Origin of the sequence: Flavobacterium alvei, from assembly GCF_002920895.1 — a bacterium.
Lineage (GTDB): Bacteria > Bacteroidota > Bacteroidia > Flavobacteriales > Flavobacteriaceae > Flavobacterium > Flavobacterium alvei.
This window is the reverse complement of record NZ_PQVG01000010.1, coordinates 1-57,671: the sequence shown is the minus strand read 5'-3', so window position 1 is coordinate 57,671 and position 57,671 is coordinate 1. Positions and strand designations below refer to the sequence as shown.

The 57,671-nt window shown below is 34.3% G+C and carries 53 protein-coding genes and 1 tRNA gene; 11 read left to right on the top strand and 43 right to left on the bottom strand.

What is annotated here, in order from left to right:
• Positions 1-35: 35 nt before the first annotated feature.
• From C3L50_RS15020 to C3L50_RS14940, 17 genes are all read right to left on the bottom strand, one after another.
• Positions 36-593: a hypothetical protein gene (locus tag C3L50_RS15020; RefSeq protein ID WP_103807006.1), complete on the bottom strand. Its 558-nt coding sequence runs from the start codon at positions 591-593 to the stop codon at positions 36-38.
• A gap of 7 nt (positions 594-600) precedes the next feature.
• Complete coding sequence (gene nrfD / locus C3L50_RS15015) at positions 601-1,962, bottom strand: NrfD/PsrC family molybdoenzyme membrane anchor subunit (RefSeq protein ID WP_103807005.1); 1,362 nt, start codon at positions 1,960-1,962, stop codon at positions 601-603.
• Positions 1,963-1,980: 18 nt separating this feature from the next.
• Positions 1,981-2,916, bottom strand: coding sequence for a 4Fe-4S dicluster domain-containing protein (locus C3L50_RS15010; RefSeq protein WP_103807004.1), 936 nt, complete (start codon positions 2,914-2,916; stop codon positions 1,981-1,983).
• Between the two features lie 310 nt (positions 2,917-3,226).
• Positions 3,227-4,090, bottom strand: coding sequence for a DUF5777 family beta-barrel protein (locus C3L50_RS15005; RefSeq protein WP_243400397.1), 864 nt, complete (start codon positions 4,088-4,090; stop codon positions 3,227-3,229).
• 16 nt (positions 4,091-4,106) lie between these two features.
• On the bottom strand, positions 4,107-4,490 hold the full coding sequence (locus C3L50_RS15000) for a cytochrome c family protein (protein ID WP_133158898.1): 384 nt from the start codon (positions 4,488-4,490) through the stop codon (positions 4,107-4,109).
• A gap of 167 nt (positions 4,491-4,657) precedes the next feature.
• Positions 4,658-5,974, bottom strand: a complete 1,317-nt coding sequence (locus tag C3L50_RS14995; RefSeq protein WP_103807002.1) for a multiheme c-type cytochrome — start codon at positions 5,972-5,974, stop codon at positions 4,658-4,660.
• Positions 5,975-6,268: 294 nt separating this feature from the next.
• On the bottom strand, positions 6,269-7,180 hold the full coding sequence (gene moaCB / locus C3L50_RS14990; RefSeq protein ID WP_103807001.1) for a bifunctional molybdenum cofactor biosynthesis protein MoaC/MoaB: 912 nt from the start codon (positions 7,178-7,180) through the stop codon (positions 6,269-6,271).
• A 66-nt stretch (positions 7,181-7,246) separates the two neighbouring features.
• A complete protein-coding gene (locus tag C3L50_RS14985; protein WP_103807000.1) occupies positions 7,247-7,693 on the bottom strand; it encodes a molybdenum cofactor biosynthesis protein MoaE in 447 nt (148 codons plus the stop codon).
• 12 nt (positions 7,694-7,705) lie between these two features.
• Positions 7,706-8,818 (bottom strand): HesA/MoeB/ThiF family protein, encoded by a 1,113-nt coding sequence (moeB, locus tag C3L50_RS14980; RefSeq protein WP_103806999.1) that lies wholly within the window; start codon positions 8,816-8,818, stop codon positions 7,706-7,708.
• Positions 8,819-8,859: 41 nt separating this feature from the next.
• Entirely contained in the window at positions 8,860-9,093 is a 234-nt protein-coding gene (locus C3L50_RS14975) for a MoaD/ThiS family protein (protein WP_103806998.1), read from the bottom strand.
• Position 9,094: 1 nt separating this feature from the next.
• Entirely contained in the window at positions 9,095-9,664 is a 570-nt protein-coding gene (locus C3L50_RS14970; RefSeq protein WP_165784025.1) for a molybdenum cofactor guanylyltransferase, read from the bottom strand.
• Positions 9,665-9,685: 21 nt separating this feature from the next.
• The gene (locus C3L50_RS14965; protein WP_243400396.1) at positions 9,686-10,018 is read right to left on the bottom strand and encodes a winged helix-turn-helix domain-containing protein; all 333 of its coding nucleotides are present in this window, start codon (positions 10,016-10,018) and stop codon (positions 9,686-9,688) included.
• A 21-nt stretch (positions 10,019-10,039) separates the two neighbouring features.
• Positions 10,040-11,215 (bottom strand): molybdopterin molybdotransferase MoeA, encoded by a 1,176-nt coding sequence (locus C3L50_RS14960; RefSeq protein WP_103806996.1) that lies wholly within the window; start codon positions 11,213-11,215, stop codon positions 10,040-10,042.
• Between the two features lie 57 nt (positions 11,216-11,272).
• Positions 11,273-12,253, bottom strand: coding sequence for a GTP 3',8-cyclase MoaA (moaA, locus tag C3L50_RS14955; protein WP_103806995.1), 981 nt, complete (start codon positions 12,251-12,253; stop codon positions 11,273-11,275).
• A gap of 330 nt (positions 12,254-12,583) precedes the next feature.
• Entirely contained in the window at positions 12,584-13,453 is an 870-nt protein-coding gene (locus C3L50_RS14950; protein ID WP_103806994.1) for a sulfurtransferase, read from the bottom strand.
• 72 nt (positions 13,454-13,525) lie between these two features.
• Entirely contained in the window at positions 13,526-14,644 is a 1,119-nt protein-coding gene (locus C3L50_RS14945; protein ID WP_103806993.1) for a porin, read from the bottom strand.
• A 95-nt stretch (positions 14,645-14,739) separates the two neighbouring features.
• On the bottom strand, positions 14,740-15,768 hold the full coding sequence (locus tag C3L50_RS14940; RefSeq protein ID WP_103806992.1) for a rhodanese-like domain-containing protein: 1,029 nt from the start codon (positions 15,766-15,768) through the stop codon (positions 14,740-14,742).
• A 220-nt stretch (positions 15,769-15,988) separates the two neighbouring features.
• On the opposite strand from C3L50_RS14940, the gene C3L50_RS14935 reads away from it, so the two are divergent.
• Entirely contained in the window at positions 15,989-16,669 is a 681-nt protein-coding gene (locus C3L50_RS14935; RefSeq protein ID WP_103806991.1) for a Crp/Fnr family transcriptional regulator, read from the top strand.
• A 4-nt stretch (positions 16,670-16,673) separates the two neighbouring features.
• On the opposite strand, the gene C3L50_RS14930 is transcribed toward C3L50_RS14935, so the two are convergent.
• The 17 genes from C3L50_RS14930 to C3L50_RS14850 form a co-directional block, all read right to left on the bottom strand.
• Positions 16,674-18,470 carry a hypothetical protein gene (locus C3L50_RS14930; RefSeq protein WP_133158897.1) on the bottom strand — a complete coding sequence of 599 codons (1,797 nt, stop codon included), beginning with the start codon at positions 18,468-18,470 and terminating at the stop codon, positions 16,674-16,676.
• Positions 18,471-18,537: 67 nt separating this feature from the next.
• A complete protein-coding gene (locus tag C3L50_RS14925; protein ID WP_103806989.1) occupies positions 18,538-19,215 on the bottom strand; it encodes a rhodanese-like domain-containing protein in 678 nt (225 codons plus the stop codon).
• A 46-nt stretch (positions 19,216-19,261) separates the two neighbouring features.
• Entirely contained in the window at positions 19,262-19,984 is a 723-nt protein-coding gene (locus C3L50_RS14920; RefSeq protein WP_103806988.1) for a rhodanese-like domain-containing protein, read from the bottom strand.
• Positions 19,985-20,004: 20 nt separating this feature from the next.
• Complete coding sequence (locus C3L50_RS14915) at positions 20,005-20,592, bottom strand: YeeE/YedE thiosulfate transporter family protein (RefSeq protein WP_103806987.1); 588 nt, start codon at positions 20,590-20,592, stop codon at positions 20,005-20,007.
• A 30-nt stretch (positions 20,593-20,622) separates the two neighbouring features.
• Entirely contained in the window at positions 20,623-21,153 is a 531-nt protein-coding gene (locus C3L50_RS14910) for a YeeE/YedE thiosulfate transporter family protein (protein WP_103806986.1), read from the bottom strand.
• A 15-nt stretch (positions 21,154-21,168) separates the two neighbouring features.
• Positions 21,169-22,113: an NrfD/PsrC family molybdoenzyme membrane anchor subunit gene (gene nrfD / locus C3L50_RS14905; protein ID WP_103806985.1), complete on the bottom strand. Its 945-nt coding sequence runs from the start codon at positions 22,111-22,113 to the stop codon at positions 21,169-21,171.
• 233 nt (positions 22,114-22,346) lie between these two features.
• The gene (locus C3L50_RS14900) at positions 22,347-22,883 is read right to left on the bottom strand and encodes a 4Fe-4S dicluster domain-containing protein (protein WP_103806984.1); all 537 of its coding nucleotides are present in this window, start codon (positions 22,881-22,883) and stop codon (positions 22,347-22,349) included.
• Position 22,884: 1 nt separating this feature from the next.
• Entirely contained in the window at positions 22,885-25,122 is a 2,238-nt protein-coding gene (locus tag C3L50_RS14895; RefSeq protein ID WP_103807042.1) for a molybdopterin-containing oxidoreductase family protein, read from the bottom strand.
• Positions 25,123-25,705: 583 nt separating this feature from the next.
• Positions 25,706-27,427, bottom strand: coding sequence for a sodium:solute symporter (locus C3L50_RS14890; protein ID WP_103806983.1), 1,722 nt, complete (start codon positions 27,425-27,427; stop codon positions 25,706-25,708).
• Between the two features lie 121 nt (positions 27,428-27,548).
• Positions 27,549-30,074, bottom strand: a complete 2,526-nt coding sequence (locus tag C3L50_RS14885; RefSeq protein ID WP_103806982.1) for a PIG-L family deacetylase — start codon at positions 30,072-30,074, stop codon at positions 27,549-27,551.
• Positions 30,075-30,188: 114 nt separating this feature from the next.
• On the bottom strand, positions 30,189-30,671 hold the full coding sequence (locus C3L50_RS14880; protein ID WP_103806981.1) for a hypothetical protein: 483 nt from the start codon (positions 30,669-30,671) through the stop codon (positions 30,189-30,191).
• Between the two features lie 92 nt (positions 30,672-30,763).
• Positions 30,764-31,294: a mechanosensitive ion channel domain-containing protein gene (locus C3L50_RS14875; protein ID WP_103806980.1), complete on the bottom strand. Its 531-nt coding sequence runs from the start codon at positions 31,292-31,294 to the stop codon at positions 30,764-30,766.
• Positions 31,295-31,304: 10 nt separating this feature from the next.
• Positions 31,305-31,889: a Maf-like protein gene (locus C3L50_RS14870; protein WP_103806979.1), complete on the bottom strand. Its 585-nt coding sequence runs from the start codon at positions 31,887-31,889 to the stop codon at positions 31,305-31,307.
• On the bottom strand, positions 31,882-32,808 hold the full coding sequence (locus tag C3L50_RS14865) for a geranylgeranylglycerol-phosphate geranylgeranyltransferase (protein WP_103806978.1): 927 nt from the start codon (positions 32,806-32,808) through the stop codon (positions 31,882-31,884). The genes C3L50_RS14870 and C3L50_RS14865 overlap by 8 nt, the downstream gene beginning before the upstream one ends.
• A gap of 41 nt (positions 32,809-32,849) precedes the next feature.
• Positions 32,850-33,563 carry a tRNA threonylcarbamoyladenosine dehydratase gene (locus C3L50_RS14860; protein WP_103806977.1) on the bottom strand — a complete coding sequence of 238 codons (714 nt, stop codon included), beginning with the start codon at positions 33,561-33,563 and terminating at the stop codon, positions 32,850-32,852.
• Between the two features lie 26 nt (positions 33,564-33,589).
• On the bottom strand, positions 33,590-34,246 hold the full coding sequence (locus tag C3L50_RS14855) for a TatD family hydrolase (protein ID WP_103806976.1): 657 nt from the start codon (positions 34,244-34,246) through the stop codon (positions 33,590-33,592).
• Entirely contained in the window at positions 34,246-34,848 is a 603-nt protein-coding gene (locus C3L50_RS14850) for a DUF1684 domain-containing protein (RefSeq protein WP_103806975.1), read from the bottom strand. The genes C3L50_RS14855 and C3L50_RS14850 overlap by 1 nt, the downstream gene beginning before the upstream one ends.
• Positions 34,849-35,158: 310 nt before the next feature.
• Here C3L50_RS14850 and C3L50_RS14845 point away from each other — a divergent pair, with 310 nt between their 5' ends.
• From C3L50_RS14845 to C3L50_RS14825, 5 genes are all read left to right on the top strand, one after another.
• Positions 35,159-36,388 (top strand): MDR family MFS transporter, encoded by a 1,230-nt coding sequence (locus C3L50_RS14845; RefSeq protein WP_103806974.1) that lies wholly within the window; start codon positions 35,159-35,161, stop codon positions 36,386-36,388.
• 145 nt (positions 36,389-36,533) lie between these two features.
• The gene (locus tag C3L50_RS14840) at positions 36,534-36,890 is read left to right on the top strand and encodes a BlaI/MecI/CopY family transcriptional regulator (protein ID WP_103806973.1); all 357 of its coding nucleotides are present in this window, start codon (positions 36,534-36,536) and stop codon (positions 36,888-36,890) included.
• Between the two features lie 4 nt (positions 36,891-36,894).
• Positions 36,895-38,607 carry a M56 family metallopeptidase gene (locus tag C3L50_RS14835; protein WP_103806972.1) on the top strand — a complete coding sequence of 571 codons (1,713 nt, stop codon included), beginning with the start codon at positions 36,895-36,897 and terminating at the stop codon, positions 38,605-38,607.
• A gap of 73 nt (positions 38,608-38,680) precedes the next feature.
• Positions 38,681-38,824, top strand: coding sequence for an SsrA-binding protein (locus C3L50_RS14830; protein WP_103806971.1), 144 nt, complete (start codon positions 38,681-38,683; stop codon positions 38,822-38,824).
• 105 nt (positions 38,825-38,929) lie between these two features.
• Positions 38,930-39,003, top strand: a tRNA-Arg gene (locus C3L50_RS14825).
• 73 nt (positions 39,004-39,076) lie between these two features.
• On the opposite strand, the gene C3L50_RS14820 is transcribed toward C3L50_RS14825, so the two are convergent.
• The 5 genes from C3L50_RS14820 to C3L50_RS14800 form a co-directional block, all read right to left on the bottom strand.
• Positions 39,077-39,523 (bottom strand): cupin domain-containing protein, encoded by a 447-nt coding sequence (locus C3L50_RS14820; protein WP_103806970.1) that lies wholly within the window; start codon positions 39,521-39,523, stop codon positions 39,077-39,079.
• Between the two features lie 189 nt (positions 39,524-39,712).
• Complete coding sequence (locus tag C3L50_RS14815; RefSeq protein WP_103806969.1) at positions 39,713-40,090, bottom strand: DoxX family protein; 378 nt, start codon at positions 40,088-40,090, stop codon at positions 39,713-39,715.
• A 349-nt stretch (positions 40,091-40,439) separates the two neighbouring features.
• On the bottom strand, positions 40,440-40,988 hold the full coding sequence (locus tag C3L50_RS14810) for an acyl-CoA thioesterase (protein ID WP_103806968.1): 549 nt from the start codon (positions 40,986-40,988) through the stop codon (positions 40,440-40,442).
• 54 nt (positions 40,989-41,042) lie between these two features.
• Positions 41,043-42,470 carry a rubredoxin gene (locus tag C3L50_RS14805; RefSeq protein ID WP_103806967.1) on the bottom strand — a complete coding sequence of 476 codons (1,428 nt, stop codon included), beginning with the start codon at positions 42,468-42,470 and terminating at the stop codon, positions 41,043-41,045.
• 74 nt (positions 42,471-42,544) lie between these two features.
• Positions 42,545-46,057 carry a nitrate reductase gene (locus tag C3L50_RS14800; RefSeq protein WP_103806966.1) on the bottom strand — a complete coding sequence of 1,171 codons (3,513 nt, stop codon included), beginning with the start codon at positions 46,055-46,057 and terminating at the stop codon, positions 42,545-42,547.
• A gap of 161 nt (positions 46,058-46,218) precedes the next feature.
• Here C3L50_RS14800 and C3L50_RS14795 point away from each other — a divergent pair, with 161 nt between their 5' ends.
• The 5 genes from C3L50_RS14795 to C3L50_RS14775 all read left to right on the top strand — a co-directional run bounded on the left by C3L50_RS14795 (position 46,219) and on the right by C3L50_RS14775 (position 51,786).
• Positions 46,219-46,917, top strand: coding sequence for a Crp/Fnr family transcriptional regulator (locus C3L50_RS14795; RefSeq protein WP_103806965.1), 699 nt, complete (start codon positions 46,219-46,221; stop codon positions 46,915-46,917).
• 265 nt (positions 46,918-47,182) lie between these two features.
• Positions 47,183-48,616: an alginate export family protein gene (locus C3L50_RS14790; RefSeq protein ID WP_103806964.1), complete on the top strand. Its 1,434-nt coding sequence runs from the start codon at positions 47,183-47,185 to the stop codon at positions 48,614-48,616.
• Between the two features lie 28 nt (positions 48,617-48,644).
• A complete protein-coding gene (locus C3L50_RS14785) occupies positions 48,645-49,871 on the top strand; it encodes a CmpA/NrtA family ABC transporter substrate-binding protein (RefSeq protein WP_103806963.1) in 1,227 nt (408 codons plus the stop codon).
• A 95-nt stretch (positions 49,872-49,966) separates the two neighbouring features.
• Positions 49,967-50,854, top strand: a complete 888-nt coding sequence (gene ntrB, locus C3L50_RS14780; RefSeq protein WP_103806962.1) for a nitrate ABC transporter permease — start codon at positions 49,967-49,969, stop codon at positions 50,852-50,854.
• Between the two features lie 125 nt (positions 50,855-50,979).
• Positions 50,980-51,786, top strand: a complete 807-nt coding sequence (locus C3L50_RS14775; RefSeq protein WP_103806961.1) for an ABC transporter ATP-binding protein — start codon at positions 50,980-50,982, stop codon at positions 51,784-51,786.
• 415 nt (positions 51,787-52,201) lie between these two features.
• Here the strand turns inward: C3L50_RS14775 and C3L50_RS14770 are convergent, their stop codons facing one another.
• The 4 genes from C3L50_RS14770 to lon form a co-directional block, all read right to left on the bottom strand.
• Positions 52,202-52,708, bottom strand: coding sequence for a CAP domain-containing protein (locus C3L50_RS14770; protein WP_103806960.1), 507 nt, complete (start codon positions 52,706-52,708; stop codon positions 52,202-52,204).
• 334 nt (positions 52,709-53,042) lie between these two features.
• Positions 53,043-53,723, bottom strand: a complete 681-nt coding sequence (gene cmk, locus C3L50_RS14765) for a (d)CMP kinase (protein WP_103806959.1) — start codon at positions 53,721-53,723, stop codon at positions 53,043-53,045.
• A gap of 6 nt (positions 53,724-53,729) precedes the next feature.
• Complete coding sequence (gene porQ, locus C3L50_RS14760; RefSeq protein ID WP_103806958.1) at positions 53,730-54,749, bottom strand: type IX secretion system protein PorQ; 1,020 nt, start codon at positions 54,747-54,749, stop codon at positions 53,730-53,732.
• Positions 54,750-54,911: 162 nt separating this feature from the next.
• A complete protein-coding gene (gene lon / locus C3L50_RS14755; RefSeq protein WP_103806957.1) occupies positions 54,912-57,362 on the bottom strand; it encodes an endopeptidase La in 2,451 nt (816 codons plus the stop codon).
• Positions 57,363-57,671 lie beyond the last annotated feature (309 nt).

The following is a 57,671-nucleotide window of genomic DNA, read 5'->3' as shown; positions in this document are numbered from 1 at the left end:
TTGTCGAATTTTAATATTAATACTAGTTTTAATTATTACTCTTTAATTTCTTCTAATTTTCCTAATCGTTTTATTTTGAATACTTGTAGTACTGCATACAATAAAGTTCCCCATATCAAACCAATAATTAGCAACGAAATTGCTATAAAATAAATGGGAGCTCTGTCTCTTCCTGCTGAAAAGGAACGTTCATCTACATTTGAATTATCACTAACAACAATCTGACCCCATTTTACTTCTCCGCTAACTTCGGTATCCATAAAATTTTCATCTTCAACTATACTAGCAAATATAGTCAATTTTCCATCCTTAGAAGGGATATCATTAGGAAATTCAAATGTGGCAACTCCAGTAGAATCTGTTGCTACAGCATCGCCAATAGGTAGTTTGGTAAACAATCGTTTTACTGATAATTTTATAGGCAATTCAACGACTGGTTGTCCTTCTGAAGTTACAAAAGCTTTACAAACATGGAGTGAATCTACTGTTTCAAAAGTTAATGCGATTTTGGCTACTTTATCTTGAGCAAATGCAGTTGCTATTGAAAACAATATCGATAGGCAAGTGGTTAAGAAATAGTTATACTTTTTCATCTGTAAATTATTTATAATTAAATATTTCTTCTTTTCCTTCTAACTCTCCTTCGGCTACTTCCCAAACTGAAATGATTGGAAAATATCTTGAAAACAAGGTAACAACTAAAAGCACTCCAGCAAATGTTGCAGCAACTACAGTCATTTCGACTGCACTTGGAAAATAATGTGTCCATGAAGCAGGAACATCTTGTATAGGCAAATAAGGATGAAGTAATCCTGGAATAACAATTAGGTAAAGTCTAAACCAGCCTGCAATTAATACAACTATTGAAATAATAAATAAAGGAAGAGGTTTTCTCATTTTAGGGAATAATGGCAATAAGAAAGGTACAATTATACCAAAAATCACCACTGACCAATAAAATCCTGCCTCTTTGCCAACAAATAAATTTAAAAGTGTGTTTTCATGCAACCCTGACATTTTATAAGCAGGAATCAAATATTCGTTTATGTTGAAATAGCCGTGAATCAAAGCCATTAGCACCATTGCTTGCCCTAATTTATCGAAGTGCATTTCGGTTAAATATTTTTCTAAATTATAGGCTTTTCTAAAAACAAATGTAGCAAAAGTCATTACGGCAACACTCAATAAAAAGGCATTTGAAACAAAGTAGGCACCAAAATTTGTACTATCCCATTCAGCTCTTAGGGTTGTTGCAAACAACCAAGCCGTAATGGTGCAAATCAAAACTCCTAAAGGAATAACCAATGCGGTTAATGTTTTCATAGTTTTTTTCAAAATTTGCCATTGTTCAGGAGTTCCTTGCCATCCAAAAGAAAGCATGTTATACATTTTTAATTGCCATTTTGGTAAATTTTTCAAATGGTTTTTACAAGTAACTAATGATGGAATTAGCGGGATAAAAAGCAATATTATACAAGCTGTCAAATCGGTTGTAATTCCAATAACGTCCCAAATAATTGGTGATTGAATACGTCCGTGAAGCAGTAAATTTAATAACCTGTCGGGCCTTCCCATAGCTACAACAATACTTATTCCACCGAACATTATGGCTCCAATGGCAATAACTTCGGCAATTCTGGAAAGTGGTCTGTACCACTCAAAATTGGTTAGTTTTAGTATTGCTGACATTAGCACACCAACTAAACCTATGGCAACCATAAATAAAAAGTTGGATATATATATTCCCCACATGGTATAATCTCTTAAACTAGTGGTCACGTATTTACTTTTTGTTTCTTGTATGATATAAGCAACAACTCCTGCTAATAATACAGCAACCAGAAATGCAATCCATATTTTACCTGCTTTCCCAACTTTCTCGATTGGACGAAGAAGGTCATCTTTCATAACCATATACTCTGCTTGAGTAAAGGTTTCGTGTTTGTTTATATTTTCAGACATTTTTTATTTTTTAAAAAATTACTCCTTTGTATTTTGAGCTTCGGTTGCATCTTCAAACGGGAAATCACGTTTTACTGGTGGCAAATAATAGACTCTGGGTTTAGTTCCTAATTCTTCAAATTGACGATACCCTGCTCTATCGGCTAATAATTTTTTAAGTCTTACAGTATCTTCGCCATTTGTTACAACGTCTTCTAATTCATCACCATGATAAATTGCGCCGTTTGGACATTCGACAACACAAGCTGGCAACAATCCCTGTGCAGAACGATCAGTACAGAAATCGCATTTGGCAACTGTTCCTTCTTGAGCATAAGGTGTTGAACAATGATTTGGATCAGAAGTATCGTTTTTATGTTCTTCACTATATTTTACTTGTTCTGGTCTTCCGAAATTGAACGTACGAGCCGAATAAGGACACGCAGCAATACAGAATTTACAACCTATACAACGATCATAATCCATAGCTACTATTCCGTCAGAACGCTTGAATGTAGCATCTACAGGACAAACTTTGGTACAAGGAGGATTGTCGCAATGGTAACACATTGTTGGAAACCAATAAGGCGATTCTAAAGGTGAATTTTGCATTTTTTTCACCTTTATGTATTCAACTGGAGCCAAAATATTATGTGCTTTTTGACAGCCTGTTATACATTTTCTTTCATTAGCACATTTGCCTAAGTCAATCACTCGAATGAATTTCTTTCCTTCAATTCCTTGACGGATTTCTTCTTTTGAGTAATCATCATTAGCGGCATGATGATCTACCAGAGAGCTATCGATTTCGACTAATTTTCCATCAGCAGTAAGCACTTTTACTTTTTTGCCAGTAGCTTTTGTAGATTCATCGGTAACTGCACTTGCAATGGCAGTTCCAGCCAAAGCAATTCCTCCTAAAGCGCCGAGCTTTAGAAAATTTCTTCTGGATGAATTGTTATTTTCTTTTTCCATATTGCTATTTATTACTAATTAGAAATTCATTAAAACAAACCATTCTTATCATTTTGAATTTGAATTCTTAAGCAAATTTCAAATAATTAAATCTAATTATTACTGATAATTATCATACTTTGTTTTTTTTAACAAATATCATAATTATTTAACAATCAGAAATTTAAGTTAAAATTTAAAAAAAAGATATAAAACTCTTGTTTAGTTATATAGAAAAGAGGATAAACTTATCCTTTTATGGAGTCAGAATCCTCTTTTCGTATTTGAATTAGTTTAATTTGCAGTTGTCCTACAAATGGTTTTTAGAAGTTTACCAAGTTCTTCCTATGTTAAATCCAATGGCAAAATCACCTTTGAAAAAGTCATTTTGGTTGAACATATTACTTTGTTGATTAATAATACCTCTATAATTGCTTATAAATATTTGAAAGGTGTGACCAACAGTTGAAAATTCGGTACCAACAGAAAACCCAGATTTAGGCAAACCCTCTTGAGAACTTATGGGTTGATTCACATCTAACAAAATTGACATTCCAGAGGTAACTTTTGCTCTACCTCCAAATTCAATTGCAAATAAATCATTATACATTCCAGGTTCAACTACATTATAATGAGAATAACTTGGTCCTAATTGTAATGAAATTGCTTTACTCAAACGTCTCGCAATTATAATTTGGTTATAAAACGACCAACGATCCGATAAGTGATAGAAATTCTCTTTTGGCAAAGCACTAAGAGAAGCATTACCATAATAAGTAACACTCACAGGCATTTCCCCTTTAACTGTTTGTCGCAAAATAGCTCCTTTAAGACTAAAATCTTGCAATCTAAAGTCTTTTGTAGTTCCATATCCAACAGTAATTCTATCGGTAATTGAATAATTTACTGCCAAACGAATATTGGCGGGAGCCCAAATTCCAATTAAATCATTGGTTCCTGTTACAAGACCAAAACGGTGATTCATTATCATTTCGATTGTTCCTTTTGAATACACCCTATTAGTTTGACTTTCTATCAAAGAAGTACTTTCGAAGGCGGCTCGCTCTAATTCAACCTCAACAACTGGGGCAATACTGTCTTCTTTAACGGCTGCTATAGTATCTTTTTGCTCTTGAGCAAATAGCATTGTTGGCATAGCTAACACAACTATAAATAGTGTTTTTAATAATTTCATGATTTTCAATTTATAGTTAATTATTAAGAGCTCCAGCATTAATCCATTTGTCAACTAAAGCAATTTTTGAATCACTCCATTTACCAGCTGTTGGCATAATTGCAGCTCCATCACCTACCAAAGATTTATGCAAACTACTGCTAGCTGCATCTCCTGGTATTACATATTTGTTGTTTTTTGTCAACGCTAGATAAGAGTTGGCAGCAGTCAAATCAGGTGATGTGGCTCCAGTTTTATGACAACTAATGCAATCAGTATCCCATAATGGCTGAATGTCTTTTGAGTAAGAGACCGTTTCTGGAATAGGGGTTACAGGCTCTGCTGGCATTTCGTCATAATAACAGGATGTAGCCATCAAACTCACTGTTAACATCATTAGATATTGAAATATTTTTTTCATCTTTTATTTTTTAATTGAATAATTGCTATTAAGTCTTATTCAACAATTTGCATTGTCAAAAGATTTAAAGTTACGAAGGCAATTATTAAAGAAAACAAATCAAAATTATTTTCTCTAAGTTTATAAATTAATACCTCTGGGCATAAAATCCCAGAGGTATTTAATTATTATTTCAAAGCTTCAATAGAGTTTTGAATTAACGCCATTGTATAAGGTGGGTTGTGAACTCCTTTACCTTCATCGCCTGTTACTAATTTATAGTTCCAATAAGCTTGAACATATTTAAGAGGGAAATCTGTTCTGGATTGGTACCAAGTTGTAGCAGTGGTTGTACCTGAAGCTGGAGTGGTTGGGAATGGTGCATTACCATTAGCACTATCATAAGCTATAATACTTACACTAGTTCCGCTTACTTTAAAATAAGTCGGTTTTGCTGCAAATGCTGCAACTAACTTAGCCACTTCTGTATCAAATTTGGTATGGAAACTTGTTAATAAAGTTTCTGGAGCAGGGTGACAAGACACACAAGTTTGGAATGAAAGTTTCATAGTATGTGAACCATTATCTACAGTACCTGTTTTAGGTTTATCCATATGACATTGAACACAAGAAGCAGATGTGTAGTGTTTTGCTGTTTTAGCAGCTGGTAAATGAGTGGTTGTACCTTCTATATCGATACCATTAATACCCATCCATAAATCACCTTGTTCAGAAGCATGTACTGATGTACCTGTATTAGAATAGTTTTTATAATAAAGAGTACCTGCTGGATAACCATTAACTGCATCGGCAAGTTTTCTTTGAGACCAAAATCTGTATAAAGGTCCTTTAACAGGATCATTAGTAATAACTACATTTCCTGATGCATCTTTTTCGCCCATTTCAATAACTGGTCTTTTGTAATAACCGTTTGAATCTGGTCTTGCTTGGTGACAACCGATACAAGTATTAGCAGAACTTGTACCACCAGTCGGTGAAGCATTCAAAGTAAATGCTGGATTGGTTTTTTGAATTACAGCTGCAATGTTTCTTAATCCAAAATCATTTCCATCTTTTGTAAAATTGAAAGATCTGTGTGTTACACCATGACAACCTTCACAAGAAATAGAACCGTAATTTGCATATCCAGTTGGATTTGCTTTGCCGTATTTTTTCACATCAATATATCCTTCTTGAGAGTGACATTCCGAACAAAATGCTCTATTGCTATTTAAAGAACCATCAGCAAAAACTGTGTTTGTTCCATAAATATGCTTAGAACCATTTACACCTATTGCATGAACCGATAAACCATAAGCATCAATAATTGGTTTTTGATGTTCTACTGAGTGACAAGACTCACAAGAGGCAGTTCCAGAAACTCCATCAGTACCGTTTTCACCTGCTGGTCCTGGTACAGGAATATAGTCGTCATGGGTACAAGATTGCAAGGTAAAAAAAAGAAGCCCCAAAACAACTAACATAGTTTGTTTAACTGTTTTCATAATTTTGATAGTTTTATTTGTTTTATTTTTTTTTAAATCTTAACATTATATTAAGATATATTTATAGTGTAAATTTATTGGTAAAACACATCTAATAAAATGATATTTATCATATTTCCAAAAAAAAACACAATTCCATCTTATTTATTCAAACAACTGAAAACAAGACAATTAAAAACATGTAAAATTAGAATTTATAAAATTATAAAAATAAATCTATTTAACTACAACTACTATTTATAAAAACAAAAAACGAATCTGCACTATATTTTTTTTAAGTTTTATTTAAGAACTCTATTCGTGTTGTTTCCCCTCAACAACTCTAAAAATATGTAAAAGTGACGGAAACAAAGCGTCCATCGATTCTTGCGCTCCTTTTGTTGAACCCGGCAAAGTCATAATTAGGGTTTTACCTTTCATTCCAGCAATTCCACGAGACAACATCGAAAAAGGAGTGCGATCTTGTCCATAATTTCTAGCAGCTTCCATAACACCAGGAATTTCTCTGTCTAAAAGTGGTTTTATGGCTTCTGGCGAATTATCTCTTGGCGAAAGACCTGTTCCACCTGTCAATATAATAAGGTCTATATTTTGTGCATATAAATCCAATACTTTTTCTTGAATTCCCAAAGTATCGTCAGAAATAATCGAATAATCGCTAATGCCAACCTTACAAGTTTCTAATTTTTGGATAATGGCTTTTCCAGCTTTATCGAATTTAGTTCCTGCCGAAATACTATCCGAACAAACAATCACAGCCGCTTTTAAATCGGTGCGGAATTTATCTGTAAAATCAGACTTCCCTCCTTTTTTCTCCAATAATTTTATAGAATGTATTTCAATTCCTTTATCAATAGGTTTGAGCATATCATACATCGTTAGCGCCACCACCGATGCACCGTGCATCGCCTCTACCTCAACACCTGTTTTGTAAATAGTATGCACTTCGATTTCGATAGTAATTTCCATCTCCTTTATATTGTATCTAACCGCTGTAAATTCGACTGGAATTGGATGACAATCCGGAATCATATCGCTGGTGCGTTTTACTGCAAAAAGTCCTGCGGTTTTTGCCATTTCAAAAACATCTCCTTTTGGAACTGTTTTGTTGACAATAGCGTCAATAGTTTCTTTTTTGCTGACTTTTAATATGGCTTGCGCTTTTGCAATGCGAAGCGTGTTTGATTTGAATGTGATATCTACCATTTTGGGTATTGGATTTTAGGTTTTGGGTTATTTTGACTTCTCCTTTCTGCCTTCTGAAATCTGCCTTTAAACTTGGTTTTCTTTCCAGACAAAAGAATCATCTTCAAATAATTCTTTTCCCCAAATAGGTGTCATTGCTTTTATTTGCTCTACAATATCCTGACAGGCTTCAAAAGCTTCTTTGCGATGCTTGGATGAAACAAATACAAACAAACAAATTTCGCCCGCTTTGACCACTCCAAGGCTGTGATAAATGTGCATACAAACCAAATTGTATTTGACAAAAGCAGCTTCTCGGATTTCGTGAAAAAGTTCGTCGGCCATTTCTTGATAGGCTTCATAGTTGATAGCAACTACATCTTTTCCTTCAATTTCATCTTTTCGAACTTGTCCCAAAAAAATATCGTGTGCACCAATTTCGGTTTTTGTACTGTGTTTGGCAATGCTATTGGCAATGAATTCTGGACTTATTGGTCCATCAACAAACACGTTGTGCTTTTTTTTCTCTTTCATTTTAAATGTTTTTTAATTTATATTTTTCCAAGCTTCAATTCCTCCTTTTAAACTAAAGGATTGACTATTAGGGAATTTTTCTTTTAATAATTGTACTGCTTTGGCACTCCGTTGACCCGATTTGCAATAGACTACAATTATATTTTCTGTCGAAAGGGTCGAAAGTGTTTTTTCCAATTCAGACAATGGAATGTGTAAAAATGCAAACTCATCAACAACTGGCAATTCCCCTATTTCTCGAACATCAATTATTGTGATTGTTTCTTGCTTTCGAATAGTATCAAATTCTTCGATTGAAATCGTTTCGACATCCAAATTGGCATTGCAAAACCATTCGTAATTGAAAGCTAAAAACTCAGCTTTATTTTTTGGAAAATCACTGTTTGAGTTTTCATTTGCAGCAATTTCAAAATCATAAAATGAATTTTCTAGAACATTATAGGAAACTATTTTATTAGCTAATGGTTTTCCAATACCACAAATAATTTTCAGAGCTTCGGTGGCTTGCATAGTTCCAATAATTCCTGGAATTACTCCCAAAACACCAACATCATTGCAAGAAATCGCAGAATCTAAATTGGGTGGTTTTGGAAATAAATCACGATAATTAGTTTTAATATTGGTTTCAAAATTGCTGTAATTAAAAACGCCAATTTGACCTTCAAAACGCAAAACTGCTCCATAAATCAAAGGCTTGTCGAGAATAACACAAGCATCATTTATGAGATAACGTGTGGCAAAATTATCGGTACCATCAATAATTAAATCATAATTTTCTAGAATTTCAAGCGCATTTTTATTGGTGATTTGTAAATTGTAAGTCTCAATTTGAATCTCAAGATTGAGTGCTTTTATTTTTCCAGCGGCAGTTGTTGCTTTGGGTTTGCCAATGTCATCCAAATTATAAAGAATTTGACGTTGCAAATTTGATAATTCAACAACATCAAAATCGACAATACCAATCGTTCCTACGCCAGCAGCAGCAAGGTATTGCAAAGCTGGACATCCCAAACCGCCTGCGCCAATAATCAGCACTTTTGCTTGTGTTATTTTGTCCTGACCTTCTTGCCCAATTTCTTTGAGCTGAATTTGTCTTTGGTATCGGTTATTAGGTTTTGAATTCATATTTAAATTTATTGGTAAAGTTTCGATAGTTTAATCTCCTTTCAACCGCCAGAAAATGGAGGAAGTAAAGCTATCGTATCATTTTCATTGATTGCTGTATTCTCTTGAATCACTTTTTTGTTTACAGCAATCGAATAATTTGTTTTGACCAAATGGGGAAATTGCTTTTCTAAATCCTGTATCAAAGCATTTGTGTCTTTTATTCCTGCCATTTTCCACGCAGATTTACCTGTAATTTCAACTATTTGACCAAATGCTAGTAAATTAATTTCCATTTTATAATAGATTTAATGCGTTATTAAAATCTTCTTGGGTGTTGATGTTTTTGAAAAAAGAGGCTGCAAAGATTTCTTTATTTTCAATTGGAATGGTCTTCAATTTAAATTGCAAAACCATATCTTGTAATTTAATTATTTTTTGTTCGATAAGTTGCAACCAATTCTCTTCACATTCTTTAGAATATACTCCAAACAAAGGCTCTATTCTTCCTTTATTTTCTATTAAAACAATTTGCGATTCATTGGTGTTATTGACAACAAATTCAATTGCTTCTTGCGTTACAAAAGGCATATCACAACTCACAATAAAATTCAGCTTTGCATTCGAATGATGTAATGCAGTGTAAATTCCGCCAGCTGGTCCAATATTTTTGATCAAATCAGGAATTACTTCCAGACCAAATTTTTCGTACTCGGGATTATTAGAAACAATAACCAAATTGTCAAAAACAGGCAGCATTTGATTGATTACATACTCAATCATTGCTTTTCCTTCAAACAGAAGCAAACCTTTGTCAGCACCCATTCTAGAACTTTTTCCACCTGCCAAAATATATCCGTTTTTCATTTTACTGTTCATAACAAAAAACTAAATCGTTTTGCAAATTTGCTCCTTAAATTCTTCGAAAGCAACATTCAATTTGATGTAGCAAGCTATCAATTCTTCGCCCTCTTTTGTAACAACAGAACCGCCACCACTGGATCCTCCCGTGTTTTTTATAACAAGAGGTACGTCTGAAGTAGCGTTCATTTTTTTAATCATTTCCCAAGCGTGTCGATAGGAAATTTTCATTTCAGTTGCAGCAGCTTTTATTGAGCCTGTTTCTTTGATTTTTTCGAGCAATTGTTTCTTACCAGAACCCATCAAATGTCCTTTACTGTTTTCTATCGAAAGATGTCCTTTGATTATTAAATTTTTCATAGTTTTTAGGAATTAATCTGTTTATAAAATCATTCTAACGTTGACCAAATCACCTTTTTTGAAATTTTCTTTATCTTCTTCAAATTCAATTAAACAATCGGCTACTGCAAAGGAATTTAGTTTGTAACTTTCTTGATTGTTCAAAACGGTAACCTCATTTTGACCCATTTTTCCTTTTAGAAAAAAGGTTAGACCTGCTTTTTTATTAAAATCTTCTGCCAAAGGAAATGCCATTTTATTAAAATATTCTTTCTTCGTAAAACTGCTAATAGCCTGAACCACATATTCATAAAAACAACTCATTACAGCTGCTGGATTTCCAGGTAAAGCAAACACGAGGGTTTGATTGTAACGCCCAAAATAAAAGGGTTTACCCGGTTTTTGTTTGATTTTATGAAATATTTTTTGCACTCCACAATTTTCTAATGAAGCGGGAACCAAATCATAATCTCCCACCGAAACTCCCCCAGTTAGAATTAAAATATCGGAACTTAATTGATTCGAAATAGCTTGCTCAATTTCTTCTTCGACATCGTCAACTACTTCAACCGAAAGAGGATTTATGCTTAATTGCTGCAAAGCTGCAATGAGACCAATTGAATTGGATTCGAAAATTTTTCCTTCGGTAATTTCGTCGTTTGCAGAAGCCAATTCTTTTCCTGTTACAATAATACTAACAGTTGGTTTTGAAAAAACTTTCACTTTATTAACTCCAATTCCAGCTAAAAAAGAAATCGCAACGGGTGTTAATAATTGATTTTCTTGCAGCGCCAATTCTCCTTTTTGGGTTTGTGAGCCTTGTGGGCGAACGTTTGTTCCTTTTACTAATAAATCATCCAGAATTTGAATTGTATTTCCGTCTCGACTGATTTTTTCTTGCATTACAACCGTGTCAGTTCCAGGAGGAATTGGTGCTCCTGTATAAATTCGTACCGCCTCATTGGCTTTCAAAACGGTGTTCGAAAAATTGCCTGTTTGAATTTCGCCAACAAGAGTTAAATTACTTTTTTTATCCCAATTTTCATAAGAAAAAGCATAACCATCCATCGCCGATTGATGAAAAGGCGGTGTGTCTATTGCGGCATAAATAGGTTCAGCCAAAATGCTTCCGTTTGCTTCTAATAAAGTTAAAGTCTCTACTCTTAAAGAACAGCAATTTTCATCAATTAACTGTCTAGCTTCTTGTACATTTATCATATTTATATTTTATTTCGTTATGCCAAAATTAGCATAACGCTATTCAAAAAAAAGGGGTTATCCTCCTATGTTTATCATACTTCTATTGTCAATTTTTGTGGCATCAATATTTTTGTAATCGCCTTGAAATTGTCCTCCTAACGCTTCTGCTTTGCTTGCTACACATTGTTTGATTATTGGAACAATGTCTTCTGAATTTCGAAAGGCTGTCAAAATATCGGCTTCTCCTTTTGAGAACAAACAATTTTTCATTTTACCATCGGCTGTGAGTCGCATTCGATTGCAATTGCTACAAAACGGTGCGCTCATTGTACTGATAACCGCAAAAGTGCCTTCGTGACCAAAAGGTTTGAATTTTTTGGCGGTTTCATTCACACCATCTTTCATTCGGAGGAAACTGTATTTTGTGGCAGCAACATCTATAATTTCCTGATAACTAAAGACTTTTTGGGTGTTCCATTGGTTTTTATCAAAAGGCATAAACTCAATAAAACGAACGTGAACGGGCTGTTTTTTGGTCCATTCAATAAAATCGATAATTTCGGTATCATTAAAATCACGCATCACAACCGTATTGACTTTTACGTGAAATCCTTCATCAATAAGTTGCTGAATATTGTTCCAAACTTTATCGAAAACATTGCGTTTGGTAATACTAAAAAATTGGTTTTTATCGAGTGTATCCAAACTTACATTAATGGATTTTATTCCCGCTTTTTTAAAAACGTCAATAAACTCGTTTGTTCGCTGACCGTTGGTGGTTAAAGTGAGTTCTATTGGATATTTTGAAAGTGCCAACAAAATTTCGGCAACATCTTTTCTAACCAAAGGTTCTCCACCTGTAAGACGTATTTTTTTGACCCCCAATTTCACAAATTCTCGGGCGATAGCATCTATTTCATTCACCGTCATCAACTTTGAAGAAGGCATAAAAGAGGTATTTTCGTCTGGAATGCAATACTGACATCTGAAATTACAAACATCGGTAAGCGAAATACGAAGGTAATCGTGCGCTCTTCCAAAATTATCTTTCAACATAATTAATTATTTTTCTGTTTTCTTGCCTATTTGTTAGGCTTCGCAACAATTGCACGTGAAATATTTCGATTCCAAATTTAAGCTTTTATATTTAAATTCTTAAGGAGTATTGCTATAATTTAGGCTATTTTTAGCTGATTTTTACCAAATTGCATCAAAAGTATTCTTCGGTTCAACTATTTGACAATTTCAACCTACTCAACTCTAAAAAAACCACGAATTAAATAAATTCACATTTCATAGATTAGTTAATTTCTAAAATAATTTGTGAGAATTTATATAATTCGTGGCAACAACAAATAACAAAAAATATTAAATCAACTAAGCATTTTATTTCATACTAAGTTTTCCAAGATAATCCCATTCGGCATAAGCTCCTTTGTAATTTTTAACGTTTTTTAACCCCAAAACATTGGTCATATACGTATAAAGTGTAGCTCCTTTTATACCTGTTTTGCAATAAAGCAAATACGTTTTCTCGGGAGAAAGTTCAATTCCTGCTAATTTTTTAAACTCATCTGGAGAAATAAAAACATTCGTACCTGTTTTGACCAAACTTTCGTAAGGAATATTAATCGCTCCTTTTATGTGTCCATTACTATAGGTGCTTTTTTCGTTCCTCACACCATTGAATTCATCTGGCGTGCGGGCGTCAATAATCACGACATTAGCATTTCCAATAGCTGATTCAACATAAGCTGCATCGGCATTGATTTCGGGAACCAAATTCACAGTAAACGTTTTTGCTTTTACCGTTGACACTTCTGAGGTTAATTTTACTCGCGCATCTCTGAAGGCATTCATTTCTTTGTGTAAAACTTTGACGTCTTTGGCACCTAAATATTTAAAAATCCAATACACCAAAGTTGCGTATTTCTGAGTTCCTTCGTCATAAACCACGATAGTATCTTCGTTAGAAATACCTTTATTTCCTAAAATTTTGGCAACCTCTTCTAAAGGTAACATCGATCCATCAATTTTTGGGTCTTTTTCATTGAGGATAACATAAGGAATATTAATTGCGCCTTCGATATGTGATTGATCATATAATTTGTCTTTGCTGGCATCAACAACTACCAAATTGGGTTTTTCTTTTTGTAGAGCGATAAATTCTTTGGCTGTAATCAGGTCTTGGGCAAAAGCGTTGCTTACAAATAAAATAGTTATCATTAAGAACCTGAATAATTTTGTTGCATTCATAGCATTTTATTTTTTGAGTTTAAAAAAATGTGAGTACTATTAGCTTATAATACTCACATCATAATTTTAGGGTTATTTAATTACGATTTGCATTTGAATTTGCAAAACATCTTGGTATGGAGTTCCGTAAGGAATTGCAGCATCGGCATAATTGTATTGATAGTTTACTTGCAATCTGGTCCATTCGTTGAAAAAATAATTTATCCCTGTTGTCCATCTTATTGCTGTATTTCCACTGATACTATTATCAGGATCGTAAGTTTCGTATTTCAATACGGGTTCCAATTTCCATTTTGTTTTGTATAAAGCAGTAAAATAATATCCGCTTCTGTCTACTGAGCCTTCTAAAGTTGTGACTTCGCCTCCGCAACCGCCTCCTGTAGTATAAGAACCTTCGTCAGTTCCTTGTATATATTCGCCTTGTAAAGTAAAATTTTTGTATTTTACTAAAGCATCAAAACCTAATCTGGTGCGGCAATCTGGTTTCGTTGCTGTAGTAGAAACAGGCTCGAATTTTCCGGTTTGATAACTTCCTCCAAAAGTGACGTATTTACTTGGTGTAAATGTTAATCTGGAAATATAAGTCATATAATTATCGTTTAAAGGTTTGTATTCAATATCATCTCCAATGATATCTCTACCTTCACCATTCATAATAGCAAATTGGTAACCGATTACGTTTTTAACTCCTTCTCCCATTTTTATTTTATCTCCCGTTCCTCCCAAGATAGTTATACCCATATCGCGGATAGGTCCAGCCAATTGGTTTACCACTTCGGAACGGTCAATAGTATATAATTTATGACACCCTTGTATTTGTTCCGCACCAAAAGGACTTTTAAATTGCCCCACGGCTGCTTTAAAATACTCGCCATAACGATCATAAGAAACATAGGCATCACAGATTCCAAATCCAGCTGCAGGAGCAAACTCCATAATGAAGTAATACGAAAAGTCATAAGGAATATTTCCCATCACGCCCAGCCTTGCTCGGTTAAAAAAGTAGCCATTCGTGTCCAAACTCGAAGTTCTATCTCCATTTAAACCAGTATAAGTGTGCTCGTATTGAGGCTGTATAAATCCCCATAATTTGATGCCATCTCCTTCTCCAGGACTTTCGCAACCTTGTGAATAACTCATTTGAAATGCAAAGGCTATTGCAAAAAATAGTATTGTTTTAATTGATTTCATAATACTGTATTTATTTAGTTGTAATAATTTTCGAAAAATATTTTCAAGGACTATTACATTTTTGGGTTTGATTATTTGATTAAATGTTTTTAAGATTAAATAGGAGAAACATAGGTTCCATCGGTTTTATAATACCCAAAATTGTTATTCCAAGCACTTAAATCCCCTTGCCAAGTCGATTTTCTAATGGCAACCGAACCATTTTTCATTGTATCCCAAATAATTCCGTTGGCACCAAAACTTAAGCTTTTAGCATTATCAAAACCTACAACATTCAACCAAGCAGAAGTAATCGAAGAGGTTTGCCCTGTGTAACAATAGGTTACTAATGTTGTTGCGGCAGGATTAAATTTGTTCAATCCATCTATTGTCAACCCGTCGGCTACATCAATTCTGTAGGCACTTGTGATGTGACCATACGTATCCCAATCCGCTTGTGCCCATTTATTATTGATAAAATAATTAGTTGGATTTGCCAAAACATCGGTTTTAGAAACTGTCCAAGCCGTATTGGCCAAAGCGATGGCGATACGTGCTTGAAGGATTTCAGCTCCAGTAGTTTTTCCAGTTGTTAAAACGGGAGATTTAAATGAAGAAACCGCTGCTGGCGTACCTGTTGTAACCCAATTGGCATGGTTTAATTGTGCTGTATTGGAAGTCCATTTTGCTTGAAAAGCAGAATGCCATCCCGCCATTCCCCATTTTAAAACATGGGATGTATAACCACTCAATCTCAAAAAAGCTACGGCGCGTGCTGCTGTTTGACCGGTGTAACAAACTACCAAAATAGGTTTTGCTCCTGCATTAGGCGCAGCAGTTAATACATTTGCTAAAGGCACATTTACGGCTCCTTTTATATGCCCGTTATCAAAATCTACGGCAGAACGAATGTCCATTACATAATAATCTGGAACAGAATAGTCTGTAACGTTTACGTTTATGGCAGATGCAGCTTTTACCCAAGTGGCATCAACTACATTGGCAAAATCCTTTCCAGTATCCTTCATATACTTAGTTAAAATAGCATATTCATCGACGCTGGCTTCTTCGTATTCTCTACAACTTGTTACTACAAATAGTGGTACGATTACCGCTATTAATAAAATTGAAATTCTTTTTTTCATGATTCTTAGAAATTAGTTTAATTATTAATAAACTGTTGGTTATTTTGGTCATTGCGTAAAACAGATGCGTTTTAACAACTCAAATTTCCGAAATATTTAAAAAAATTAATTACTAAGAATGATGGAATAAAACAGTTTTTTAGCTTATATTTATCACTTCAAAAGTTGATAAATATCAACTTTTAATATCTTATTTTTTGTACTATAAAATTGTAGAAATATGTTATTAGATTGCTTAAAAGATATCAAACATAATCATGCATTTAACTTGTTAAGTGAATCCGATGCAGCCATTTTGGATAAAAACAAAAAGACACTGTTTTATAAAAAAAATGATATTATTCTCAAACAAGGAACTATTGCTAATAGTATCGTTTTTAGCAAAACTGGTTTTTTTAAATTGGGGATGGAAGGCAATCAAAAAAACATCATTCTAATTCTTAAAGGCAGTCAAACTTTTCTAGGATTGTCGAGTTTATTTTGCGAAGAAAAAGTTTATTTATACACCGTTACCGCCACCGAAGATTGTGAAGTGGACATTTATGATAATGCCTCATTCAAAGAAGTATTAAATAGTAATGTGGCCTTCTCTAACGAAATCATCAAATTCCTAAATCATAATTCTTCACGTATTTTTAAGCGTTTTATGAATATGATGGAAAAAAATTCTCGGGGAAAAGTGGCTTTTATGTTGGTTTGTATGGCCAATAGTGTTTATTTCAATAATGAATACACGATGTCACTCAGCCGTCAAGATATGGCTGATTTTTTAGGGCTTTCTATGGAAAATGTGATTCGAATTATAAAGGAGTTAGAAAATGACGGTTTAATTGAAGTCAATGGCAAGTCTATCAAGTTAGTCAACATCGATAGTTTACACAAAGTTTGTGAATTTGGTTGATTTTCTAAGGAATAACGCAGACTTTTTTTCTGGTTTTCAACATCTTTTGATACTCTCCATTCGTTAGTCGTTTCAAAAATTTATCGTCTTTTTGATGGCAATGAATACAAGCTCCAACTTCCAGCATTTTCTTTTGCTCCTTCAAATCCAAAGGAAAAAAATAATTGTGTGAGGAATACGTAGTTTTGGTATTTACATCTTTCAGAAACCCTATCCAAGCATCCTGTGGCAAGCCGTCTTGTGGAGTATTAGCATAATAAGGCGTAAAATTCCAATTCGCTTTTTTGTCTTTTACAACATAATTTAGTGTTCCTTTTCCAAAACCCAATGCTTGGGAATTGATATGACAGGATGCACAATTTCGAACCGTTTTTGTAGTCGTGTGAGCTGCATTTGGCGCATACCATCGCACAAATTTGCTATCACTACCCTTTTTAGTGCCTTTAAAACCCGATTTATCCAAAGTCATAATCATACCCGGAATAGCGGGCACAAACTCTTTGGAATTTCCAATTTTTTTCACGCCAATTGTGGGTGGCGCAAAACCAAATTCCGCCACGTGTTCTATCCAGCGACCTTGCGTTTTATCGGCATTAATAATTCGAGGATCATAATCGGTGTGACAGCCAATACAAGTCGGCGCCCAAGCGGTATGACACATACTGCAAGACACTTTTTGATGCACCTCATCTCGTTTGCAAGACTGTTTTATTGGAAGTTCTTTTTTGCTAATTTTAGAAACTAAAAAAGCATTTCCTTTAGCATCTTTGTGTGTGTTTACTAGTGGAATGGAACCTTTTTGGGTAACCAAAAAACTATTTGCCGAATGTTTATAACCTCTTAAAGCATAATCGAATGCCGAGATATAATCCATTTGCAAAGGCTTCGTTTGATTTGGTTTTCCTTGAGTATGACAATCGGCACAACTAATTTTTATGGCATCGGCTTCGTGTTTATAGGTTTTGCCATCACCCATTATTTCTTGCGAAATATGACAATCGATACAAAGCATTCCAGATTTGTGATGGACATCGGCAGTAGCTTTTTCGAATACTCTTCCGTCCATTAGAAGGCGATGATTTTTGCTGTTTTTCACTTCGTGTGGCTTGAGCAACGTTTCGCTCCAACCTTCATAATTGGTAGAAATTCGTCCCGAACGGCTGTGGCAACCAAAACATTTGGTGTTATCGACATTAAGATTAATTTTGGGATGAATTTGGTCTTTGATATTGGGTTTTGATCCTGCATCATAATTCAAATGACAAGCTAAGCAACCTCCGCCACGGGATTTTTCGTCAATGGCTCCGTAATGCTTTTTTTCGTTACCCAAATGACAAGTAGCACATTTGTTTTTGAGGTGCATATCGGCAGCAGTTTGTCCTAAATGCGTGATATGAAATAGAGAATCACTGGGTTCTAATTCGTCAAAAAGGTATTTATCGACACTGATAATCCCTGAATTGGTCGTCATCAACGATTTTTGAATTCGGTGAAGTTCTTTGGAATGACAGTTTGCCGTAGCACAAGTTTGAGCAGCATTTTGAAGATTTCCCGGAATCAGAACCATTCCTTTATGCGCAATATTTTTGTCTTTAGAATGAATATTTCCCAAATGACAGGAAGCACAACCAATAACTTTTGGATCGTGATACCTACTAAAACCTGTCATTTCACTATGGCAGGACAAACAAGATTCTTTGTTATCGAGAACACGATACTCATCGTTTGATTGCTTGCAACCAATTAGCTGTAAAGCAATTAAAAACAATATAACTACAAAGAATGTTTTATTTGGAATCAAAATAAAGTTGGATTTATATCAAAAATAGTCAATAAATTACAACCATTTACCATTTGAAAGTTCACAATTAACAACCTTCATCTTTTGCAGCTTCAGCTTTAACGGGCTTTACTGTAACTTTAGGTTTTGCAACAGTTGGTTGAGCAACAGCAGTTTTTACTTTATTACTGGATTTATTGGCATCCGAAATGAATTTTGCAAAATCTACCACGGCTGTTTCATCATTAAAATTAGATTTATTTGCTGCTATTTCAGTCCAATTTCCCGCTTTCAAATCATCGTAACCAACGGCTAAATAGCTAATGTTTTCGATACCCATTTGTTTCAAAATCATAAAAGGCACATTCGCTTCGGAGGCAGAACTGCCATACAATATCGCTTTTTTATTCGATTCTTTTAGGCTCATAAAAAAGTCCATGTTTGAATCGTCCATTAGATTGACTTTGTAAATATTTTTGGCTTCGGGTAAATGTCCTTTGGCAAAATCAAATTGGCTTCGCACATCCACCAAAATAATGGATTTATCTTTGTTTAAAATAGCATTAGCCACCGATTGTGGAGTCGCTTGAAAACTGGCTACTTTTATTTCGGAAAGCTCTTTATCGAGTGGGGTTTTAAAAGTGTATTTCTCTGTTTTCAAGAAAATAAAACTAAGAACTAACACGATAAGTGCCGCAATAACTCCAAAGGTAACCCAATTGGTTTTGGTGAATTCTGAAGTATTATTTATAGGGTTTGTGTCCATTTTGATTTTGTTAATTTTGTTTCAATTTATTAAAAATATTTTCCCGCTAACACCCTTCATCTCCGCCTTCTGCTTTTTTGGGAACAACCACTTTTGGAGCAGCTTTTACCGCTGGTTTAACAACAGGTTTTAATCCTGTAGCAATAGTACTGCTTTGTACATTCTCCCTGCCTTTAGGAATAAATTCGTCCGGATTTGGCAATCCTAAATGTGCACCAACCGCTTTGCGATAACTATAATTTTCAAAGGCTTCCTCAGAATCTGTTTCTAAAGGTTTTGGTGGATTTAAATACAATTGATAAAATTGATTCACGCCTCCATTGAGCACTTTTAGATTTTTAATTCCTGCTCTTCGCAATATCATCCACACTTGGTCGGGAACAATCGTGCCATTGGAAAACAAGACCACATTATAGGCTTCTGAATCAAAAACGGCTTGATTTTCTTTGGTTAATATTTCTTCGTAAGGAATATTGATGGCTCCCGGAAGGGTGAATTTTTCATACTGAACCGCGTCTCGTAAATCTACCAAAAGATAAGAAGGGTCTTGTCCAATAATGACTTTGGCCAATTCATCGGGTTGAATAAACCGATTACTATTCACCGATTCCAACAATAAATTATTGGGCGTCACTCCAGTATATTTGGCTGATTTCAAGATTTTTTGATTTCTTTTGGCATCAATAGAATTGCTTTTGTCGGGCAAAAAAGCCAACACAAGAGACAATACAATTGGGACTATGGCTAAAAAAATATATCGTTTTTTCATTTTAAATTTTAATTGTGCTATTAATATTCAACACTTTTGATGCGTTTTTGAATTAGCATTACTGCATAAAAGGCAACTATGGCAATTATTGACACACCAACGGTAAACCAATACGGATTTATATTGAAATATTCCGGAACGGTCACATCGCCCAAATTACTTGAATTATAAAAATTTTCGAATAAAGGAAACATTTCAGAAAATACAAATACGCCGAGAATTATTCCTCCAAAAAACATATATCCGTCTAATTTTCCAATTCCGATGGCGGTAATGCAAGTTCCCGGGCAAAATCCGCCCGTCACAAAACCCAATCCCATAATGAGACCGCCAACAATAATTGGCCAAACTCGTGCTGGCAAACCGTCTAAAGCTGCCATATCGATCCATCCGAAGTAATCCATAAAAAGCAATCCGATGGATGCGGTAACTGCTGCCGTGAAAAATACTCGCAACACGGCAAAATCGTATCCGTAAAAAACGCCTACCAATTTTCGGGAAGAAGAGAATCCGGATGATTCCAAAACGAATCCAAATGCCATTCCCGTAATAATGGCAATAATATTATTCCATTGATCTGATAGTATTTCTGGTATTAAAGGTCCCATAAGTTTAAAAAGTTAGAAGTTAGAAGTTGATTAAAGCCATAATTTTCTAAAGAAATAGGCAAATAGAAAAGCGCCTCCAAAAATGGAAAGCATCGCGATATAACCTCCCAAAGACAAAACGGTCATTCCGCTCAAGGCTGCTCCGCTGGTGCAACCTTTGGCAAATTGTGCTCCAAAACCAAATAATGCACCGCCCAATAAAGCAAACCACAAACGCTTTCTGGCAGTAATTTTGGGTGAATGTTGCACTCTAAAAAAGACTCTTCCCGATAAAGAACCCGAAATAAAAGCTCCTGCAACAACCCCAATTACTTCAAAAACCAACCAATTGCTAATGGGAACTTTCCCTCCTAAAAATTGATCGGAATAATAGGCATTATTTTCAGTGTGTGTTGGTGCCACGGTGTGAACGGTTTGCGTCACAATAGCTTTGGCCGCTCCTGAAGCTCCCAATCCCCTTCCCGTAAAAAAGAAAGTCATTATTAATATGATACCCAATAGAAATCCTCCAAGATAAGGATTCCAATAAATGTGTTGTTTATCTGATTTTATATCCATCATTTTAAACTTTAAAAATTAATAAAGAATACGTGTTATTTGCCCCGCTTCGACCATCAAAACCCTGAAAATTAATCCGCTAACAATAATTAAAATAGCAGGGACAACCACAGGAACTTTAAAACCCATTAATTCGAAAACTTCCAAAACCAAAGGCAATAGCAAGCCCAAAGCCACGAAGAAACCAAAGAATAGCGTTGTCAAATCGCCCCCAACTAATATTTTTACGGCTTCGACCTGCATTTCATTTCCGGCGTAATAACCCATAATCAAGTGGATGATTAAACCCAATTCGATAACGATTAATAGCACATCAATTTTGCTGAACAAATGTCTTTCGTGTGCTGATTTGGCAAACAAAATTATAGTGGCTGCCGCTGTCGAAAGCCCGGAAACCAAGAATAATGGTCCTAAAATAGCGTTGTTCCAAAGCGGGCGAGCATTGAATGCCGAAAGTAAAATACCTGTGTAAATTCCCAAAATGATGGTCAATGGTATCAAAGCCAAAGCCATCTGTTTTTTGTATTTCACACAGAAATCTTCTACTTTGAATAGAAAAGGAAGTTTGGTGTAATTCAGTTTTGGAAACAGCTTTCTCAAATCGGAAAAAATCCAAAGAATAGAAAGTGGCGTTACAATCAATAAAACCCAAGCTCCCCAAGACATTGGTGATTCCAAACGAATTGTAGTGTAAAGTTTCCAGGAATAAAAAGGATTTCCTAAATCGATTATCAAGGCAAACAATCCAATTGCCAAAGCAAAAGGGACAATAAGCGGTGCCCATTTGGAAGCGCCTTTTAATTCTTCGTCTTTATTCAAAAGGTGGGTAAAAGCCGAAAACAATAGGATTCCTGCCGATAATCCTCCCAGAAATAAGTATAAAGAAATGGGGAATTCCCAGATGGCTAAATGTGGATCTATATGAGGAATATTTCTACCGCTGATGAAAATTTCTTCTTTCATTTTGTATTAATTAGGTATTACTATCGATTTTTTTGTATTTTATTAAATTTCAATTTTATGTTTTTTTAAACGCATAGAAACATAGTTATAATTGATTTTAATTAGTCGTTTCACTTAATTTTAGGATACATAGGCTATGTGGAAACCAAGAATTGGTCTATCCAACTCTTTTTTCTATGGTTCTATGTGTTTCCATTTTTTTTCTAAAAATTTAATAATTGCACCAAATGGATTTAAATTAAATAATAAACATTGGGTGATGTTCCGGCTTCTTTGGCCAAGACTTTGTGTTTTCTTTCGGCTAATAATTGGGCAACTTTACTATTAGAATCATCCAAATCACCAAAATACATACAGTTTGTAGGACAAACTGAAACGCAGGCTGGGTCTTGACCTTTTTTGACTCTGTGAACACAGAAGGTACATTTATCAACGATTCCCAAATCGGGATGTCGGTATCTAGCATCATAAGGACAGGATTCGATACAAGCCCCACAACCAATACACAAATCTCTGTCCACCAAAACAATTCCGCCCTCGATAATGTGGCTTGCTTCTGTGGGGCAAGTTCTCACGCAAGGCGCGTTGTCGCAATGATTGCAGCGTTCTGACCTTAATTCTATATCCACTTCGGGATAGGTTCCTGTAACCGATTCGGTAACCCAATCCCTGCAATATCCTGTTGGAACATCATTTTCTGTTTGACAAGCCACTACACAGTCGCTACATCCTACGCATTTTAGCGTATCTATGACCATTACATATCTCATCTTAGACCGTTTCTTTAGGGTTTTCCGTTAAAATTGTTACAAAATTTCCTCTCATTCCGGTACCGCCCATCAATGGATCGACCATCAATTTGGTAATCATTTCAGTATCATTGACACCTTTTCCGTAGGAACGTTTCATTTCTGGATTTTTTTGTCCAAATCCGTGCACCATATAAACCGAATCCCAACGAATTCGCTCCGTAAGCCGCACTTTGATTGGAAATGAAGAAACTACATCATCTTGATTTTTTAACCAAACGGGCTGTCCTGATTTTAAGTTCCAAATTTTCCCCACTTTTGGATTGACCCACAATGCATTTTCACTTCTCAAATCATTCAAATTTGGACTGTTTACCGTTTTGCTAAAGGTGTGCATTGGTGCTCGACCATAATTCAGACGGAAATAATCTTTGGGTGGTTGTTCGTGAGCAGTATAAACTGGCATTGGATCAAGACCAACATCTTTTAGTTTTTGGGAATACAATTCGATTTTACCAGAATCGGTTTTAAAAATATGTTCTGCTCCGTCTTCAATGTATAAAGGACCGCTAGTTCTTGGAAGATTTTTGACTCCAATGTGTTTCATTTCTTCCAAAGAAGTTCCCATTTGTTTGAATTGCCAATCCAATATATCAGTATAATCATTGAATTTATAATAATCGCCTAAACCTAATTTTAAACCTATTTGTTTGCCAATCCACCATCCGGGTTTCGATTCCCAACGAGGAGCTGCAGCTGGCATTCTCAAAGCGATTGATGGTGTTCTAAAGTCCGAATTTCGAAGGTCGTCATATCGTTCCAAATAAGAACACTCGGGCAAAACCACATCGGCATAACCTGTAATTTCTACAGGATAAATATCAATAACTACCAAAAACTCTAAGGCTTCAATAGCTTTCATCATCAAGTTTTTCTCGGTCGGAACAGATTGCGTCAAATTCGTTCCTGCCACCATCCAAGCTTTTACTTGATGTGTTGTATCTTCACCAGGAATCGAAGCTCGAATCACTTCATTGGTCACTCCTTGATTGGCGAACAGCAAATTGACATTCAAATCTTTGGCTTTCCAAGCAGGTTCTGGATATTCAGGATGCGGGTATTTTGGAACTTTAGCTTTTTCATTAAAATAAAATCCTCCTCTGCGTCCCCAAGTGCCTAAGAGCGCATTTAAAATACCAATGGCACGGGTACGTTGCGTATCATCGCCATACCAAGTAGAATGTCGTCCGGGATGAATGAGTGTTGCTGGAGCTGCTTTTGCCATTTCACGAGCGGAATCCCGAATCATTTTGGGAGTCAAATCGGTAATGCTGTACGCCCATTCTGGAGTAAATTGTCGAACGTGTTCTTTCAGTTCGTCAAAACCGGTGGTGTATTTGGCAACATAAGCTGCATCGTATAAATCTTCAAAAATAATGACATTCATCCAAGCCAATAGTAAAGCCATATCAGTCGCAGGGCGAATAGGTAACCAATATTTCGATTTGCTGGCTACGGTAGATAAACGAGGATCAACGGTGATGATGGTAACGCCTTTGTCGATGGCTTCTGAAACTTCTTGCACTTGTGAGTTGTGCATATTTTCGCCAATATGGGAACCTATAAATACCAAACATTTGGAATCCCGCATATCGGTAGCTTCTGGTGAGCCACAACTTTCACCAAAAGTCAATTTCAATCCTTCGTCACGAGGGCCACGACATTGGGCAAATGCGGGTTCTGCAACGGTGTCTGAACCGTAAGCACTAAAAAGATGTTCCAAATGACTGCCAATCGCTCCGTGTTTTAGAAGTGCAAAACTTTCGGCTCCATATTTGGATTTAATATCCTTCATTTTGCTTGCCACCAAGGAAATGGCTTCTTCCCAAGAGGCTTCGCGAAATACTGATTTTTCTCCTTTTTTGGATACTCTAATCAGTGGCGTTTTGAGTCGGTCGTCATCGAAATGCATTCCCAAACCACCAGTTCCTCGGGTACACAATCGCCCTTTGCTGTGCGTATCGATATCATTGCCAATAATTTTTTTGATTGTTCCCTTGTCATCTACATAAGTCCAGCCTGCACATTTCCAAAAGCAAACATCACAATAGGTAGGAAATCGTTTTAAATCGGGGCGGTCATAATTGAAATCTTCTTTATTCCCGCCAAAAACATCAACTGAATAAAGCGAACCTGCAACGGCAGCTGCACCTGCACCCCACATTGAAATTTTTATAAAATCCCTTCTTGATGAATTCATATTTTTTTTTGATTTTTTTATGAATTTGTACAAATTCAAATGTATTATACCTTAAAACTATTCAAATTGTAAAAATTATTATTCCATTTCTCTGTAAATTTAATTATATCGAGATTTCATTTTTATGACATTTATCATATTCAATATCCATCCTATTTTTCCTATTTTTGGTGGATAAAATAGTATTCTAAGCTAATAAAAAACGTAACAAAAGTTACATAACCCTCTTTTTTTTGAGCTTAATACCCAAAATATTCCAAAAAAAAAGTGTTTTAGGTAATTTTAAAAAAAAGAGAGATTTTGGTCTTGTTTATTTATCGAAAAAATGACTAAAAACTTTTAAAAAAAAAATAAAAAAAAATAAAAATTTAGACATTTAAAACAAAAAAAGACCCTTTTGAGATCTTTTTTTGATAATAATTATAAGATTTATTTTAATAAATAAATACGATTTATTTGCTTTTTGGAGAGGTATGTATCGAAAATAATTTATTTTTATCCAAATTACCTTCGGACAGTAATAAAAAAAGCATTGTTTCTTTAAAAAACAATGCTTCAAATACTCCCTTTTACTGGTTATGTTTTAATGGGTAGTAGTTTTGTTTCTAAAAGCCAATGCTTGCATCATCATTGACAATACAATTGTTAGTATTGCTCCGATGAAGTTGAGCCACAAATAACCCAATTTTTCTTCACCACTCGGATAAATAAAGATAGCAAAGTAGTATATAATAAAAATAGCGGTTTGGCTAATTACAGCACTATAAAATATCGCTTTAGACTGAACGAATTTGATGTAAAACCCAACAAGGAAAATACCTAAAACAGTTCCGTAGAAAATAGATCCTACAATATTGACCAGTTGAATTAAATTTTCGAACAATGTTCCAATACTAGCAAAAAGAATGGCAACAATTCCCCAGAACAAAGTGAAAAACTTGGTCACATTTACAAAATGTCTTTCCGTTTTTGCTTCTTTAACATTTCGTTTATAGATATCAATTGCCGTAGTCGAAGCCAATGCATTTAAACCCGAAGCCGTAGAAGACATGGCCGCTGAAATAATTACTGCCAGTAACAAACCTATTAATCCTTTGGGCAAATAATGCAAAATAAAATGAAAGAATACATAATCTTTATCATTGGTTTCACTTCGTTTATCGGCTTTTAGAATTAATTCTTTAGCGTGATCTCTCAAATCTTTTTCTCTACTTGATAATATTATCAATTCTTTTCGAAGAATCGGGTTGTCATAATCTTGATTGAGTTGATCGATATACAACAAATTAATTACTTTCTTATCTTCTGAAAGTGCTTCCAATTTTTTTTCTAATGCATTATACTCTGATTTGTATATTGATTTTTCTACAATTATTTTATTGTTGGGATTAAAATTTAGCGGAACCGGATTGAATTGAAAAAACACAAAAACCATCACTCCCGTTAGCAAAATAAAAAATTGCATAGGCACTTTTAACAAGCCATTCATAATCAAACCCATTTGACTTTCTCGAACTGATTTTCCTGACAAATAGCGTCCTACTTGTGATTGGTCGGTTCCAAAATAAGCCAAAGCCAAGAAAAAACCTCCTGTAAGTCCGCTCCAAATAGTATATTTTTCTTCTGGGTCAAATGAAAAATTAACAATATCCATTTTGTCGTTTGCCCCAGCAATATGCAAAGCGCTTGTAAATGTCATATCGTTGGGTAAAAAATACAAAATCAGAAAAAAAGTGATAAACATACCCAACATAATAACAAACATCTGCTGTTTTTGAGTGACATTTACCGCTTTTGTTCCCCCTGAAAAGGTATATATAATTACTAAAACTCCTATTACAATATTCATTATTGTCAAATTCCAACCTAACAATGCCGATAAAATAATAGCTGGTGCATAAATGGTCAATCCGGTTCCTAATCCTCTTTGAACCAAAAAAAGAACTGCTGCAAGCGAACGTGTTCTCAAATCGAAGCGTTTCTCGAGGTATTCGTATGCCGTAAAAACCTTGTATTTGTGATATAAAGGAATAAAAGTCACGCAAATAACCACCATTGCAATAGGCAAACCGAAATAAAATTGCAAAAACCCCATTCCGTCATGATAAGCCTGACCAGGTGTTGAAAGAAAAGTTATTGCGCTGGCTTGTGTAGCCATAACCGAAAGCCCTACCGTATGCCAAGGAGTCTCATTACTTCCGAGAATATAATCTTCTACATTTTTACTTCCTTTTGTTTTCCAAACGCCATAAATCACTATAAAAAGTAAGGTTACAATAAGAACAATCCAGTCAAATAGTTGCATAGGCTAGGAATATAGTTTCATCAAAAAATAAAAAAATAAAATATAAATAGCATTAGCCACAAGAACCCAAGTGTAGCTCTTTTTCCAAGTAAATACTTTTGTATTTTCCATAATTGCGTGTTTAAAGTTTCACTTTTTCAACTGGAATTACTACTGGATTTTGCAAAGAAATCATATTGGCCAATATTTTATAAGCCCCTGAAACTCCTTCGGGTAATTCTCTAAAAAGACTTAAACCTGTGTAAATATAATATCCTTTTCCGTAAGGTGCAATTAATAGAGCACCATTTTTGGGCGTTTCACCTTTATCATTTGAAGATAAAATTGAGGTGAAAGCTTTATCAAATTGATTGGGATAATACAATCCTTGTTCTTGTTTCCAACCTTGAAAATCTTTGGAAGTAATTTTATTTGGCGAATTCAATACGGTATGATTGGGTTCTAAAAATCGAACTTCAGCATTTTCATCAGTTACCCTATCTTGAGAAAGATTCATTGAATAAGGCGCAATATTATAAATAATATCGGGCGTGTTGTATTGTGAAATCATTGTTTTGCCTGATTTCACAAATTCAAAAAGAATATTTTGTCGATTAGCCAATACTTTAATGGTGTTAAAAGCTCGAATTCCAGTTACAACTACATCAAAATTAGCTAATTTTTCTGGAGATAGTTCTTCAGGATGGATTAAAGTCACTTTATACCCCATTTGCCTCAAACAATTAGGAACTTCATCTCCAGCCCCCATAATATAAGCTATTTTTTGATCTTTTGTCTTTAAATCAAAACGCAAAAACTTAGATTCCGAAGGTTTCAAAACCTGTTGTTTGGTAATGTGATCAAAATCGATGATAATTTGTTCTTTGTCAAAACGTTTACCATCAATTATAGCAACACTTTTGGCTATAGCATCTTCGGGAGCGTTAGGTGGTGTTACTTCAAAATAGAATGTTTGTTCCCCACCTTTTTTTTCTAAATAAAATGGAATTGATTTTGGCAAAACCATCCAGTTTATTGGTAATTCGAGCTGTAAATCGCCTTTTACAGCATCTTTTCCAGCCTTAACTTTTACAGCAATATATTTTCTTTTAGTGTTTTTAAAAAGTGATACTTTGTCTAAAATAGTAGTAGAAACTTCTGGAACAATGTCTAAATAATTATACATTTCGCCTTTTACTCCATCATTGTATTTGTAAACCACAGTTCGCTCAAAAGGGATTTCGACTCCACAAATTCGAGTGTTAAAAATTACTTTTACCTCTCGAATAACATCTGGAATTCCAATATTCTTTTGGTTTGAAACAGTGTACATTCCATCGGTTCCAGCTTCTTTTAACCAATAGGGTTGCGTATATTCTATATCAGAAGGCAATTGCAAATCAATCGAAATGTTTTTTAAACTATTGCATTCTAACACTATATTTTCAGTGGTTACTTTTTGCTCTGGCAAGCTAGTAATCGATTCTAATTGCATCTCTGCAAAACTTCTATTGATGGCTTCCAGTTTCAATTTTACTATACTTCCTGGAGTCGCTTCCTGATTTTGCGAAACAGCTTCAAGATACAAACCTGCACAAGCTGCAATTGTATTCTTAATCTCTTCCGTTTTTTGAGTTTTCCAATGATTTTCATCTAATGCTTGAATCATCGAATAGGCTTTTACTAAATCTGGAATACTCGCCGAAGGGTTTTTAAAATCAAATTCGGCTTCAATTTTAGTTATCAATTCGCCAATAGGCTTCCCTCCTTTTACACGATTCCAAGAGGTATCAATTCCTTCAAAAATAGACGATTTATCTTTTAAAACATCACCATTTATTTGTTCTAAATACTCTGTTTCTTCGCCTCGAACTCCCGTACTTCCAAAACCTTGTGATTGATGACAACTGCGACTCAAAGCAGCAATTTCCTGATTTGATTTTCCAATAGATGGATAATAAACACCAGTTTCAATAGTAAGATAATTTGATTTATCGGCTGCAGCAAATTTCTCTTTGCTACCAAAAAACCACCACGATGGATTAAAAAATTGACGTTTGGTTTGCCAAGGTTGTACCAAGCTCAATTGCTCGGGAAAAACAGCTGGATTATTGGCTTTTTCAAAACTTTCAAAACTCAAAATTGCCGATGCCGAATGATGACCATGAGTATTTCCAGACGTTCTATGGTCAAAACGATTGATAATTACATCGGGTTGAAATTTTCGAATGGCAAAAATAATATCAGAAAGTACTTTTTCTTTATCCCAAATTTCAATAGTTTCCTCTGGATTTTTGGAAAAACCAAAATCATTCGCACGAGTAAAAATTTGTTCACCACCATCCATTTTTCTAGCTTCAATTAATTCTTGTGTTCGAATTACGCCCAATAAATCTCTAAGCTGAGAACCAATCAGGTTTTGTCCACCATCGCCTCTTGTCAAAGATAAATAGGCGGTTCTTGCTTTAACTTCATTAGACAAATAAGTAATTAATCGGGTGTTTTCGTCATCAGGATGTGCGGCAACATACAGAACCGAACCCAGAAAATTAAGTTTCTGAATTTGATTATAAATTTGTGCCGAATTGAGTTTTTGAGGGTTTTGCGCATTTATTATTTGGAAAGAAAGAAGAAAAATAATAATGGATGCAATCAAAGCTTTCTGCATATTTCTAAAATTAAATTTGCAATGAAATCAAATATAGTAATTATTCGTTTGATAAATAACAAAAAAGAGAGGGAATCAAATTTGACTCTCTCTCTTTTAAACCTAAATTAGGAATTAATGTTTACCATTTCTGTGTCCATTATTTCCATTTCCTTTATTTCCGTTGCCTTTATTGTCATTGCCATAATGATTGCCATTATCGCTATGATAATGAGGATTATTTCCAATGGTTTTTTGAGGTTTTCCTTTGTATCCTTTATGGTATTTTACTTTGTGATTGTTATAATGAACATAAGGTTTTGAACCGTGATAATCATTCAAAACAACTTTATAACCACCATACAAATCATAATTTCTATATGGTCCAGGTAAATATCTTGATCGACACCATTTTCCATTACTTAAATAGATAAACTGTGTGGCTCGAATATCATAATAGGCTTGAACATCTGGCAAAAAATAATATTCTACATTAGAATATCCAACTGGTCCCCAAGATGGAGGATTACCTATATTGATATTTACCGAAACTTGCGATTGTACCGCACCGGATACAATAAGAAACATTCCCGCAATAATTAATTTTAACGTTTTCATCTTTTTGTTTTTTTTTATAATTATTCTTAATTAAAAAATTATACCAAACATTAGACAATAACTATGCCGAAATATATTTCTTATTCATTTGTTCAATCAAAAAACTCTTTTTCAGCTACTGGAGTTTTTAATATCGAAATGCCTTTTTGTAGCAACAAATTATTGGGATACACAATTATTCTTCCATCCTTATCTCTCAAATAAACATAAAAAGCCCTGATGTCTTCAATTTCGGCTTCGATGGGAAAATCTTTATCGTGAATATGGATTACATCCCCAATTTTGAAAGGAAAATAAAAAAACAAAATGATACCCGAAGTGATATTGCTCAAAATCGACCATTGGGCAATCATCGCCACACCCACAACGGTTGTAAAAGAAGAAATGGCAATAATAATATCCTTGGTATTGACTCCCCAAATGATTATCAAACCAAAAGCTGCCATAATATTGACAAACAAATGAATGTATTTGATAACCAATCTCGTTCGTTGTTCGATTGTTTGACTTCGTTTGGCAAAACTTCGTATTAATTTTGAAAAAATAATCCGAGACAATACTACCAACACCAGTAAAATTCCCGTGCTAATTGCTTCTCTGGTAAAATTATTTAAAAATATCATAGGTTACTTTTTAGGCTAATTTACACAAATATTCGTAAACTTTATCGGTTGGCATCCCCATCACATTGGCATAGGAGCCTTCAATTTTGGAAACACCCACAAAACCAATCCATTCCTGGATACCGTAAGCTCCCGCTTTGTCAAATGGTTTGTAGTTTTCAATATAATACTGAATCGCTTCATCACTCAATTCATTGAAAGTAACTTGGGTAACTTCATAAAATACTTCAATTGTTGTATTGGTTTTAAAACAAACCGAGGTGATTACTTCGTGAGTAGCATTCGATAAAGATTTAAGAATTTCAAAGGCGTCAAGTGCATCTTTTGGTTTTCCCAAAGCTTTATTTTTGTGCCAAACAATGGTGTCGCTTGTTATCAAGATTTCGTTGGATTGCAATTCACCTTCGAAAGCGCTAGCTTTTAATTCAGCCAAATAATTGGTAATTTCTTCTGCTTTTAGTTCTGGAGGAAAAATCTCCTCGATCTCTTTCAATCTAATTTCAAAATCTAGGTCTAAATCCTTGAAAAATTGTTGGCGTCTTGGCGAACCCGAAGCTAATATCAGTTTGTATTTTTGTAATTTATTTTTAAGCATTGCATTTTATATTTAAGCTGATAACCGCAATAGAAAGTATTCCGAAAAACAGAATCCATTTTAAAACCGTACTCAAATGATGGTAATCTTGTATTTCTTTTGCCGATACAATTTTTATCGAAAAGTATAAAAGTGGCGCCAATATGAAAACCAATCCGTATAAAGTGGCATAAATCAATCCCGAAGCAAACAAGTTGGTATTAATGTAATAAGCGATACAAATTATTGGAATAAAACTCAGTACAAAAACCAACTTCGTTGTTCGATTTACTCCAAAAACAATTGGCAAAGTGCTCATTTCTTCAATAGAATCACCATTCACGTCTTGTAAATCTTTAACAATCTCACGGATGAAATTAATGATAAAAGCAAAAAGAGCGTAGTCGAGAAGAATGCCAAAAAGCAATCCCATAACAGGTCTGTTTTCCTCAAAAGTTACAGGATACAAATCGAAAATTCCAATTATAATGACACTTAACGAAAGCAGTAAAGCCACAACAAAATTTCCTATTAGCAAAGTTTGTTTCAAGTTCGTGGCATAAAAATAAAGCATTGCAGCAATAATTATAAAAATAGAGGCAAAACTAGGTTTTTCAATTACATTCGATAAATAAAAACCAATAGCCACGCCAATTACGGTAAAACCAAAGTATAAATTATACGCCTTAGTTTCGGAAATCAGTTTACCTACAATAAGAGTTTCAGGCTTGTTTTCGGCATCGGTTTCTACATCCATAATATTGTTGATAATGTAGCCACCAGCAGCAATAAAAACCGTTGCCAAAACCAACAAAATATACTGCCAATGCGCCAAAGCCAAAGGAATATTTTGCAATTCCAGAAAACCATATCTAAAAATAAACTGCATCAAGGCAAGCATTAATAGGTTTTGGTATCTTATTAGATTTAGGTATTTCATTTCAGATTGCAGAATTTAGATTTTAGATTTTTTTCGAACAACTATTTTTTCAATAAATATCGAATCACCGTTTCGGCAGCATACAAACCGAATAAGCCCGGCATATAGCTGTTGGTTCCATAAAAGGATTTCTTGAAATTAGAGCCATCGGTCATTTTCAAACTCGCTTCATCCTGAATTTCAGACGAAAAAACGACTTTTACTTTATTGATTTTTTCTTTCTTCAAACGCTTTCTTATGATTCGTGCCAACTTGCAATTAATCGTTTTAGAAATGTCGGCAACCTTCACTTTAGACGCTTCCATCTTTCCTCCTGCTCCCATCGAGGAAATAATTTTGACTCTTTTGCGTTTCGCTCCAATAATGAGGTTGAGTTTGGGAGTAATGCTGTCGATGCAATCCAAAACATAATCAAATTCGTCTGAAACTAGTTCAAAAGCTCTTTCTGGCGAAAGGAATTCTTCGACTCTTGTCAATTTCAATTCTGGATTAATATCCATTAATCTGTCTCCAACGATGCTTACTTTTGGTGCTCCAACGGTAGAATGCAAAGCAGGCAATTGTCTATTAATGTTTGTAATATCTACGACATCACCGTCAACGATAGTCATATTTCCAACTCCAGCCCTTGCCAAAAATTCAGCAGCAAAAGATCCAACTCCACCTAATCCCACCACTAAAATAGTGGAGTTTCTTAATTTTTCTAATCCTTCTGCTTTAAATAAAAGCTCTGCTCTCTCGGTCCACTCTTTCATTATCTTTATCGTTTGTTGTTTTTGGTTTATTGTTTGTTGAATTCAAAAACTGCTTTATAATTCCCATTTACAATTTCCTGTAATTCGTTTAATTTCAAATTTTTATATTTCGCTGCCAAAGCATAAACCTCTTGAATTCCTTCCTCGATCATATCGGTTTCTAGCAAGAATCTGTCATTTGGAATGCTTTTAAAAACCGATTCTAATTCCGGGTAACGCAATAAATTTTTCCCAAACGAAACATAAAATCCATTGTCGATTAATTGTTTGGCGAGTTCCACTTTTTTCGAAAATCCGTGAACAATCATTGGAACGCTAATTTTCAATCTTTTTTTGATTTCGATGAGTTCCTGAAAAGCGGCAACGCAATGAATTACAACAGGTTTTTGGTGTTTTTCGGCCAATGCTAATTGTTTTTCAAAAACCAATTGTTGCACTTCAAAAGGGGTTTCGCTGCGTTTGTCTAAACCACATTCGCCTAGAGCCAAACATTCGGGCAAAGCCAATTTTTCGTCCACCACTTTAAAATCAGATTCCAAACGGTTTTCGTTAATAAATAAAGGATGAATCCCAATGGAATAGAACGGAATTGCTACATCAAATTCCTGTGGATATTGATTGACCAATTCCAAAACATCAAGCTGATAGGTACATTGATGCGTATGTAAATTAAAGTATTTCATTAATCGTGAAATTTTTTAACTCCCGCTTTTATTTCAATATTTAAATTATTTTCTAATGGCACTTTTGGGCAAGAATATTTATGATTGTAAGCGCAATACGGATTATAAGACATGTTGAAATCAATAGCGATTGTGTCTCCTTGAGGTATTTTCAAATCAATATATTTTCCGCCAATGTAGCTTTCTTTTCCGCAAGTCAAATCAAAAAAGGGCAAGAATAAATAATCTTTATATGCTGAATTTTGGGATAATTCAATGTTTTGGTAAATATTCAATTGGAATGGTTTTCCATCTATTGTAAAATGAGCTTCTCCATATTTTACATACAAAGGCCTTCTACTAGTAGAGGTTTTCATCTCGAAAGGTTTTTCGTTTTCGGTACGGATGAATTTTGCCGTTACAAAATATTTTTCGCTGATGGGATAAAAATCCAAAGTCTTGAAAACTTTCAAATCCTCGGCTGTTAATGGACTTGTTTTAGCATCGGCATATTCGGTATTTAAATCTTTTTGAAATTTTTCGACAACAGCAGTATCGAACTTTTCTTGGCCAAAGCCTAAATTGAATAGAGCTATAAAAACTAAAGTGAAAACTGTTTTCATGTTTATTATTTTGGACAAAAATAGTTTAAAAGTTAGAAAGGCACAAAGTTTATATTTTGTAGAGAATGTTTTCTATTCCAGGAATCCTAGCCCAGATTATACCGATTATGTATTCAATATAGTCTAATAATCCCAAAGTTTCGGGAGGACTATTTTCATAGTATTTCGGCATTATAACAGAACACTTTGAACTAAAACATAAATTCGTTTGGTATAAAATCTGTGTAATCTGTGTCGGAATCTTTTAAAAGCAAATGTCTTTAAAAACCTCCTAAAAATCTTCGTAGCTTTGCCAACAAGAAATTTCCCTATGCTCAGAACAGGTCTCCGCAATTATATCAACAATTTTAAAGGTTTCAGACGTGAAGTTTGGATTTTGGCGCTCATTACTTTTATCAATAGAGCGGGTACTATGGTTTTGCCTTTTTTGTCTAAATATTTAAAAGAAAATTTGCATTTTACTTACGGTCAAGTCGGATGGATTATGGTGGCTTTTGGCTTGGGTTCTATGTTGGGCTCTTGGTTGGGTGGCAAATTGACTGATAAAATTGGGTTTTATAAAATAATGATTTTTAGCCTTTTTACCAGTGGTATTGCTTTTTTTATTCTACAATACATCACTAGTTTTTGGGGGTTATGTATCGGAATGTTTACCATTATGGCCATTGCAGATATGTTTCGTCCTGCAATGTTTGTCTCCTTATTTGTTTATGCCAAACCCGAAAATAGAGTTCGTGCCTTATCATTAGTACGATTGTCTGTAAATCTTGGTTTTGCTGCAGGTCCTACTTTAGGCGGATTAATTATCTTAGGAATGGGCTATCAAGGTTTGTTTTGGGTAGATGGCAGTACATGTATTCTTGCCATCTTAATCTTTGCACTAAAAGTCAAAGAGAAAAAAAGAATTCCACCAGCCGAAGGAGAAATTCCAACTATTCCCAATCGTAAATCGATTTATAATGACAAACCTTTTTGGTTGCTCTTATTGACCATTTTTATTATAGTAATGGTGTTTTTTCAAATATTTACTACCCTTCCGCTGTATCATCACGAAAAATTTGGGTTAACCGAAGTTCAAACCGGAATGCTACTTTCCTTGAACGGACTTTTGGTTTTCTTCTTAGAAATGCCCATTGTGAGCCAATTTGAAAGAAAACAAACCAACAAAATCAAAATCATTGCCTTAGGTGCATTATGTGTTGCCTTAGGATATTTTGTTTTATTATTAGATTCTTGGATTTTTATTTTGATAATCAGTATCATTTTGCTCTCACTTGGAGAAATATTTGCTTTTCCTTTTTCGAATGCTGTGGCTCTAAACCGAGCTCCAAAAGGACAAGAAGGACAATATATGGGCTTATTTACAATGAGTTTTAGTCTAGCACATATTGTCTGTTCCAAAACAGGATTGGATATAATTGACAACTATGGCTATCAAACCAATTGGATTGTAATGGGAAGTTTAGCTATACTTGCTTTACTCTGTTGCGTTTGGCTGCATCGAATGTTACAGACCGAACGACTAGCAAACAAAATATAAACACTTGTTTTTCAGATAATTTATTAGACTTTATTGTATTTAAACTTAAAATTTAGTTAAATAACTATAAAAATAGTTTATTAACTAAAAATATAGTTGTACGTTTGTCCTTCGTTACGCTCAGGATGACACAAATTATACAACTATGCAAAAACTTACCAACAAAGAAGAAGAAATTATGCAAATTTTATGGAAGCTCGAAAAAGCTTTTGTAAAAGAAGTTCTTGCCGAAATTACCGAAGAACAACCCCATTACAACACCCTTTCAACCATTATCCGGAACCTGGAAGAAAAAGGTTTTGTTTCTCACAATGCTTTTGGCAACACACATCAATACTTCCCAATTGTGAAAATGGAAGATTACCGAAAGCGTTTTATGAACACGGCAATCGATACATATTTTAATAGTTCCTACAAAAATATGGTGTCGTTTTTTGCCAAGGAAGAAAAAATATCAGCCGAAGAATTACGAGAGATTTTAGCCATGATCGAAAAAAAGTAATACTATGGAAACTCTATTCATTTTCTTGGTTAAAGCCTCTGGTCTTATTGGAATATTTTATTTGGCTTACATTCTTTTGTTGCGAAAAGAAACTTTTTTCAACAGCAATCGTTGGTTTTTATTGGCGGGATTAATCACCTCGATCTTATTGCCATTGCTTGTTTTCACGAAAATAGTTTGGGTAGAATCAAATCCAACTACTTTCGATTGGTCGAATATTCCGATGACGACCCCAACTGTCGAAAATGAAGGTTTCGAAATCAATTGGTATTTAGTTTTGGCTTTAGTTTATTCGATTGGAATTCTAGGTTTCTTAGCAAAATTTGCGCTTGATTTTTACAGTTTATCCAAAGTTCTCAAAGGAAAAACCATTCAGCAACAAGCAGATTTCAAATTCATTGATGTAAATGAAAACATTGCTCCTTTTTCCTATTTCAATTCCATCGTGTACAACTCATCACTGTACAGCGCAACGGAATTGGGAAACATTTTGGAACACGAAAAAGTGCACAGCACCCAAAATCACACCGCTGATGTATTGATTTCAAGACTGTTTTGCATTGTTTTTTGGTTCAATCCACTAATGTGGTTGTACAAAAAAGCCATTGTTCAAAACCTGGAATTCATCGCCGACAGTGAAGCTTCTAAAAACATCTCCGACAAAAAAGCGTACCAATTGACGCTTTTAAAAATAACAACACAGGAAAATTGTGTTGCCATTACCAATCATTTTTATCAATCATTAATCAAAAAACGAATCGTTATGTTAAACAAAAATCAATCAAACAAAAGGAATTCTTGGAAGTATGCCGTTGTACTTCCGTTATTAGGCGCATTTTTATTCTTCTTTCAGGTGAAAGTAGTAGCACAGGAAAAGGAATCTACAAAACAAGAAATTACAAGTACAGAAATACCTTTTTTTATGGTAATCAACGAGACTACCTCAGATAAAGAAATAAAAGAATATTCAAATATTTTAAAATCAAATTATGATGTAAAACTAATATTTTCGAAAATAAAGAGAAATTCTAATGGCGAAATAATCGCAATCAAGGCTGAATTTACAACTAAAGACGGACGTTCTGGAGCTACCGAAATAGAAGGAACTAAACCAATCAAAAGTTTTTATTTTTATATCAAAGGAGATGATATGGGATTTGAAGAATTGAAAGATTTAAAAAACAATGGTAATGTAACCGTTTCAAAATCTCCAATAGCATCTGTTATGTCAGTAACTTCAAATGATGTAAAATCAATTAAAATTACGGACAAAGACATTTACATTGATGGAGCCAAAGTGAGTCAGGAGGAATTTGACAAATTAGATCCCAATACCATTGAAACTATGGCTGTCAATAAAGAATCTGGTAAATCAACCATAAAAATTAGAACCAAAAAAGGTTCCAATATTCCTGATGATACTGAAATCTTCGTTAATGGGAAAAAGATTTCAAAAGAAGAAATGGACAAATTAGATACTTCCTCAATTGAAAGTATTAATGTTACAAAAAATGGAATTACTCCCGGAAACATCACAATTATTAGCCGAAAAACAGAAATTAACGATATCGACCAAGCAAAGAAAGCCGCAGAGCAAGCAAAAATAGCTTCAGAACAAGCCAAGAAAGACACACAACAAGCAAAAATTGATGCTGAGCAGGCAAAATGGGATGCTGAAAAAGCCAAGAAAGATGAAGAGGCAAAAAAAAGAAAATAGCATCCAGTAAATCACAAAAAGACGGTCACTAATCAAGACCGTCTTTTTTATATCTTTGAGAAAAAATCAACTTATGTTCAAAATTCTAGCCAAAATAAACAAGCTAATTCTGCCCAGTTTTACAAAAAACGGACTAGATATTGCCAAAGCCAAAAAATGGCAATTGGCAATCTTGGCTTATCGCTATTACGTAACTACAAGAGCATTAGATTGTTGATTTTAGATTGCAGACTTTATATTTCAGATTTGAAAAAAAATCAACATAATTTCGCATTTAGGTTTGCACCATTGCAAAAATTACCTATATTTGCACCCGCAATAAGGCCTCGTGGCGCAACTGAATAGCGCATCTGATTACGGCTCAGAAGGTTACTGGTTTGAATCCAGTCGAGGTCACAAAAAATTCCTTAAACACACTGAATATCAGGAGTTTAAGGTTTTTTTATTTTATAAAACCAAGTCTTTTTTACTACTTCTCTTTCCTATCTTTTTTAATAACCAAATATTTTAATTCGGTTTGACCCGCATTACTTATTCCGTGTTCTACATTTGAAGGGCAATATAAACTTGTATTAGGCCCCACGACAACCGTTTTTCCATCTAAAAAGAAGGAAGCCGAACCTTCAAGGATATAAAAAAATTCTTCCTCGATATGATGGTGTGGTGCATGTGTTGATTTACCCGGCTCAACAATACTCATTTTAAGAGTATTTTCGAGAGTGAAATTTTTATCGGCAAACCAATATTGATAGCCTACTTTAGTCTTTGTGGCTTTCTCTAATTCGAATTGATTAACACAATTTTCGATTGTGTATTTACTACCTGTTAAAGCTGTAGCCGTTTTCAAATCCTGAGCTATCGATTTTTGGGCTGTTAAAATCAGAATCAAGACTTTAATAAGTGTTGTTGGTTTCATTTTTTTTTCTTGTAATATTACAAAAAAAATAAAATCGGAAAAATTAATTCTACGAGAATTAGCAAGCCAAATACATCAATTTACAAATAAATTATCTAGTTCTCATTAAAAATCGTCTCTCTTGAAACAAAAAATATCCCTAAACATTCTAAAAGTGTTTAGGGATATTTTGGTATTTTAAATTGTTTTTTATTTAAACAAGGGTGCGTATTTTTCTTTGCTTTCATACATTATCCAAAGCAAAATAGCGCTAAAAACTGCGGCAATAGGTAAACCGCTAGTGTCCTGAACAATATTCACCAACACAATCCCAACCATAATTGGGAAAATCATCAAAGCTCCCAATGCTCTTGTTTTTGGTATAATGATGAGCAAACCTCCCAAAATTTCGACTATTCCCACAAGCGGCATGATCCAACCAATTTCCATAAAGGCAGCCATTGCTTTTTGCATTTTCTCAGGCAAATTGTCTGGCATTGGCATATAATTCAGAAACTTATTGAGCCCAGCATTAATGAACATCAATCCAAATAAAAGACTTAAAACGAATGTGATTTTGTTTTTCATAGTTAAATTTTTAAGGGTTAATTATTTTTAAAGTTACTAATAAATCGTCTAATTACAGTTTTAACTCGTGTGCTGTCCTTATCACTTTTGTTTTACAGGAATCGCAAAAGAGCCAAATTAGAGTTTTTATACGGACTAAACAATAAAATGGCACGCAGATTATACGGATAAAAACGAATCTTATCAATTTAAATCTGTGGTAATCTGCTCAAATCTTTATAATCTGTGTCCCTTTTTTTAAGTCAGGACAGAAAACGGATAGCAAAATAATTAAAATTAAAAACAAAAAATCCCTTATCGGGATTTATTTTTAAACATTATCTGTTTAACTCATTACAAACTAATTATCTTATTTTAAATCTAGCTTTACATTATATAAATTTGAACTCATTATACTTTCGATGGAACCAAAATCAATGCTGTTTTTTTGAGCGTCGCTTTGTTTTTTTAATGCAATTTGTTTCAAACAATTTTGAAAACGCCTCACCTCTTCTACATTCGAGAGAATCAAACCTGGAACCAATGCTTTGTTCCCATTTTCATCTTTTGCAACCATTGTAAAATAGGAAGAATTGCAATGATTTTTCTCTCCAGTCTGAATATTTTCGGCTTCGACTCGAATACCTACAATCATAGAGCTTTTTCCAACATAATTCACTTTAGCTTTCATAGTAACCAACTCTCCTACTTCTATTGGTTTCAAAAAATTAACAGTATCAACCGAAGCTGTAACACAATAATTTCCCGAAAATTTTGAAGCACAAGCAAAGGCAATTTGATCCAGCAAGGACAAAATGAAACCTCCGTGAATTTTGCCACTAAAATTAGTGTGAGAAGGCAGCATCAACTGAGAAATGCTGATATTTGAAGAACTTACGGTTTTGAACTTAGTATTCATAGTATTTTGATTGTAAAAGTATTAAGGCAAAATTATTTTTAATAAGGTATAAAATTATACTTTTTCTAGAAAGTTAATAAAATTATTTTTAGGCGATTCGCATAACGAACAACAATAATCCTCTGGTAAATCTTTGAACAAAACCCCTTTTTGAATTCCTTGAGCCACATCGCCATATTCTGAATTGTAGAGTGTTAGACATTCTGAACATTGATGAATATCCCTTTCTTGCAACTCTTTTTTGACAATTGGTTGGTTAATTTCTAGAACGGTATTTCCTAATTCTTCAAAATATTTCTTGCTCAATTCAATTAAAATTGTCGGTAATTCTTGCTTATCAACATCCTGAGCCAGAACAATATACTCCTTGGTATTAGGATCAAAGTTTTTGGCATACAAAACATTATAGGTTGCTCTAATTTTCATTGTTTCCAATGCTTTAGGCATTTGGTTTTTTTCGACAACAATCGAAGTGAAATAATGTCCTTCGCGGTTGTATTCTGATATTCCAAAGGTCAATCCATAGGTACTTACATCGAATTGGTCTAGGGTTCGAACCAAAAATGTTTTCAGATTTAAAGCCCATTCAGTGGCAACTGGTAAATGCCAATTAAGTTCTAATAAAGAATGACGAACATTAATTCCTTTTTTACCCAAGAATTTTTCCCAATCCAATTTTCTCTCTTTTGGAATACCTTTCACGATAAATGATTTCCAAGGTGTGATACATATTTTTCCGATTTTACAATCAAAACATAAATCGCACATTTCTTTCAAAAAGTCTAAATCATATAAATTATTTCGCCAATACAATCCCAACCAATACTGATCAATCCCCAATTTATTCATTCCTTCATAATACGGAAAAGGATAAAACGGAAGTTGCAAAGGTTTGTCAATCGTTCTGTTATTAGTATCCAAACTATCATTCACCAATTGAAAAATCATATCCACTGTATCAGGTTCTTCTATTTGAATTTTTTCGATAGCATAATAGACTTCGGCAATATTCCAACTGTAAATAAGTACGGGATACACTTCCATTTTGTCCCAATTAGGCAAGCGAATATACAAATACCAATAATCCTCGTGATGCGAAGCAACAAAATTGATATGCCCCGTAAACAATGGCACGAGCTGCTGTTTTGGGTCGGTTATATTCACTTTTAACTGAGGCTGTTCCTTGAATTGTTCTAAAATATAAAGAAATTTATTTCCAGTAAGCCAAGGCGTATTGGTAAAAATATCGGTCGAAACATAGGAAGAAACAATATTATTTCCACTGTTTTCATCAGGATAAACAAAAAAATATTTATCGGTTTTGTCTTTTCCGATGGGCAAAAAATCTTCTGGAAAAATAATATCTTGTCTTGAACCAAAAGAAATCGCTTTCAATCCTTGTTCCAAACTCATATTGACAATTTCTCGTAATTCACCTGGTGAAATCACGCCTCCTTTTACTATTAATCGTGTGTTTTTCATAATTATTAGTTTATGGTTTATGGTTTATGGTTTATAGTTGTCCAACAACAAACTATAAACAACAAACTATAAACTTATTTGCATTTTGCTAAAATATCTTTTACTTCGGTTTTACAACTACCACAACCTAGTCCAGCACCAGTAGTTTTGCACAATTCGGTAAAATTGGTCACACCACCTTTTATGGCTTCTTCTATATTTCCGCTTCCTACTTGGCTGCATGAACAAACCAATTTCCCTAAAACTGGTTTGGCACTAGAACTTCCTCTAAGCAACATATTGCGTTTATCGGCTAGCTCTATTTTGCTTTCGATCAAGGTTTTAAATTCGGCAAACTCATTTTTATCACCCATCAAAATAGCGCCCACCAACAAATCGTTTTTGACGATACATTTTTTATAATAGCGTTGTCTTAAATCAGCAAAAACAATTTCCTCATAGGAATCATCATTTTCGGGAACTTCTACCTGACCAATACTACACAAATTGATATCTTCTAGTTTTAGTATATTCATCAAAACAGATCCTTTGTAAAAACTGCTAATATCACCTGCCATAAAATTAGCCAAAATATCGGCTTGCTCTTCGGCTGCAGAGGTAATTCCAAACAATTGATTGTTAAATTCAGCAATTTCGCCAATGGCAAAAATACTAGGATTCGAAGATTGCAAATACTGATTTACCTTCACACCACGTCCGCAGGCAAGCCCTGACTCTTTAGCAATTTCGATATTTGGAATCGTTCCAATGGTGTAAACAATAGCATTGGCAGTAATAATTCGACCACTTTTCAAGGCAATTTCCAATTCATTCGGATTATCAGTTTCGAAAACGGTACTTACTTCGTTGTCAAAATAAATTTGAATGTCACGAAGTTGCACTTCTTCGGCCAATAATTTAGAAGAAATTCGATCTAATTGACGTTCCATCAATCTGGATGCTCTTTGAATAATGGTGATTTTTACTTTTTTATGTTTTAAGGCTGCAGCCAATTCCAAACCTAATAAACCGCCACCAATTATAACAACGTGTTGCTCTTCGGCTGGTAGATTGGTACTTTCTAAATAGTTTTTCAATCTATCGGCATCACTTTTTCTACGCATCGTAAAACGTCCTGGCAAATGCAATTGCGCATTTTCAGGCACAAACGGACGACTTCCTGTTGCCAAAATCAAGGAATCAAAAGTATAAAGATTGCCTTGGCTATCCAAAATAGTTTTTTCTTGAGTATTTATATTATCGATAGAGACATTCGATTTCATCGTGATATTCAACTTACTCAAGGCTTCTTCTTTGATTTTTTGAAGTTGTTCCCAAGTAAATTCACCCGTCATATATTCTGGAAGCAAAACTCGATTGTAAAACGGGTTTTCTTCGTTCGAAAATACAATTATTTCATCGGTAGTATTGATTTCGCGGTAGTTTTGTATGAATCTAAATGCAGCTGCTCCTGCTCCAACTACAGCAATTTTCTCGAAAGCTTTTACATATTTTTCTATAGAAACAGTCGTGAATTTAAAATCAGGTTCTTTCGATGTTGGATCAACAAGCGTATTGGTCAAATTATTGGTTCGATTCAAATCGTTTTCCAATTGTTTCCCCCAATGCATGGGCAAGAAAACTACTCCTTCACGAATACTATCGGTGATTTTTGCTTTGACACGTACAGTTCCGTTTTTACTAGTAACGACAACAATATCACCTGCATTTATTCCCGATTTAAAAGCGTCAATCGGATTTATTTCTAGCATCGGACTTGGAATATGCGTCATCAATCGCGACACTTTTCCCGTTTTGGTCATCGTATGCCATTGATCACGAATTCTACCTGTGGTCAGAATGAATGGATATTGTGAATTAGGCTGTTCCGATGTATTTTCGATAGCCGTTGGGATATTAAAAATAGCTTTTTGCGAAGGCGTATAGAATTTTTTATCGGTAAATAATCGTGGTGTTCCTGGATGTCCATAATCAGGAACGGGCCATTGGAAAGTACCTTCGTTTTTGAGTCTGTTATAATTCAAAAAGGAAATATCCATTTTGGTATCCTTGGTCATCATACAATATTCCTTGTAAACTTCCTCGGTGGTATTGAAATTGAACCCGTTGAAATTCATTTTCTGGGCAAAACGAATCAAAATTTCCACATCCGAAAGTGCTTCTCCTGGAGCATTTACCCCTTTTGGAAGATAGGAAATACGTCTTTCTGAATTGGTCATTGTTCCTTCTTTTTCTAACCAACCTGCTGCTGGCAACAATAAATCGGCAAATTTTGAGGTATCGGCATTGTGTGAAATGTCCTGAACAACCACAAATTTAGCGTTTTGCAATGCTTTTTCCACTCTTCGAGAATCGGGTAAACTCACTAAAGGATTGGTACAAATAATCCAAATAGCCTTCATTTTTCCAGACTCTAAAGCATCAAACATTTCGGTTGCGGTCAAACCTGGTTTTTCTGAAATTTCATTAACTCCCCAAAAATCGGCTACTTCTTTTCGATGCATCGGATTGTTTAATTCTTTGTGAACCGCTAATAAATTGGCCATTCCTCCAACTTCCCTTCCTCCCATGGCATTGGGCTGACCTGTTAATGAAAAAGGGCCTGAACCCGGTTTACCTACTTGTCCAGTTACCAAAGAAAGGTTTAACAAAGCCGTGTTTTTATCTACTCCAATCGCACTTTGATTGAGTCCCATTGCCCAAAGCGAAATAAATCCTTTGGCTTTTCCTATCATATCGGCAGCTAGTTTGATGTCGTTTACAGAAACTCCACAAAGTTTAGATGCTTTTTCGAACGAACTTGAAAGAACCAAGTCCTTATATAAATTAAAATTTTCGGTGTGATTTTTAATAAAATCGTTGTCGATATATCCTTTTTCGATTAATCTTTTTCCAATGGCGTGATACAGAATAATGTCAGTCCCAGGAATAATTTGCAAATGCAAATCGGCCAGTGCAGCAGAATCTGTTCTTCTAGGATCAATAACAATGATTTTTGTCTTCGGATTTTTTTCTTTGTGTTGCTCTAATCTTCTAAAAAGAATCGGGTGACACCAAGCAGGATTGGCTCCAGTAATCAAAAACGTATCTGCTAGTTCAATATCATCATAAGCAATAGGAACTATATCTTCGCCAAAAGTCTTTTTGTAACCCACTACCGCCGAACTCATACACAATCGAGAATTGGTATCGACATTATTGGTTTTTAAAAATCCTTTTACCAATTTATTAATCAAATAATATTCTTCGGTTAGACATTGACCCGAAACATAAAACCCCACACTATCAGGACCATGTTTTTTAATAATCGAAGAAAAAACAGCAGCAGCACGTTCTAAAGCATCATCCCAACTCACTCTTTCTTTAGGATGCGATTTGCTCCAGCGCATTTCGGGATATAAAATTCGATCTGAGGTGTCGTTAACCACATAGTGTAGATTCATTCCTTTGGAACAAAGCATTCCTCGATTCACTGGATGATTTACATCTCCTTTTACCTCTACCCCATTTTTCGAATCGTTGGTTACAATAATTCCACATCCAACACCACAATACGAACACGTAGTTTTAATTTCTGAATTTTGCATTTTCGAAATTCTTTATATATTAAAAAACTTAGTACATCACTTTTAAAAATGTAAAAATAAGTATTTTTACGTATAAATACGTATAAATTGAAAAATATTTTATAAGTTTGACAAAATAAATAGCGAGGCACAAAATTTGTACCCATAAACTCTTATATAATATGAAGAAAGCAACTGCAATTTGTGAGAGCTGTTCTAATGAAAATTGTTTTATCAAAAAACATCTTCATTTAGAAAAAATGCAACAATATATCGAAAAAAAGAACAGTTTTGTCTGTAAAAAATCGCAACAATTTATCATTGAAGGAGCGCCAACACAGGGCTTATATTTTGTCTATAAAGGAAAAGTAAAAACCGTAAAAACTGGCATTTATGGCAGAGAGCAAATAGTAAGACTAACTACAAATGGAGACGTTGTTGGGTTTAGAGGCTTTGCTACCAGCAAACGTTGCCTCATTGGAGCATCAGCACTTGAGGATACTATTTTGTGCAATTTCAGCAATGAAGATATGCTGGATATCCTGAAAAATGTGCCTGAATTCACCTTTGATTTGATGTTGTTTTATGCTGAAGAATTGAACAAAAGCGAAAACAATATCCGAAAAATTGCCCAAATGAATGTTCGAGAAAGAGTAATTGATACCTTATTATATATACATCGAAAATTTGGCCAATCAAAAGGAGTGATTGAAGTAGAATTATCCCGGCGTGACATTGCCGATTTTGCTGGCACAACCGAAGAACAAGTAATTCGAGTCATTTCGAGTTTAAAAAAAGAATCGCTCCTTAAAACGGTAGGCAAAAAAATAGGACTAATAAATGTAGAAAAAATGAGATCCGAAATCATAGAGCACAAATAAGCATCGTTATCGATGCTTTTTTTTGACTAATACTTAAAAACTAAGTTCTCTGTATAGCCTATTTCCAATACAATACGTAATTTACCTAGCTTATAAAGCCCATCTATTATTGACTTCATTGCCATTTCCTGCGAAAAAACATAAAAACACCTGTTTAAACCAACAATAATCATGTAGTAAAAAGCGGTTTTAGTATGTATTATTTCATAAAACTAAGTATTAATACTTACGTATATTTGCAACATACTAATTAAAACAAACCGTTATGCAAACAATTAAGAACAAATTACTAAGTATTCAAGGTTTCAAAAAAGAAACTTTTACAAGAGCAACGCTATCAAAATCGCTATTATTAGGACTTGCTTTTACTGCTTTGAGTCATAATGAAGCAAAAGCTCAATTTACTTTAACTGGACAAGTAAGACCCAGAACTGAAGTAAGAGACGGTCAAGGGACTTTACAAAAAAAGGATGACGATGCTGCGGTATTCACTTCACAAAGAACAAGATTGAACGCAGGATATGGAGGTTATCGTTTCAAGATATTTATGGCTTTGCAGGATGTTCGCGTTTGGGGTCAAGATCAATCCTCTATCAACAGAACTACAACAGACGCTAATGATGGATTAATGTTGCATGAGGCTTGGGGTGAAATTTTCTTAAATGACACTGTTAGCAAAATTAAAAATCTGTCGTTGAAAATTGGACGTCAAGAAATTGCTTATGACGATCAAAAAGTAATTGGCGGGCTAGATTGGTTACAACAAGCCAGAAGACACGATGCAATTGTATTGAAATTTGCCAACAAAGGATGGATTGCCGATATAGGAGCTGCTTTCAACCAAAATTCAGAAAAATCAGTAGGTACTGTTTACAACGGAATCCCAACTGCTTACGGAGCTGGAACCAATGGAATTGGAACGATGTACAAATCCTTCCAATATGCTTATGTAGGTAAAAAATTCTTCTTTGGAGACCTTTCGTTTTTATTTTTCAAAGATGATTTTAACAAATATGTAACTGTTGCAGCTGTTAAAACTCCAATTCAAGGGGTTTGGAGCCGAACTACAACTGGTCTTTATTACAATGCCAACCTAACCAGAAAAATTAACCTTACCGGAAGCTACTATTACCAAGGAGGTCGAAATAAAGACGGGCGTATCTTGAGCGCAAATCTAGCTTCTATAACTGCAACGGTACAAGCGGGTCGTAAATTATTTTTAAGTCCTGGAATAGATTACCTATCTGGAACTGACGGAACAAAAGCAGTTACTGCTGATTCAAGAAGCAACCTTTTTGATCCTCTTTACGGAACACCACACAAATTTTGGGGAGGTATGGATTATTTCTATGCAGCAAATGGTTTTGGAAGCCAAGGTTTAACAAACTATTTCTTGAAAGCAAAATACAATGCCAAAGACAAATTAGTATTCTTCGCAGAACTTCATGGTTTTGAATCAGCAAACAAAGTTTCTGATGGCGCTGGAGGAACAAGAACACCTTATTTAGGAACTGAATTGGATTTGAAAATGTCTTACAACTTTACAAAACTAATTAATATTGAAGCTGGATATTCTTATATGCAAGCTACTAATACAATGGCATCGGCTCAGGTTAAAAATGTATCCAATGCTGATCTTTCTCCTCAATGGGCTTATGTTTCTTTAAACATTAAACCTGATTTTTTAGCTAAAAAATAATTATACAATAACTTTTAAATTTTTAAAGATGAAAACAATAAACACAACAATAGCTACGCTAACAAAATCAGTTTTGATTTTGTTAGTAGCAATAAGTACAGCCTTTACAACAATAAATGCACAATCTGATCCCGTAAGATTAGGATTTATTCCACTAACCGATTGTTCGCCAATTGTTATGGCAAAAGAATTGGGATTATTCAAAAAATATGGTGTTGAAGTGATTGTAACCAAAGAATCATCTTGGGCCAACATTCGCGACAAAGTACTTACAGGCGAATTAGACGGAGCACATTGTTTGTATTCTATGCCGTTTTCAGTATATACTGGTGTGGGCGGAAAAGCAGGATCTGAAATGAAAATTGCAATGATGTTGAACGTAAACGGACAAGCCATCACCCTTTCGAATGATTTTTGTGGAAAAGTAGGATTCAAACAAATGAACAAAGTTACTCCTGTTGTGGCTGCCAAATTGAAAGCCGAAAAAGAAGTAACCTTTGCAATGACTTTCCCTGGTGGAACTCACGATTTATGGTTGCGTAACTGGATGTCAATTGCTGGTTTGAATCAAAGAGCCGTAAAAATCATCACTATTCCTCCTCCACAAATGGTGGCCAACATGAAAGTAGGTAATATGGATGGCTATTGTGTTGGAGAGCCTTGGGGAGGTGTTGCAGTAAAACAAGGTATTGGATTTACTCAAGTTGCTTCACAAGATATTTGGAAAGATCACCCAGAAAAAGCATTGGTAGTCAACAAAGATTTTAGCGCAAAACGCAAAGCTGATTTGGTAAAAGTAATGAAAGCCGTTATGGAAGCCTGCAAATGGTTAGATGTTCCTGCCAATCGTAAAAAAGCAGCAGCAATCATTGGTAAAGCTCCATATGTAAATGCTCCAGCAGAAGTAATCGAAAACAGATTGATGGGGAATTATGATTTAGGTTGCAACCAAGGAACAGAAGTGTATGACAAAGATTATATGTTGTTTTACAAAGGTGGAACAGTAAATTACCCACGTAAATCTCACGCAATTTGGGCTATGGCACAATTCGTTAGATTCGGATATTTGAAAGAAGCTCCAAATTATAATGCAATTGCCGATAAATTAATTCTACAAGATTTGTATGAAGAAGTAGCCAAAAGTATGAACGTAAAAATTCCTACTGACGATATGAAACCGTTCTCTCTTACTATGGACAAAACCGTTTTCGACCCGTCAAATCCAGCAGCTTATCTTAAAGTTGTAAGAAAATAAAAAATAAAACTACATTCTATTCCCTCCTTTTGAGAGGGAAAAAGAATGTCATCAACCAGAATCATTTTTCATATTAAAACTAAAACTAGAGTACCATGTCAGATAAAAACATTTTAACCTTAGACAACATCACTACAGAAATCAATACTTCTGAGGCTGTTCAAAAAAGTTTTCTAGACGAAAATTCAAAAATCAAACTTGCTTTAAATACCCTAATTGTAAAATCAAAATCAGTCCTTTTTGCTGGCGTAGGTTTATTCCTTTTTGGAGGTTTTTGGAGCTTATTGAGTATTTATACCAAAGATGCTTTACCAGGACCAATTGCCACACTAACCGTTTTGAAAGAAATGTTGAGCGATCCATTTTATGATTATGGTCCAAACGACAAAGGAATTGGTTTACAACTTTTTAACTCTATAAAAACCGTTCTTTTAGGATTTACTTTAGGTTCATTAATTGCCATTCCAATCGGAATTTTGATGGGTGCCAGCACTATTTGCAAACAAATTTTTTATCCAATTGTGCAGTTACTTAAACCCGTTTCTCCTTTGGCTTGGTTTCCAATTGGTTTAGTAGTTTTCAAAGATACTGGAATGGCAACTATCTTTATAGTTTTTATTACTTCATTATGGTCCACTCTTATTAATACTTCTTTTGGTGTAGCATCGATTCCTCAAGACCATAAAAATGTGGCCAAAGCTTTTGGTTTTTCTAAAATGAGATATTTAACTAAAATATTAATTCCTTATAGTTTACCTCACATTATTACAGGTTTACGTCTAAGTATTAGTGTGGCTTGGTTGGTTATAGTTGCCGGCGAAATGTTGTCAGGAGGAGCTGGAATTGGGTTCTTCGTTTGGGACAGTTGGAATGCACTTAGTCTAGAAAAAGTGATCTCAGCCATCCTTATCATTGGAATTGTAGGTTTGCTTTTTGACCGAATATTCACTTACATCGAAAACAAAGTAGCTTATAAAGCGTAAAAAAAGTTTAAAAGTTTAAGAGTTTAAGAGTTTATGGTTGTTTAAACCCGAAAAGAACTTAAACAATTTTAAACAACTTTAAATATTAAACCAAATCATATCAAACCCACTAAAAACAAATCAAAATGAGCTATTTAGAAATCAAAGACTTGGAAATCTCTTTTCCAACTCCAAAAGGAAAATATATTGCCGTAAAAGATATTAATTTATCTATAAAAAAAGGAGAAATAATCTCTATAATTGGTCACTCTGGATGTGGTAAATCAACCATTATGAATGCCATTGCTGGAATGCTAACACCAACAGGAGGAACTGTTCAGTTAGACGGAAAAACTATAAAAGGTCCAGGCCCTGATAGAGGAATTGTGTTTCAAAACTACTCTCTTTTACCTTGGTTAACAGTACACGAAAATATTTTTCAAGCCGTAGATTCGGTAATGGATTGTTCTAATAAGGAAAAACATGAAATTGTTGATCATTATCTAAAAATGGTGAATTTATTGTCCCACAGAGATAAATTACCAGGTCAATTATCTGGCGGAATGAAACAACGTGTTGCTATCGCAAGAGCCTTTGCTATCAATCCTGGAGTATTATTATTAGACGAACCTTTTGGCGCATTGGATGCCTTCACCAAAAGTTCGATGCAATTAGAAGTATTAAAATTATGGAATCTTAATAATCGTGACAAAACCATTATTATGATTACTCACGATATCGAAGAAGCATTATTCTTGTCGGACAGAATTGTGGTTTTAAACGATGGGCCAGCTTCGACAATTAGAGAAATTGAAGTCGTGCATTTGCCAAGACCTAGAAACAAAATAGAAATTGTAAAATTACCCGAATATATCGAATTAAGAGATCGATTACTACACCTATTGACCGATAAATTCTCTATTGAAGATATGGGAATGGTGTACAAAAGTTAGTTTTAAGTGAATTAGTTGGTTGAAAATTCCTGTGATGTTTTTGCATCACAGGTTTTTTTTTATAATTCGAATGGGTGTTCATGAAATCAAATCGGTAAAACTTTAGAATTAGATAGGCTTGGTTGGCAGACTAAATGTCTGCACGGTTGGATTATGAATTTTTACCGCAGATTCGCAAATTATTCCAATTATAACTATTTTTAAAATTTACGAATCTGCGGTTGAATTTTTTTATAAACTGAAAGCGAAATATACTAAAGTGCATAGTTTTAACTATTTTGAAACCCATAAATAGAATAATGAATATACCCAAAAACAGATAAAATCGTTCAATAGATTACTAATCTTAGTATTTATTAAACAAAAAAAAAACTGCCATTCTCATGACAGTTTCAATTATATTGGTATCGAGAATTTATATTTTAGCAAAAATATTAGTGTAGTATTTTTTACCATCAGCATTAACTCTAATAGCAAGCCCAAAATGAGTAAAATTACCTTCAATGTTTACTTTATGACTAGGGCTTTTTAACCAAGCATCAACTGCTGCTTTTGGAGAATTATAATTAAACGCAATGTTTTCTGCTACTGTTTTTGCTTTTAATGTTTTCATAATATCTTCTGAACGAGAAGTAAAATCATCGTGATTCACTACATTATTAGTTATCATATAATTATCGTGTTCTTCTGATTTATAAGAAATATGTTCAATTTGCTTTAATTCATTTAAACCAATACTAACTCGATATTCATTAATCAAAGCCATTGTTTCTAACTCGGTAGAATTATAGGTATAATTCATTGCTTTTTGAGTTGAAGTCTGAGTTTCAGTACTATTTGTCTCAGAACTATCTGATGAACAAGAATTCATTGTGAATAGTATTGCTACTAGCAATGCTAAACGAAGTAATTTTGTTTTCATAATAATGAGTAGATTAAATTTAAAGTAGATTGTGGGGCAAACTTCTTTAAGATATTATATTCTTCCTTTTAATTCTTGAGTAAATTTATACTCAATATCGTTTAAAAACAAATATAATCGATGAAATACACAACATTTACGTATTTAAAGTATTTTATCTTACAAAATAATCGAATATTACGAAGATTTTCTAATAGATGAACTAAATCATTTGAATGACTTTATTTTTGTCAATATTTTGTATAAAATATATAGTTTATAAAATCACAAAACAAACTATAAAAAAGCCCCGCAAATAGCGAGGCTTAAATCATAAAAAAATGATAGTATAGTCTTATAAATCAATAAATTTCAAAACTTTTTCAAATTGTTCTTGTTTCGAAATCGTAGAATTGTCAAATTCAATGGCATCATCTGCCTTAACCAATGGAGAATCGTCACGATGGGTATCTATATAATCTCTTTCCTCAACGTTTTTTAAAACTTCCTCAAAGGTTACATCATCACCTTTCTTCATCAATTCTTTGAATCTTCTTTCGGCACGTGTTCTTGGACTGGCAGTCATAAATATTTTTAGTTCAGCATCTGGAAAAACTACCGTTCCTATGTCTCTTCCATCCATCACGATGCCTTTATTTCTACCCATTTCTTGCTGTTGTTCAACTAGTTTTGAACGAACTTCCGAAATTTCGGCAACTTTACTAACATAATTTGAAACTTCAATAGTACGAATTTCTTTTTCGACATTAATTCCATTCAAATACATTTCGGCAAAGCCCAAATCAGCATTAAATTTGAAAACTAATTTAATTTCTGGCAATCTTTTAATCAGCGCATCCGAATCAAAAAAATTAGGTGAAATATAGCCGTTTTGCATCGCGAATAAAGCAACAGCACGATACATAGCACCTGTATCGACATAAACATATCCTAAATAATTTGCCAATTCTTTTGCCAAAGTACTTTTTCCGGTTGATGAAAATCCATCTATTGCTATGGTAATTTTTTTATTCAAAATGTATTATTGTAAATTTATAGTCAACCCAAACAAACTCGTATTTCCTGCTAAGGTATATCGAGAATACGAATAATTGAATTTTATTTTGTTAATTTTTAATCCAAAACCAACAGATATTCCAGAGAAATTTCTAATATCTTGTACCTTCAGTTCTTCTGCTCGTCTAAAATTGTAGCCCAATCTTAAATTAAATCCTCTTTTTGGAAAAAGTTCTGCACCAAAAGTGGTATGTCTTAATGCGTTTCCTATAAAAGACGTTTTCTTCTGAGTTGTACTTCCATCGAGTGAAGTTTGTGCCTGATTAGGATTCGTAAAAGAAATATTCCATTGCTGCAAATTATCCAAAGTCAAATGCCATCTTATAGGTACATTCTCTAATTCTTGCGAAACTCCAATCATTATATCCAAAGGCAATTTTTCGTTAATGCCATTATAAGTTGTAAATTGTGTTCCAATATTTCGAATCACCAACGCCCAGTTTACATCGTTGGCTTCATCAATTAAAACCGCTCCCAAATCGACAGCTCCACCAATAGAATTGTAACTTTCTAAAGTCGAAGAAATCAGTTTTCCATTGACTCCTAAAAAAATATTACTATTAGGTACATTATAAGCATATCCAAAAGACAATGCCACCTCACTACCCGTAAATTGTGAAGTCTCCTGACCATTTTCGTCATATCCATCAAATTTACCGTAATTTACATAGTTGATTCCCACCTGAAAAGTTTGCAAATGGCGGTCGTAAGTATAAGCATAAGAAGCAGTACCGTAGGTAACTTCGCCAAAATAACTACCATAATTCAGTGCCAGATGATTGTCCATATCAGGATTTATTGTAGCCGGATTATATTGTGCCTGATTAACGTCTTCGTCATAAATGGTAATCGTTTTACCTCCCATTGCGGCTTGTCTTGGCGAAGTAACCAAGTTCAAAAACTGATAGGTATATTTCCCTCCTATTTGACCGTTTGAAACAGTACAAATAAAAAATAAAAAGAGAATTAAAAGTTTTTTTGGCATATTTGAAATCGCTATTGGTATTGTAAAACGCAAATGCGAAGATAAAATTATAATAGAATAAATTCCTTTTTTTTAATCGAAGTTTACAAGCAATTTCTATTTGAAAAAAAATTCCATCCCGAAGCTTCGAGATGGAATTCTATTGGTATCAAAAAAAAGCAATTATACTGTTTTTGCGTTTTTTACTTTTTGATCAGTAATAGCAATTTTCAATACTTCGCTCATTTCTTTCACATAATGAAAAGTCAAACCTTCAATGTATTTAGGTTTGATTTCGTCGATATCGCTTTTGTTTTCGTGACACAAGATAATTTCTTTGATGTTGGCTCTTTTGGCAGCCAAAATCTTTTCTTTTATTCCGCCCACAGGCAAAACTTTTCCACGCAAAGTAATTTCACCAGTCATCGCCAATCCTTTCTTCACTTTCTTTTGAGTCAAGACCGAAACTAATGAAGTCAACATAGCTATACCTGCACTTGGCCCGTCTTTTGGAGTAGCTCCTTCGGGAACGTGTAAATGAATATTAAATTTGGTCAACACCTCAGGACTTAATCCAAGTAATTCTGCATTGGCTTTGATGTATTCTAAGGCAATTGTTGCCGATTCTTTCATCACATTACCCAAATTTCCGGTAATGGTCATCGCTCCTTTTCCTTGCGAAATCAAAGATTCTATAAAAAGAATATCGCCTCCAACACTAGTCCAAGCCAGTCCTGTTACAACTCCTGCTACATCATTACTTTCATATTTATCGCGCTCTAATCTAGGAATTCCAAGAACTTCAACAATATCTTCGTTAGTTACTTTCTTGTTGTAATCTTCCTCCATTGCAATAGATTTTGCCGCATTACGGATCACCTGAGCAATTTTTGCTTCCAAACCACGAACACCCGATTCACGAGTATAGCCTTCGACAATTTTCTCTAATTGTTTTGTGCCAATTGCTAAATCTTTGGTCGTTAATCCGTGTTCTTTCAATTGTCTTGGAAACAAATGCTGACGAGCAATTTCTACTTTTTCTTCAATAGTGTAACCCGACATTTTTATAATTTCCATACGATCTCTCAAAGCGGGTTGAATCTCAGCCATATTGTTAGACGTAGCAATGAACATCACTTTGGATAAATCATAACCCATTTCAAGGAAATTATCATAGAAAGCATTGTTTTGTTCTGGATCTAAAACTTCTAACAAAGCCGAAGATGGATCGCCGTTATGGCTATTGGATAATTTATCTATTTCGTCTAAAACAAAAACCGGATTAGAGGTTCCTGCTTTTTTCAAACTTTGAATAATTCTTCCTGGCATCGCGCCAATGTAGGTTTTACGATGACCACGAATTTCAGCTTCGTCACGCAAACCTCCCAATGAAATTCGAACATATTCTCTTCCCAAAGCTTCGGCAACCGAGCGTCCGATAGAGGTTTTACCAACACCCGGAGGGCCTGTCAAACAAATAATGGGTGATTTCATATCGTTTCGCAATTTCAAAACGGCCAAATGTTCAATCATTCGTTTCTTGACATCTTCCAATCCAAAATGATCTCGGTCAAGAATTTTTTGGGCACGTTTCAAATCGAAATTATCTTTTGAATATTCGCCCCAAGGCAGGTCTAAAAACAATTCTAAATAATTTCTTTGAATACCAAAATCAGGTGCTTGCGGATTCATTCGACGTATTTTTGACAATTCTTTTTCGAAATGTTTTTGAGTTTTTTCGTCCCATTTTTTGGTTTTGGCTTTGGCACTCATTTCGTCCATTTCCTCTTCTTGCGAAACGCCACCCAATTCTTCCTGAATGGTTTTCATTTGCTGATGAAGGAAATATTCGCGTTGTTGTTGGTCTAAATCAAAACGAACTTTAGATTGAATATCGTTTTTTAATTCGAGTTTTTGCAATTCTAAGTTCATATATCGAAGCGTTTCTAAAGCTCTTTCTTTTAAGGAACTAATAGACAACAACTCTTGTTTTTCTGCAACTGACAAACTCATATTTGAAGTCACAAAATTGATTAAAAACGATTGGCTTTCAATGTTTTTAATAGCAAATGTAGCTTCGCTTGGAATGTTCGGATTTTCTTTGATAATTTGAATTGCCAATTCTCTAACCGAATCTAGAATGGCTAAAAATTCAGTGTCTTTTTTAGTAGGTCTTTTTTCAGAAACATCCTTAATATTTGCTGTAAAATAAGGAGTTTCAGAAACAACCGATTCTATTTGAAAACGTTTTTTTCCTTGAAGAATAACAGTTACATTGCCATCAGGCATTTTTAGAACTCTCAAAATTCGAGCAACAGTTCCTATATTATGAATATCATTTTTAGTAGGATCTTCGACATCTTCATTTTTTTGGGCAACAACACCAATGATTTTTCCTGCTGCATAAGCATCATTGATTAATTTTATCGATTTATCACGACCTGCCGTAATTGGAATGACAACTCCAGGAAATAAAACCATATTTCGCAAAGGCAAAATAGATAAACTTTCGGGTAAATCTTCGTTGTTCATTTCCTCCTCGTCTTCGGGAGTCAATAAGGGAATTAATTCAGTTTCGGCATCAAATTCTTGAAGTGACAGATTGTCAAGTGTGCGTATTTTATGATTTGACATAATAGTTTTTAAGTCTTTTTGTCATTAAATAAGGAAATCATTTAAAAACAAAGTTAATATTATTTTAATATACGGTGCTGAAAATCAATCAACAACAAATATAATCTAATTTATATGACCATATAATTCAATCTTTGTGCCATAAAAAAAATCCGCCCACTGTGGAACGGATATTCAAACTTTAGATACTGTCTTGTCCTGAAATAACGATACACAAAATTCATCGTTATGGAAAACGCCCAAGAAAGCCGCTATGTAAAGCGCACCCAAAAGGACTACACAATGTCTTTTAAATTACAAATTGTTCAA

Coding starts and splice junctions, on each gene's coding strand:
- C3L50_RS14945 (WP_103806993.1), bottom strand. CDS start 14,644: ATGAAATCAATTAAAACAATACTATTTTTTGCAATAGCCTTTGCATTT.
- C3L50_RS14795 (WP_103806965.1), top strand. CDS start 46,219: ATGAAGAAAGCAACTGCAATTTGTGAGAGCTGTTCTAATGAAAATTGT.
- C3L50_RS14910 (WP_103806986.1), bottom strand. CDS start 21,153: ATGATGGATATAAAATCAGATAAACAACACATTTATTGGAATCCTTAT.
- C3L50_RS14845 (WP_103806974.1), top strand. CDS start 35,159: ATGCTCAGAACAGGTCTCCGCAATTATATCAACAATTTTAAAGGTTTC.
- C3L50_RS14915 (WP_103806987.1), bottom strand. CDS start 20,592: ATGGGACCTTTAATACCAGAAATACTATCAGATCAATGGAATAATATT.
- nrfD (WP_103806985.1), bottom strand. CDS start 22,113: ATGAAAGAAGAAATTTTCATCAGCGGTAGAAATATTCCTCATATAGAT.
- C3L50_RS14870 (WP_103806979.1), bottom strand. CDS start 31,889: ATGCTTAAAAATAAATTACAAAAATACAAACTGATATTAGCTTCGGGT.
- C3L50_RS15000 (WP_133158898.1), bottom strand. CDS start 4,490: ATGAAAAAAATATTTCAATATCTAATGATGTTAACAGTGAGTTTGATG.
- C3L50_RS14890 (WP_103806983.1), bottom strand. CDS start 27,427: ATGCAACTATTTGACTGGATTGTTCTTATTGTAACCTTACTTTTTATA.
- moaCB (WP_103807001.1), bottom strand. CDS start 7,180: ATGGTAGATATCACATTCAAATCAAACACGCTTCGCATTGCAAAAGCG.
- C3L50_RS14770 (WP_103806960.1), bottom strand. CDS start 52,708: ATGAAAACAAAATTACTTCGTTTAGCATTGCTAGTAGCAATACTATTC.
- C3L50_RS14790 (WP_103806964.1), top strand. CDS start 47,183: ATGCAAACAATTAAGAACAAATTACTAAGTATTCAAGGTTTCAAAAAA.
- C3L50_RS14885 (WP_103806982.1), bottom strand. CDS start 30,074: ATGCAGAAAGCTTTGATTGCATCCATTATTATTTTTCTTCTTTCTTTC.
- C3L50_RS14865 (WP_103806978.1), bottom strand. CDS start 32,808: ATGAAATACCTAAATCTAATAAGATACCAAAACCTATTAATGCTTGCC.
- moaA (WP_103806995.1), bottom strand. CDS start 12,253: ATGTTGAAAGATAATTTTGGAAGAGCGCACGATTACCTTCGTATTTCG.
- C3L50_RS14950 (WP_103806994.1), bottom strand. CDS start 13,453: ATGAATGCAACAAAATTATTCAGGTTCTTAATGATAACTATTTTATTT.
- lon (WP_103806957.1), bottom strand. CDS start 57,362: ATGTCAAATCATAAAATACGCACACTTGACAATCTGTCACTTCAAGAA.
- C3L50_RS15005 (WP_243400397.1), bottom strand. CDS start 4,090: ATGAAATTATTAAAAACACTATTTATAGTTGTGTTAGCTATGCCAACA.
- C3L50_RS14925 (WP_103806989.1), bottom strand. CDS start 19,215: ATGGACACAAACCCTATAAATAATACTTCAGAATTCACCAAAACCAAT.
- C3L50_RS14985 (WP_103807000.1), bottom strand. CDS start 7,693: ATGAAAGAGAAAAAAAAGCACAACGTGTTTGTTGATGGACCAATAAGT.
- C3L50_RS14840 (WP_103806973.1), top strand. CDS start 36,534: ATGCAAAAACTTACCAACAAAGAAGAAGAAATTATGCAAATTTTATGG.
- moeB (WP_103806999.1), bottom strand. CDS start 8,818: ATGAATTCAAAACCTAATAACCGATACCAAAGACAAATTCAGCTCAAA.
- C3L50_RS14920 (WP_103806988.1), bottom strand. CDS start 19,984: ATGAAAAAACGATATATTTTTTTAGCCATAGTCCCAATTGTATTGTCT.
- C3L50_RS14820 (WP_103806970.1), bottom strand. CDS start 39,523: ATGAAACCAACAACACTTATTAAAGTCTTGATTCTGATTTTAACAGCC.
- C3L50_RS14810 (WP_103806968.1), bottom strand. CDS start 40,988: ATGAATACTAAGTTCAAAACCGTAAGTTCTTCAAATATCAGCATTTCT.
- C3L50_RS15020 (WP_103807006.1), bottom strand. CDS start 593: ATGAAAAAGTATAACTATTTCTTAACCACTTGCCTATCGATATTGTTT.
- C3L50_RS15010 (WP_103807004.1), bottom strand. CDS start 2,916: ATGGAAAAAGAAAATAACAATTCATCCAGAAGAAATTTTCTAAAGCTC.
- C3L50_RS14970 (WP_165784025.1), bottom strand. CDS start 9,664: ATGAAAAACGGATATATTTTGGCAGGTGGAAAAAGTTCTAGAATGGGT.
- C3L50_RS14850 (WP_103806975.1), bottom strand. CDS start 34,848: ATGAAAACAGTTTTCACTTTAGTTTTTATAGCTCTATTCAATTTAGGC.
- C3L50_RS14880 (WP_103806981.1), bottom strand. CDS start 30,671: ATGAAAACGTTAAAATTAATTATTGCGGGAATGTTTCTTATTGTATCC.
- C3L50_RS14855 (WP_103806976.1), bottom strand. CDS start 34,246: ATGAAATACTTTAATTTACATACGCATCAATGTACCTATCAGCTTGAT.
- C3L50_RS14965 (WP_243400396.1), bottom strand. CDS start 10,018: ATGAAAAATTTAATAATCAAAGGACATCTTTCGATAGAAAACAGTAAA.
- C3L50_RS14895 (WP_103807042.1), bottom strand. CDS start 25,122: ATGAATTCATCAAGAAGGGATTTTATAAAAATTTCAATGTGGGGTGCA.
- C3L50_RS14935 (WP_103806991.1), top strand. CDS start 15,989: ATGTTATTAGATTGCTTAAAAGATATCAAACATAATCATGCATTTAAC.
- porQ (WP_103806958.1), bottom strand. CDS start 54,749: ATGCCAAAAAAACTTTTAATTCTCTTTTTATTTTTTATTTGTACTGTT.
- C3L50_RS14830 (WP_103806971.1), top strand. CDS start 38,681: ATGTTCAAAATTCTAGCCAAAATAAACAAGCTAATTCTGCCCAGTTTT.
- C3L50_RS14785 (WP_103806963.1), top strand. CDS start 48,645: ATGAAAACAATAAACACAACAATAGCTACGCTAACAAAATCAGTTTTG.
- C3L50_RS14975 (WP_103806998.1), bottom strand. CDS start 9,093: ATGGAAATTAATTTACTAGCATTTGGTCAAATAGTTGAAATTACAGGT.
- C3L50_RS14775 (WP_103806961.1), top strand. CDS start 50,980: ATGAGCTATTTAGAAATCAAAGACTTGGAAATCTCTTTTCCAACTCCA.
- nrfD (WP_103807005.1), bottom strand. CDS start 1,962: ATGTCTGAAAATATAAACAAACACGAAACCTTTACTCAAGCAGAGTAT.
- C3L50_RS14800 (WP_103806966.1), bottom strand. CDS start 46,057: ATGCAAAATTCAGAAATTAAAACTACGTGTTCGTATTGTGGTGTTGGA.
- C3L50_RS14940 (WP_103806992.1), bottom strand. CDS start 15,768: ATGAAAAAAAGAATTTCAATTTTATTAATAGCGGTAATCGTACCACTA.
- C3L50_RS14805 (WP_103806967.1), bottom strand. CDS start 42,470: ATGAAAAACACACGATTAATAGTAAAAGGAGGCGTGATTTCACCAGGT.
- C3L50_RS14835 (WP_103806972.1), top strand. CDS start 36,895: ATGGAAACTCTATTCATTTTCTTGGTTAAAGCCTCTGGTCTTATTGGA.
- C3L50_RS14860 (WP_103806977.1), bottom strand. CDS start 33,563: ATGAAAGAGTGGACCGAGAGAGCAGAGCTTTTATTTAAAGCAGAAGGA.
- C3L50_RS14960 (WP_103806996.1), bottom strand. CDS start 11,215: ATGATAAATGTACAAGAAGCTAGACAGTTAATTGATGAAAATTGCTGT.
- C3L50_RS14815 (WP_103806969.1), bottom strand. CDS start 40,090: ATGAAAAACAAAATCACATTCGTTTTAAGTCTTTTATTTGGATTGATG.
- C3L50_RS14875 (WP_103806980.1), bottom strand. CDS start 31,294: ATGATATTTTTAAATAATTTTACCAGAGAAGCAATTAGCACGGGAATT.
- C3L50_RS14900 (WP_103806984.1), bottom strand. CDS start 22,883: ATGAGATATGTAATGGTCATAGATACGCTAAAATGCGTAGGATGTAGC.
- C3L50_RS14995 (WP_103807002.1), bottom strand. CDS start 5,974: ATGAAAACAGTTAAACAAACTATGTTAGTTGTTTTGGGGCTTCTTTTT.
- ntrB (WP_103806962.1), top strand. CDS start 49,967: ATGTCAGATAAAAACATTTTAACCTTAGACAACATCACTACAGAAATC.